Source organism: Variovorax sp. FG153 (assembly GCF_057809595.1).
Map to the genome: position 1 here is coordinate 1 of NZ_JBMDKG010000021.1, position 56,269 is coordinate 56,269.

A 56,269-nucleotide genomic window follows, 5' to 3' on the forward strand; every position below is an offset into this window, starting at 1 on the left:
GCCGCAGGGCCCCCTGCGCCACCTTCATCTCCTCGATGCCCAGCAGGTCGAACACCGCGCGCAGCACGCTGAGGCCGCCGCCGATGACCGCCTTGCGGTCCTCGCGCATGCCCTCGATGCGCAGCTTGTCGGCGCCGCCGGCCTTGAGCAGCCGGTCGAGCAGCCAGTCCAGGCCCTCGCGCTTGACCACCCCGGGCTCTCCGCCGGCCGCGGCCAGCACGTCGCCGACCGCGCCGATCGTGCCCGAGGCGCCATAGGCCACGTCCCACTGGTCGCGCGTATAGCTGCCGAGCGCGTCGTCGAGCACGGCCTTGGCCGCGACCTCGGCGGCGCGGAAGGCGGCGGCGGTGAACTGGCCCTCGGGGAAGTGCTTCATCGACCAGGCGACGCTGCCGACGCGGTACGACTCCATCAGCTCGGCCTCGAGGGCGCGGCCGATGATCATTTCGGTGGAGCGCCCGCCGATGTCGATCACCAGCCGGCGCTCGCGGTCCGACGCGTCGTTGTGGGGCAGCATGTGCGCCACGCCCTGGTAGATCAGGCGGGCTTCCTCGCGCCCCGGGATCACGTCGATGCCGAAACCCAGGATGGTGCGCGCGCGCAGCAGGAATTCCTCGCGGTTGCGCGCCTCGCGCAGCGTCTGGGTGGCGACGGCCCGCACCTGCGAACGCTTGAAGCCGGCCAGTCGCTCGCCGAAGCGGGCGAGGGCGTCCCAGCCGCGCTGCATGGCTTCGGGCGTGAGGTTGCGCGCGCTGTCCAGGCCGTTGCCCTGGCGCACGGTCTCTTTCAGGTATTCGGTGCGGTGGATCTGACCGTGATCGACTTGACCGATTTCGAGCCGGAAGCTGTTGGAGCCTAGATCGACCGCTGCGAGGCGGGTGCCATTTTGCATGTTGGAGTAGAGAAGGCGGGGGCCTGGTTCGAAGGTCCTGGAAGGGTAACGCCACCTTCCCGACCGACGCCGCAGCGAGGGCTAGAGGCTAGATCGGGTGCATGACGGTTGTGTGACAGCGTCACAGAGCCGGAGGGCTCCACGACGCCATTTTCCCTCGACAGGAGGGTGTCACATCGATGTCACACAAGCTTTCTAGAGTCCGTCGCAAGCCCGAAAGGGGACTACTTCTTACTTCTAAAGGAAGCTTCATGCAAACGACGTTCAAATTTGCAACCGCCGGCCTCGTCGCCGCGGTTTTCGCTCTCCCCGCGTTCGCCCAGGACGTGACCGGTGCCGGTGCCAGCTTCCCGGCCCCGCTGTATGCCAAGTGGGCTTCGGACTTCAACAAGGCCACCGGCGTCAAGATCAACTACCAGTCGGTCGGTTCGGGTGCCGGCCTGAAGCAGATCGAAGCCAAGACCGTCGACTTCGGCGCGTCGGACGCTCCCCTGAAGGACGACGAACTCCAGGCCAAGGGCCTGATGCAGTTCCCCACCGTCATCGGCGGCGTGATCCCGGTCGTGAACATCCAGGGCATCAAGCCCGGCGAACTCAAGCTCAGCGGCCAGGTGCTGGGCGACATCTACCTCGGCAAGATCACGAAGTGGAACGACCCCGCGATCAAGGCCCTGAACGGTTCGCTGAACCTGCCCGACGCTGCCATCGCCCCGGTTCGCCGCGCCGACGGTTCGGGCACCAGCTTCCTGTTCACCAACTACCTGTCGAAGGTCAACGCCGAGTGGAAGAGCAAGGTCGGCGAAGGCACGGCCGTGAACTGGCCCACCGGCGCGGGCGGCAAGGGCAATGAAGGCGTCGCCGCCTTCGTGGGCCGCCTGCCGAACTCGATCGGCTACGTGGAGTACGCGTACGTCAAGCAGAACAAGATGACCTACGCCCAGATGCAGAACGCCGCTGGTAACTTCGTCTCGCCCGACGACACCGCCTTCAAGGCCGCCGCCGCCGGTGCCGACTGGAACAAGAGCTTCTATCAAGTGCTGACGAACCAGTCGGACAAGGGTGCATGGCCGATCACCGGCGCCACCTTCATCCTGCTGCACAAGACGCAGGACAAGCCGGCCAACGCCACCACCGTGCTGAAGTTCTTCGACTGGGCCTACAAGAGCGGCGACAAGACGGCCGACGAACTGGACTACGTGCCGATGCCCGACGCCGTGAAGGCCACGATCGCCAAGGCATGGGGTGAAGTCAAGGACGCATCGGGCAAGCCCGTCGCCTTCAAGTAAGCCTTCTTCTCCCTGATCAGAAAAAGAAAACACGGCGCGCCATGAGCAGCAATCCGCTCGATGGCGCGCCGCTTTCGTCATTGCCGGAGCGACCTGTGTCATCCACTTTCCCCGCCGCTGCCACCACGCTCGACCTTTCCGCCGAGCAGGGCCGTACCACCGCACCGCCGCCGATGAAGGCGTCGCGCTCCGGCCCCATGGTCGATCGCCTGTTCGGCTGGGCCGCCAAGGGCGCCGCGCTGCTGACGCTCGCGATGCTGATCGGCATCCTGCTGTCGCTGATCGCCGGCGCCTGGCCCGCCATCACCAAGTACGGCCTCGGCTTCCTCACGAGCAGCGTGTGGGACCCGGTCCAGAACGAATACGGCGGCCTCGTGATGATCTACGGCACGCTGGCCACCTCGGCCATCGCCCTGGTGATCGCGGTGCCCGTGAGCTTCGGCATCGCGCTCTTCCTCACCGAACTTTCGCCCGGCTGGCTCAAGCGCCCGCTGGGTACCGCCATCGAACTGCTGGCCGCCGTGCCCTCGATCGTCTACGGCATGTGGGGCCTGCTGGTGTTCGGCCCGATCCTGTCGACCTGGGTCCAGCAACCGCTGCAGAAGCTGCTGGCCGGCGTGCCCTACCTCGGCGCGCTGGTGTCCGGTCCCCCCGTGGGCATCGGCATTCTGTCGGCCGGCATCATCCTCGCGATCATGATCATCCCGTTCATCGCCTCGGTGATGCGCGACGTGTTCGAGGTCACGCCTCCGCTGCTCAAGGAATCGGCCTACGGCCTCGGTTCCACCACCTGGGAGGTCGTCTCCAAGGTCGTGCTGCCCTACACCAAGGCCGGCGTCGTCGGCGGCATCATGCTCGGCCTGGGCCGTGCGCTCGGCGAGACCATGGCCGTCACCTTCGTGATCGGCAACATGAACCAGCTGAACTCGCTCTCGGTGTTCGAGGCGGCCAACAGCATCACCTCGGCGCTCGCCAACGAGTTCGCCGAAGCCGGCGCCGGCCTGCACCAGGCCGCGCTGATGTACCTGGGCCTCGTGCTGTTCTTCATCACCTTCGTCGTGCTGTCGCTGTCGAAGGTGCTGCTGGCGCAAATGAAGAAGAGCGAAGGAAAGAAGTCGTGAGCACAAGCCAATCCCTCATCAACGCCAAGACCCTGGCCGAAACCCGCCAGGCCCGGTTCGCCTCGCGCAACCGCGTCAACAAGATCGCCCTCACGCTGTCGCTCGCCGCGATGGTGTTCGGCGTGTTCTGGCTCGTCTGGATCCTCTGGGAAACCCTGCGCCTCGGTATCGGCGGCCTGTCGATCGCGGCCTTCACCGAGATGACCCCGCCGCCGAACGAAGCGGGCGGCATCCTGAACGCCATCTTCGGCTCCTTCGTGATGGTGCTGCTGGCGACCTTCGTCGGCACGCCGATCGGCATCATGGCCGGCATCTACCTGGCCGAGTACAACCCGAAGGGCATGCTGTCCTCGGTCACGCGCTTCGTCAACGACATCCTGCTGTCGGCGCCGTCGATCGTGATCGGCCTGTTCGTCTACGCGGTGGTCGTGGCCTACTTCAAGCAGTTCTCGGGCCTGGCCGGCGCGCTGTCGCTCGCGCTGATCGTGATCCCGGTCGTGATCCGCACCACCGAGAACATGCTGCAGCTGGTGCCGCCGGGACTGCGCGAAGCCGCCTACGCCCTCGGCACGCCGAAGTGGAAGGTGATCCTGAGCATCACGCTGCGCGCCGCGCGTGCCGGCGTCGTGACCGGCGTGCTGCTGGCCGTGGCCCGCATCGCCGGCGAGACCGCGCCGCTGCTGTTCACCGCGCTCAACAACCAGTTCTGGACCGCCGACGTGACCCAGCCGATGGCCAGCCTGCCGGTGACCATCTTCAAGTTCGCGATGAGCCCGTACGAGAACTGGCAGCAGCTGGCCTGGGCCGGCGTGTTCCTGATCACCATCGCGGTGCTCGCCCTCAACATCCTGGCGCGGGTCCTGACGCGCACCAAGCACTGAAGCCGGGACGGCTTCCACCGCAACCCGCACAGAACGAACAAGAGAAACGCAACATGGCACCCATCACCGCTCCCACCGTCGCATCGCCCGCGAAGATCTCGGTCAAGAACCTGAACTTCTACTACGGCAAGTTCCACGCGCTCAAGGGCATCAACCTCGAGATCCCCGAGAACAAGGTCACGGCCTTCATCGGCCCCTCGGGCTGCGGCAAGTCGACGCTGCTGCGCACCTTCAACCGCATGTTCGAGCTCTATCCCGAGCAGCGCGCCGAGGGCGCCATCGAGCTCGACGGCGAGAACCTGCTGACCAGCAAGCAGGACGTGGCGCTGATCCGCGCCAAGGTCGGCATGGTGTTCCAGAAGCCGACGCCGTTCCCGATGTCGATCTACGACAACATCGCCTTCGGCGTGAAGCTGTTCGAGAACCTCTCGGCCAGCGAGATGGACGACCGCGTCGAATGGGCGCTGAAGAAGGCGGCCCTGTGGACCGAGGTGCGCGACAAGCTGCAGCAAAGCGGCTCGGGCCTCTCCGGCGGCCAGCAGCAGCGCCTGTGCATCGCGCGCGGCATCGCGATCAAGCCCGAAGTGCTGCTGCTCGACGAACCCTGCTCGGCCCTGGACCCGATCTCGACCGCCAAGATCGAGGAACTGATCGCCGAGCTGAAGAACGAATACACGGTGGTCATCGTGACCCACAACATGCAGCAGGCCGCGCGTTGCAGCGACTACACCGCCTACATGTACCTGGGCGACCTGATCGAGTTCGGCGCCACCGAGCAGATGTTCTTCAAGCCGCAGCGCAAGGAGACCGAGGACTACATCACCGGCCGCTTCGGCTGATGCAACAACGCAAAGAGGACGACACCATGACTGAAAAACACCTCTCCAGCCAGTTCGACAGCGAACTCAACGGCGTCTCGTCGCGCGTGATGGAACTCGGCGGCATGGTCGAGTCGCAGATCCACCAGGCGATCTACGCGCTGCTGCAGTTCGATTCGGACGCGGCCGACCGCGTGATGGAAACCGAGCACCGCGTGAACGCGATGGAGATCGAGATCGACCGCGAGCTGTCGTCGATCATCGCGCGCCGCCAGCCGACCGCGCGCGACCTGCGCCTGCTGATCGCGATCTCCAAGACCACCGCCAACCTCGAGCGCGTGGGCGACGAGGCCAACAAGATCGCGCGCATGGTCAAGTCGATCATCGAGAGCGGCGCCTCGCGCGTGCTGCCGACCACCGAGCTGCGCATCGCGGCCGACCTGGCCTCGAACCTGCTGCGCACCGCGCTCGACGCCTTCGCGCGTCTCGATACCGCCGCGGCGCTGTCGATCCTCAAGGACGACGACCTGATCGACAAGGAGTTCGACGGCTTCGTGCGCAAGCTGGTCACCTACATGATGGAAGACCCGCGCACCATCTCCGCCAGCCTCGACCTGCTGTTCCTGGCCAAGGCCATCGAGCGTATCGGCGACCACGCCAAGAACATCGCCGAGTTCATCATCTACATCGTCAAGGGTGCCGATGTGCGGCACACTTCGATGCAGGAAATCGAGTCGGCGCTGCAGTAACGACACCAGTACGACTGCGGCAAGACTCCCAAGAAAGCATGAAAAAACCCCGAGTCCTGATCGTCGAAGACGAGTCCTCGATCGCCGAGCTGATCGCCGTCAACCTCCGCCACAACGGCTTCGAGCCGATCTGGTCGGAGGATGGCGCGGCGGCCCAGCGCGAGATCGATGCCTTCCTGCCGGACCTGATCCTGCTCGACTGGATGCTGCCGGGCCAGAGCGGCCTGCAGCTCGCGCGCCAATGGCGCAAGGACCCCCGTACCAAGGCCGTCCCGATCCTGATGCTGACCGCGCGCGGCGACGAGCCCGACAAGGTGGCCGGCCTCGACGCGGGCGCCGACGACTACATTACCAAGCCTTTCTCCACCCAGGAAATGCTCGCGCGCATCCGCGCCGTGCTGCGCCGCCGCGCGCCCGAGGTGGTGACCGAGCGCGTCGAGATCGGCGAGCTGGCGCTCGACACCGCCACCCACCGCGTGACCTGGCAGGGCAATGCGCTGAAGGTCGGCCCGACCGAGTTCAAGCTGCTGGCCTACCTGATGCAGCACGCCGAGCGCGTCCACAGCCGGGCCCAGCTGCTCGACAAGGTGTGGGGCGACCACGTCTACATCGAGGAGCGCACGGTCGACGTGCACGTCAAGCGCCTGCGCGAATCGCTGGGCGCGGCCTCGCCGATGGTCGAGACGGTGCGCGGTGCCGGCTACCGCCTGACGGCCCAAGCCACCGTTTGACCGCCGTGAGCGTCTCCGCCCGCGGGCGCGGATAATCGCCCGCCATGCCGTTTCGCATTGCTACTTTTTTAATAGCGTCTCTCCTAGGCGGAGTGGGCGTTACAGCCTTTTTCGGCTGGAAGCTCGGCTGGCTCGGCGCCTGGGTCGGCGCGGTGGTCTGGCTGGGCTTCGATGCCTGGCGCGCCAAGCGGCTGCTGCTGATCCTGCGCAACGACGCGGTGGGCCTGCCCAGCCGCGGCGTCGGCATGTGGGGCGAGCTGGCCGAACGCATCCGCAAGCTGCTGCGCGACCGCGAGCAGCAGATCCGCCAGGCCGACGACCGGCTGCAGGAATTCCTCGCCGCGATCCAGGCCTCGCCCAACGGCGTGGTGCTGCTCGACGAGCAAGGCCGCATCGAGTGGTGCAACCAGACCGCGGCGGCGCAGTTCGGCATCGATGCCGAGCGCGACCTGCTGCAGCACCTGGCCAACCTCGTGCGCGACCCGGCCTTCGTGGCCTACCTGGCATCGTGGAACTACAGCCGCGACGTCGTCATCGACGGCCATGGCCTGGGCACGCAGCGCAGCCACCCGGTGCGGCTGTCGGTGCAGGTGCATCCCTACGCGGGCAACCGCCGCATGCTGCTCACGCGCGACATCACCGCGCTCGAGCAGGCCGAGGCGATGCGGCGCGACTTCGTGGCCAACGTCTCGCACGAGATCCGTACGCCGCTCACGGTGCTCGCGGGCTTCGTCGAGACGCTGCAGAACCTGCCGCTCGATGCCGACGAGCGCGCGCGCTACCTCGGCCTGATGGGCCAGCAGTCGCACCGCATGGAGACGCTGGTCAACGACCTGCTGACCCTGTCGCGCCTCGAGGGCAGCGCCGCCCCCGGCGGCACGCAGTGGACGCGCATCCGCGCCTTGCTCGCGCAGTGCGAGGACGAAGGCCGCGGCCTGTCGGGGCGGCTCTCGCCGCAGTTGGGCCACAAGCTGTCGTTTGCCATCGATGCCGATTCCGAGGTGTCGGGCGCGGCCACCGAGCTGCAGAGCGCGATGTCGAACCTGCTGAGCAACGCGATCCGCTACACGCCTGGTGGCGGCGAGGTGGCGGTGAGCTGGCGCCTGTTGCCCGACGGTCGCGGCGAGTACGCGGTGAAGGACACCGGCCCGGGCATCGCGGCCGAGCACATCCCGCGCCTGACCGAGCGCTTCTACCGCATCGACCGCAGCCGTTCGCGCGAGACCGGCGGCACCGGGCTCGGGCTGGCGATCGTCAAGCACATCGCCCAGCGCCATGGCGCCGAGCTGCGCATCGAGAGCACGGTGGGCAAGGGCTCGCGCTTCGCGCTGGTGTTCCCGGCCACGCGCGTGCGCGAGGCGCGGGTGATGGCGCGGCAGCCGGCCTGAACGGCCACGGCGCTTTCACCGGTCAGCCGGTCAGCCGCGCACGCGGTGCGCCATGGTCCAGCGCAGCAGCGCGCCGAACAGCAGGGCCGTGACCGTCAGCGCGGCGGCGCCCATGATCCAGAACGCCAGCGGCGACTGCATGGCCGGCCAGGGGCCAAGCCCGCGGTAGGCCAGCAGGTAGCTGCCGCCCAGGCCCACGGCCCACAGCAGCGTGCAGTAGATCGCCAGCGGCGCGAGCGTGACCCGGTAGCAGCGCAGCACGAACACGCACAGGGTCTGCAGCGCGTCGGCGAAGTGGTAGAGCGCGACCACCAGCAGCAGCGCGCCCGCGAGCGCGATCACGGCCGGCTTGTCCGAATACACGGCCGCGAGCTGGAAGCGCAGCCCTCCCATGGCGAGCGCGAACAGCAGCGCGCACAGCACCGTCAGCTCGAAGCCGGTGCGGCAGGCGCGCCGCGCCAGCGCCGGATCGCCGGCGCCGAGCCAGAAGCTCACGCGCGCGCTGGTCGCGATCGCGAGCGACAGCGGCACCATGTAGGCCACGGCCAGCAGGTTGGCGGCGATCTGGTGCGCCGCGGCCGCGGTGGTGCCCAGGCGCGCGATGAACAGCGCCATCAGCGTGAACGAAGTGACCTCCACCAGCACCGCGAGGCCGGCCGGCACGCCCAGGCGCGCGAACTGGCCGATCTGCGCCCAGTCGGGCTTCTCGATCGGCTGCCAGAGCCGGTAGCCGCGGTAGAACGGGCTGGCGCGCAGCAGCCACACGGCGCAGCCGAGCATCGTCCAGTTGACGGCCAGCGTGGCCCAGCCGCAGCCGACCAGGCCCATCGCCGGCAGCCCCGCGCCGCCGAAGGTGAACCAGACCGACAGCGGCAGCTTGATCGCCAGCGAGGCGAGCTGCAGCCAGGTCACGAGCTGTGGTTTGCCCAGGCCCTGGCTCAGGGTGCTGAACAGGCGGAACAGCAGCGCGGGCGCGAGCCCGAAGGCCAGCACCGCGAGGTAGGCCTCGACCTCGCCGCGCATCGCGGGCGGCACTTGCGTCCATTGCAGCGCCGGCCCCGGCAGCAGCAGCAGCGCCATGCCCACCACGATCGCCAGCCCCGCGAGGTAGAGCGACTGCCGCACCGAGCGGCCCACCTCGGCGCCGCGGCCGCCGCCGTGCAGCTCCGCCCAGACCGGCAGCAGGGCCTGCAGCACGCCCATCAGCGAGACGTAGACGCTGACGAAGATGGCGGCGCCGACCGAGAGGGCCGCCAGCGCGTCCTCGGAATAGCGGCCGGCCACGATGGTGTCGGTCACGCCGAAGGCCATCACGGCGAGCTGGCCGACCAGCACCGTGCCCGCGTGGCGGGCGATCAGACCGCGTTCGCCCCTCACCGCGGCGCGATCTTCTCGTACAGCAGCAGGTCGTCGGAGGGACTGCTGGGGCGGCGCAGGGTCCCCGCGAAGCGCCATTGGTCGAGCGAGATGATGGTGTGCAGCCGCTCGATGGTCTCGGGGCCCACCAGCAGCCACGGGCAGTCGGTGCCCAGCAGCAGCGGCTGCAGGTCGAAGCGGCCGTGGTACTGCAGCGCCGCGATGTGGGCACGGCTGAGCGCGAGCTCTGCCACGCACTTGGGATGGCCCACGCGCTCGGTCACGGCGCGCACCTGCGGCGCATAGCTGCGCGCGTAGTCGATCGGCGGCAGCCACAGCGTCATCAGCAGCATCCAGCACAGCGCGGTGCCGCCGGCCGGCAGCACCAGCGTCTTCCAGAGCGCCGCGCGGTGGCGCCCGGTGCGCCAGCGCACCAGCCAGCACCAGGCGATGGTGGCGGCGAGCGCGAGCACGAAGGCGATGGGCGAGAACTCGGGCACGAAACCCGGCACCAGCCGTGCCACGCTGGCCGCGGGCTTGGGCGGGTAGCCGGTCTGCATCGCGATCCAGTAGATCCAGCCCAGCAGCGCGAGGCCGCTGAAGAAGAGCAGGGTGAACCAGTCGACCAGCGCCGCCACGCTGCGCCGGAAGGTCGGCAGCGCGAAGGCCGCGAGCGTGGCCATCGCGGGCAGCGCCAGCATCAGCGAGCGGTCGGAGTAGTCGGTGGTCCAGGTGGCGGCCAGCGGCACCAGCGCGAACCAGAACGGCAGCGCCACGTGGCGCGCCGCGAGTTGCCGGCGCCAGCGCCACAGCGTCCACAGCGCCAGCGGCCAGGCCGGCCAGGTGAACCACAGCAGCAGCCGGGCCTGGCTGCGGATGTCGCCCATGATCGAGGTGCCTGGATGAGCGCCGGGCAGGTCGATCTTCCATTGCAGCAGGCCGAGGCCGATCGCGAGCGCCGCGGCCAGCAGCGTCACGCCGGCCATGGTGAGCAGCGCGCCGCGCGTGTAGCCCGGGCCTTCGTCCTCGCCCATGCCCGACCAGCCGGTGCTCGCGGGCTCGGCGGCGCGCCGCATGCGGCGGCGCTCGTAGGCGATGAACAGCACGCTGCCCGTGGCCAGCGCCAGGCCGACGGTCGGGCCACCGCTGAGCGTCATGCCCAGCGTGCCGACCACCAGTGCGATGACCGGCCCGGCGCGCCGGTAGGGCAGGGCCGCCACGCCGTAGAACAGGTGCGAGGCGAAGTAGAGCTGCGCCAGCGCGGGCGTGGTTTCATGGCCGAGCTGGGCCAGGCCCAGGCAGGCGATCAGCGCGAGCAGGGCGCCGTCGGCCATGGCGCGCGCGTAGTCGGTCGGCCGCGCCTCGCCGCCGAAGGCGAAGGCCACGGGCTGGGCACGCGCGGTGCGGGCCAGGTAGTAGACCGCGTACCAGGTCGCGGTGAAGGTGCCCCAGAGCAGCAGCGCGAACACGATGCGCACCGCGAAGTCGGGATGCAGCCAGGCGGGTGCGATCTTGATCGCCAGCGCGCCGATCCAGTACGGCACCAGCGCGGGCGTTTCGGGCGCGATGCCCAGCAGGCGAGGATCGAACCAGCGCGCCAGGCCCTCGGTGCTGCGCGCCAGCTCGGCCATGTAGCCGAAGGCCGTGATGTCGGCGCTCTTCCAGGGTCCCCGGCCGACCAGCCCCGGCAGCAGGTAGGCGGCGCACAGCAGCAGCAGCGCGATGCGCGGCAGCCGGCGCACGGCATTCTGGGCAACGATCGCGGGCGTGGGCTGGTTCAAAGGGCGATGGGCGACGGCGGGTGGGGGAAACAAAAAGGGCAGCGCGGTAAACCGGGCTGCCCTCGACGCCAGGCCTGAGCCTGGGTGCGTGCCTTACTTGGAGGCAGCGGCGCCGGTCGTCTTGCCGAAGCGGTTGCGGAACTTCTCGACGCGACCGCCCATGTTGTCGACCGACTTCTGGGTGCCGGTGTAGAACGGGTGCGATTCGCTGGTGGTGTCCAGCTTGAACAGGGGCAGCTCGCGGCCGTCGTCCGCCTTGGCGGTTTCCTTCGTGTTCACGCAGGAACGGGTCACGAACTTGAAGCCGTTCGACATGTCGACGAACAGGACATCGCGGTAATTCGGGTGGATGCCTTCTTTTGCCATGGTGTTTCCTTGGGGGGTCGATGCGAGAGCCACTGGCGGGCAGGACGCCGGCCGCACTTTTCGCGAAGCCGCCGATTATCGCATACTGGGCCGATGGCGGCCAGTTCGGCCCGTCCCCCAGCGAAACCAGCCCTCCCATGACCTCCCCAACCCTGCGCGCCGGCCTTGTCGGCTACGGCTTTGCCGGCCAGACCTTCCATGCCCCCGTGCTGTCGGCCGTGCCCGGCCTCGAACTGGCGGCCGTGGCCAGTTCCCAGCCGCACAAGGTGCATGCCGACTGGCCCGGCGTGGCCGTGGTGCCCGACACGGCGGCGCTGGTCGCGCGGCAGGACATCGACCTCGTCGTGGTCGCCACGCCGAACGCCCAGCATCATCCGGTCGCGAAGGCGGCGCTGCTGGCCGGCAAGCACGTGGTGGTCGACAAGCCCTTCACGCTCGACGCCGCCGAGGCGCGCGAACTCCAGGCGTTGTCCGAGCGCAACAAACTGGTGCTCGCGGTCTACCAGAACCGCCGCTTCGACGCCGATTTCCTGACCCTGAAGGAACTGCTGGCCAGCGGCGAGCTGGGCCGCCCGGTCTATGTCGAATCGCATTTCGACCGCTACCGGCCCGAGGTGCGCGAGCGCTGGCGCGAGCAGAAGGTGCCGGGCGCGGGCATCTGGGTCGACCTGGGCGCGCACCTGGTCGACCAGGCGGTGCAGCTGTTCGGCATGCCCGACACCCTGCAGCTCGACACCGCCGTGCTGCGCGATGGCGCCCAGGTCGAGGACTACTTCCATGCGGTGCTGCGCTACGAGTCGGGGCCGCATGCGCCGCTGCGCGTGGTGCTGCACTCGACCACGCTCGCGGCCCATGCCGCGCCGCGCTATCTCGTGCACGGCACGCGCGGCAGCTACGTCAAGCACGGCGTCGATCCGCAGGAGGACGCGCTGCGCGCCGGCCAGCGGCCGCCGAGGACGGGGTGGGGCGTCGATCCGCTCGATGGCGAGCTCGTGCTGCCTGCTGCCGACGGCACGGTGGCGAAGCGCGCCTGGCCCACGCGCGCGGGCGACTACGTCGCGTACTACGCGGCCGTGCGCGATGCGATCCTCGGCCAGCGGCCGAATCCGGTGCCGCCCGAGCAGGCGGTGGCGCTGATGGAACTGCTCGATCTCGGCCGGCGCAGCGCCGAGGAAGGCCGCGCGCTGCCCGTCGCGCGCCCATGAAAAAAGCGCGCTGCATCGCAAGATGCAGCGCGCTTTTTGGGAGGCGAGCTTCGGTCGAAGACCGGCTCAACCCCCGCGACGCATCATGTCGAAGAACTCGACATTCGTTTTCGTCGCCTTCATGTTCTTGAGCATCAGCTCCATCGACTCGATCTCGTCCATGTTGTACATGAGCTGGCGCAGGATGCGGGTCTTCTGCAGGATCTCGGGCGCGAGCAGCAGCTCTTCGCGGCGCGTGCCGCTGCGGTTGAGCTGGATCGAGGGGAACACGCGCTTCTCGTAGAGGCGGCGGTCGAGGTGGATTTCGGAGTTGCCGGTGCCCTTGAACTCTTCGAAGATCACTTCGTCCATGCGGCTGCCGGTGTCGATCAGCGCGGTGCCGATGATGGTCAGCGAGCCACCTTCCTCGACGTTGCGAGCGGCACCCAGGAAGCGCTTGGGACGCTGCAGTGCGTTGGCATCGACACCGCCGGTCAGCACCTTGCCCGACGAGGGCACGACGTTGTTGTAGGCGCGTGCGAGGCGGGTGATCGAGTCGAGCAGGATCACCACGTCCTTCTTGAGCTCGACCAGGCGCTTGGCGCGCTCGATCACCATCTCGGCCACGTGCACATGGCGCGCGGCGGGCTCGTCGAAGGTGGAGGCGATGACCTCGCCCTTCACCGTGCGCTGCATCTCGGTCACTTCTTCGGGGCGCTCGTCGACGAGCAGCACCATCATGTGGACCTCGGGGTAGTTGGCGCTGATCGCGTGCGCGATGTGCTGCATCATCACCGTCTTGCCGCTCTTGGGCGGTGCCACGAGCAGGGCGCGCTGGCCCTTGCCGATGGGCGCGATGATGTCGATCACGCGGCCGGTGATGTTCTCTTCGCCCTTGATGCCGTCGCGCTCGAGGCGCATCTGCTCCTTGGGGAACAGCGGCGTCAGGTTCTCGAACATCACCTTGTGCTTGTTCTGCTCGGGCGGTCCGCCGTTGACGGCGTCGAGCTTGGTCAGCGCGAAGTAGCGTTCGCCGTCCTTCGGAATGCGCACCTCGCCCTCGATCATGTCGCCGGTGTGCAGGTTGAAGCGGCGCACCTGGCTCGGGCTGATGTAGATGTCGTCGGTGCTGGCGGTGAAGCTGGTGTCCGGGCTGCGCAGGAAGCCGAAGCCGTCGGGCAGGATTTCGAGCACACCGTCGGCGAAGACCTGTTCGCCGGCCTTCGCGCGCTTCTTGATGATCGCGAACATCAGCTCCTGCTTGCGCATGCGGCCGACGTTTTCGATCTCAAGGGCTTCGGCCTGCTTGAGGACTTCAGACACGTGGAGTGCCTTGAGTTCGTTTAAGTGCATGGAACGACCCCTTGCGGGGGCAATCGAGGGGAAACGGAGAACAGGGGGGTGGTTCGATGTGAGACGAGAACTGCCTCACTGACCGGGGAACTCGAACCGGCTACCTGAAAGGGCCGGCGATCTGCTGGTGATTATGACAGGAAAAACGCGCCGGCCAACGCGTTGCGCGCTGGCCGGTTAGAAAGCACTCAGGCGAGTTGCTGGTCGATGAAGGCGGTGAGCTGGGCTTTGCTCATGGCACCGACCTTGGTGGCGGCGAGCTGGCCGTCCTTGAACAGCATCAGCGTGGGGATGCCGCGAATGCCGAACTTGGCGGGGATGTCGCGGTTCTCGTCGACGTTGAGCTTGGCGATCTGCAGCTTGCCTTCGTAGGCGCTCGACACTTCGTCGAGGATCGGGGCGATCATCTTGCAGGGGCCGCACCATTCGGCCCAGTAGTCGACCAGCACGGGCTGGCTGGACTTGAGCACGTCGGCTTCGAAGGAGGAATCGGAGATGTGTTTGATCAGCTCGCTGGCCATGATGGAGTCCTTGTGCGCGGGGAGTTTCGGTGCAGCTACAGTGCGGGTCATTGTGACAGAAACCAAGGGGTGACGTGGCATGCACGAAGGCTATGGCGCCGATAGCCAGAGCCCTCGCCGCGACCCGCCCCCGCCACCGAATCCCCCGCGACAGAACATGAACGAAGGCCATCCCGTCCAGGCCCTATGGTGCGACCCTGCCGATGGCGTGGTCGCGCGCATCGTGCGCGTGCTCGCCGAACGCCAGGCGCATGCGGCGCGCACGATGGTGCTGGTGCCCTACGCGCAGCTCATGGGCGTGGCGCAGGCCATGTGGGCGCGCTGCGGCTCGCCGGGCTTCGTACCGCGCTTCGAGACCACGCGCAACTGGGCGCGCAGCGCGGGTGGCTTCGTTCCTTCGGGCTACGACATCGCCTTCGACATGGCGCGCGACCTCGTGACCGCGCAGGGCCTGCTCTCGCAGACCGGCTTCGGCGCCGAACGCTTCGCGCTCGCGGGCCGCGTGGTCGAGCTGGCCTACCAGCTCGCGCCGCTCGCGGCCGCGGTCGCGCCCGAAGAACGCGGCAGCGCCTGGGCCGAGCGCGCCGCCAGCGTGGCCGATGCGGGCAGCGAATCGGAGTGGTTCCGCATCGAGAGCGCGCTGATCCGCATCGCGGTCGCCTGGGCCGCGAACGCGAGCTATGCCACCGACGTGCTGCTGCGCGAGCCCGCGCGCGCGCAGATCGACGTGCTGATCGTGCTCGAGGGCTTCCAGACCGATCCCTTGACGCAGACCCTGTGCGGCCTGTGGGGCGAGCGCGCCGTGCGCCTGTCGCTGGTGCCCGCCATCGCGCCGCGCGGGCAGTCCGCGGCCCATGTCGCGATCGATCCCGAGGACGAGGCCGAACTCGCCGCGGCCTGCGCGCTGCGCCACCTGGCCGAGGGCCGCAGCCCGGTCGCGCTGGTCGCCACCGACCGCGCGCTCACGCGCCGCATCGGCGCGCGGCTCAAGGGGCAGGGCGTCACGGCGCAGGACGAGACCGGCTGGAAGCTCTCGACCACGCGCGCGGCCGCCATGCTGATGAGCGCGCTGCGCGCCTGCGCGCACGACGCCGGCAGCGACCAGGTGCTCGACTGGCTCAAGAGCGGCAACGACGGCGATGCGCTCGCGGTGCAGGGACTCGAGTCGAGATTGCGGCGCGAAGGCGTGCGCGACTGGTCGGCCTGGTGCGCGCAGGCCGCGCGCAGCGAGAAGCCGCAGGACGTCGCGCTGATGCCCTTCACGAACGAGATCGAGGCCCGCCGCGCGCCGATGGCGCGTGCGCGTCCGCTCGCCGAGTGGCTGGTCGCCTTGCGCGCGCTGCTCGAGGCGGCCGGCCAGTGGGAGCCGCTCGAGGCCGACCTCGCGGGCGGCAAGGTGATCTCGGCACTGTGGCTCGACGCTGGCGCGCATGGCGACGACGAGGCTTTCCCGGGCGGGCGCCACACGCTCTCCGAATTCACGGCCTGGGTGCGCGACGTGCTCGAGGACGCGAGCTTCGTGCCGCCCGTCAACGGCGAGATACCGCAGGTGATCGTGCTGCCCTTGCACCAGCTGCTGGGCCGGGCCTTCGGCGCGATCGTGGTCCCGGGCTGCGACGACCGCCGCCTGCCCGCATCGCCCGAGCCACCCGGCAACTGGAGTGCCGCGCAGCGGCTCGAGCTCGGCCTGCCTTCGCGCGAGGCGCTCGAGGCGGCGCAGCGCGCGGCCTGGAACGCGGCCCTGTGCAATCCCTGGTGCGAACTGCTGTGGCGCGGTGCCGATGCCAGCGGCGAGCCCGTGCGGCCCAGCCCGCTGGTGCAGGGCCTCGAGCTCGACCATGCGCTCGCCTTCACCGACGATCCGCGCACGCGGCGCGAGGTGCCCGTGCGTCCCACTCTCTATCCGATGCCCTCGGGCGCGCTGCTGCCGCTGCGCAACGTGTCGACCAGCGTTTACGAAGACCTGCGCCGCTGCCCCTACCGCTTCTTCGCGCTGCGCCAGCTCGGCCTGCGCAGCGCCGACGAGCTCGATGCCGAGGTCGACAAGCGCGACTTCGGCAACTGGCTGCATGCGGTGCTCGGCCATTTCCACGAGACGCTGCGGCAGACGCCCACGCGCGACGCCGGCGAGCGCCTGCGCTTCATCGAGGACGCGGCCGTGCGTGCCACGCGCGAATACGGCCTGTCGGACGCCGAGTTCCTGCCCTTCGCCGCGGCCTGGCCCGCGGTGCGCGACGGCTACCTCGACTGGCTCGCGGGCCACGAGGCCGCGGGCGCGGTCTTCGTCGAGTCCGAACCCTGGAAGGAACAGCCGCTGGGCGCGCTGCAGCTGGTGGGCCGGCTCGACCGCATCGACCGCATGCCCGATGGCCAGCCCTTCGTGATCGACTACAAGACCGAGTCCTCGGCCGTGACCAAGGAGCGCGTGAAGGAGCCGACCGAGGACACGCAGCTCGCGTTCTATGCCGCGCTGGTGGCCGACGACACGCTGCGCGCGGCCTACGTCAACGTGGGCGAGAAGTCCTCGGGCACACAGACGGTGGAGCAGCCGGTGGTGGTGCAGGCGCGCGATGCGCTGGTGGCCGGCATCCTCGATGACTTCCGGCGCATCGCCGAAGGCACGCCGCTGCCGCCGCTGGGCGAGGGCACGGTGTGCGAGCACTGCACCGCGCGCGGCCTGTGCCGCAAGGATTTCTGGAGCGACGATGCCGGCGCCGCCGTGCTGCAGGAGGGCTCGCCATGAACGGCGCCGCCTACGAACACAACGGCCAGCGCGTGCCGCGCGAGGCCTTCTACACCGTCGCCTGCGATCCACGGCGCTCGGTGGCGGTCGAGGCCTGCGCGGGCGCGGGCAAGACCTGGATGCTGGTGTCGCGCATCGTGCGCGCGCTGCTCGACGACGGCGCCAACGCCTGCCAGCCGCACGAGATCCTCGCCATCACCTTCACCAAGAAGGCCGCCGGCGAGATGCGCGAGCGGCTCGACCAGTGGCTCGAGGCCTTCGCCGAGCGCGAGCCCGAGGAACTGGTCAAGGAACTCGTGATGCGCGGCATGCCGCCGGCCGAGGCGCTGGCCGCCGCGCCGCGCCTGAAGGGCCTGTACCGGCACCTGCTCGAGGGCGGCCGGCCGGTGCAGTTCCGCACCTTCCACGCCTGGTTCGCGGGCCTGCTGCGCAATGCGCCGCTGGCGGTGCTGCGCGAGCTCGGCCTGCCGTCGAACTACGAGCTGCTCGAGGACGATGCCGAGGCGCGCTCGCGCACCTGGCGCCCCTTCTTCGAGGCCGTGACCGCCGACCCCGATGCGCTGGCCGACTACTACGCGGTGGTCGCCACCTACGGGCGCTCGCAGACCGCCAAGGCGCTCGGCGAGGCGCTCACGCGGCGCGTGGAGTTCTCGCTCGCCGAACCGGCCGAGGCGGTGCGGCATTTCGCCGACCTGCACCCGGCGCTGGCCGGCTTCGACACGCCGACCGACGCGCTGCGCGGCGAGGCCGTGCGCCGGCGCTGGCTCGACCGTGCCGCCGCGCTCGGCCGCGAGACCAACAAGACGCCGCAGAAAGCGGCCGAGGCCGTCATCGACATCTTCGGCACCGGCGAGCCGGCCGAGTCCGCGTTGCCCTCGGCGCTCGCGCTGCTGCGCAAGAGCTTCTTCGTCGCGACCGAGGACCGGCTCAACAAGAACCTGCAGAAGTACCCGTCCGCGCAGGAGGCCGAGGCCGAACTGCAGCTGCTGTGTGCCGCGCAGGCCCAGCATGCGGCCTGGCTTTACCAGCAGCGCATGACGCGGCTCACGCGCCTTTTGATCGACGCCTTCGCGGGCGTCAAGCGCGCCCACGGCTGGGTCGACATGAACGACGTCGAGCAGGCGGCGCAACTGCTGCTGGGCCAGTCGGCGCTCTCGGGCTGGGTGCAGGAGCGGCTCGATGCGCGCATCGCGCACCTCCTGATCGACGAGTTCCAGGACACCAATCCGCTGCAGTGGCAGGCGCTCTATGGCTGGCTCAGCGCCTACGTGGGCGCGGGCAGCAGCGCGCCGCGCGTGTTCGTCGTGGGCGATCCGAAGCAGAGCATCTACCGCTTTCGCCGCGCCGAGCCGCAGGTGTTCATCGCCGCGAAGAAGTTCGTGCGCGAGGGCCTGGGCGGCGAGCTGCTCAACTGCGACCACACGCACCGCAATGCGCGCGCCGTCGTGGGGCTGGTCAACCAGGCCATGCTGGCCGCGCAGGAGGCCGGCGAGTTCGACGGCTTCCGTGCCCACACCACCGAGCGCAGCGACGAGGGCGCGCTGCTGAAGCTGCCGGCCATCGAGCGCGATGCCGCCGAGGCCGCGGCCGATGCGGCGCCGGCCGACGACGGCATGCTGCACTGGCGCGACAGCCTGGTCACGCCACGCGTGCTGCCCGAGGAGCAGTTGCTGCAGAAGGAGTGCGAGCAGGCCGCGCGCTGGATCGCGCAACTGATCGCCGACGGCACGCCGCCGCGCCAGATCATGGTGCTGTCGCGCCGCCGCAGCCGGCTCGCCGCGATGCAGGAGGCGCTGCGCCAGCGCCACATCCCGGTGCAGCAGCCCGAGAAGAACGAGCTGCACGACGCGCCCGAGGTGCAGGACATGGTGGCGCTGATCGATGCGCTGGTCTCGCCCGCGCACGACCTCTCGCTGGCGCGCGCGCTCAAGTCGCCGCTGTTCGGCATCGGCGACGACGACCTGGTGCAACTGGCGCTGCGCCAGCGCGCGCTGCCGGGCTGGAGCTGGTTCCGGTTGCTGCAGGCCGGCGAGGACCTGCCGGCCGCGCTGGCCGAGGCCGCGCCGCGTCTCAAGCGCTGGCAGCGCTGGTTGGCCACGCTGCCGCCGCACGATGCACTCGACGCGGTCTTCCACGACGGCGACGTGCTCGCGAAGTTCGGCGCGGCCGTGCCCGCCGCGCTGCGCCAGGGCGCGCTCGCCAACCTGCGCGGCCTCCTGGCCGCGTCGCTCGACATCGACGGCGCGCGTTTCGTCACGCCCTATGCGCTGGTGCGCGCGCTGCGCGCCGGCGGCGTGCGCGCCCCGTCGGTGGCCGCGCCCGAGGCGGTGCAGTTGCTGACGGTGCACGGCGCCAAGGGCCTCGAGGCCGACACCGTGCTGATGCTCGACTGCGACGCGCCGCCGCCGCGCGCCCAGACCATGGGCGTGCTGGTCGAGTGGAAGGGCGGCGACCGCGTGCCGACGCGCTTCGTCTTCCTCGCGAGCGAGAAGGCGCCGCCGGCCTGCGCGGCATCGCTGCTGCTCGACGAGCAGCGCGCGCGCCACCGCGAGGAGCTCAACGGCCTCTATGTCGCGACCACCCGCGCCCGCGCGCGGCTGGTGCTGTCGTCGGTGCGCCCCGCGCGCGCCAACGAGGGCAGCTGGTGGGCGCGGCTGGCCGAGGCCTGCGAGACCGTAGCTGCCGACGAGCCGCTGGTGGCGCCGGTCGCAGCGCAGGCGCAGGCCGTCTTCGCGATCCACGAGCTGCCGGTGTTCGCTTCCGCGACACTGCCGGTGCCCGTCGCGCGCAAGGAAAAGGCGGCCACGCTCGACGCACGCGCCGCGGCCTTCGGCCAGGCGATGCATCGCCTGCTCGAATGGTCGGTGCCCGGCGAGCCCTTGCCCGCGGCCCATGTGCGCGCGGCGGCGCAGGAGTTCCTGCTCGACGCGCAGCAGGCGCGCGGCGCCGCGGCGCTGGCCGCGCGCATCCGCGCCGGCGCGGGCGCCTGGGCCTGGGACCTCGAGGCCATCGACTGGCACGGCAACGAGGTCACGCTGGTGCACGAAGGCGACACGCTGCGCATCGACCGGCTGGTGCGCGAGCGCGCCAGCGGCACCTGGTGGATCCTCGACTACAAATCGGCCGCAAGGCCCGAGCGCGATGCCGCGCTCATCGCACAGATGCAGCGCTACCGCGCGGCCGTGCAGCAGGCCCATCCCGGTGCCACGGTACGCGCCGCGTTCCTGACCGGGCAGGGCGAACTGGTGAACCTCGAATGACTTCTTCTCCCACCGTCGCCGTGATCGGCGGCGGCCCCGCCGGCCTGATGGCGGCGGAAATCCTCTCCGCGGCCGGTGCGAAGGTGCACCTCTACGACGCCATGCCCTCGGTGGGGCGCAAGTTCCTGCTCGCGGGGCGCGGCGGGCTCAACCTCACGCACTCCGAGCCCTTCGAGGCCTTCGTGGGCCGCTTCGGCGAACGCCGCGCCGAGCTCGAGCCGATGCTCGCGGCCTTCGGTCCCGCGCAGCTGCGCGAATGGGCCGCGGGCCTGGGCATCGAGACCTTCGTCGGCAGCTCGGGCCGCGTGTTCCCCACCGACATGAAGGCCGCGCCGCTGCTGCGCGCCTGGCTGCACCGGCTGCGCGAGGCCGGCGTGCAGTTCCACATGCGGCACCGCTGGACCGGCGATGCCGCGGTCTCGCCCGGCGTGCTGCGCTTCGACACGCCCGCGGGCGAGGTCGAGGCCTCGGCCGATGCGGTGGTGCTCGCGCTCGGCGGCGCGAGCTGGGCGCGGCTCGGTTCCGATGGTGCCTGGGCGCCGCGGCTGCAGGCGCAGGGCGTGGCGGTGGCGGAGCTGCAGCCCGCCAACTGCGGCTTCGACGGCAGCGGCTGGAGCGCGCATTTCTCGGAGCGCTTCGCGGGCCAGCCCTTCAAGTCGGTGGCCGTGTCGTTCACCGATAGCCGCGGCCGTCATTTCGCGCGCAAGGGAGAGTTCGTCGCCACGGCGGGCGGCATCGAGGGCAGCCTCGTCTACGCCGTCTCGGCCCTGCTGCGCGACGAGATCGCCGCCAACGGCAGCGCCACATTGCTGCTCGACCTGCTGCCCGACCGCAGCGCCGAGCAGGTGCTGGCCGCGGTCAGGCATCCGCGCGGCGCGCGTTCGCTCGGCAGCCACCTCAAGAGCCGGCTCGGCCTCGAGGGCATCAAGGCCGGCGTGCTTTACGAGGTGCTGAGCCGCGAGGCGATGCACGATCCGCTGCAACTCGCGCAGGCGATCAAGGCCGTGCCGCTGCGGCTGCTGGCCGCGCGCCCGGTCGACGAGGCGATCAGCACCGCGGGCGGCGTGCGTTTCGATGCGCTCGATGCGCAGCTGATGGCCGGCGCGCTGCCCGGCGTGTTCGTGGCGGGGGAGATGCTCGACTGGGAGGCGCCGACCGGCGGCTACCTGCTCACGGCCTCGATGGCCAGCGGCGTCGCGGCCGCGCGTGGCGTGCTCGCGCGGCTGGGACTGTCGTGAGGCTTTGGATTTTTTGGCGCGGCTCCCGTTCCGGGGTGGAACGAGAGCGCTGAAGAAGTTGACGAGCCTTACCCCTGGCACTGACTACGCAGTTAGGGCTGCTTGGTTCCCCACCTGACCCGGTTGGCCACTTCACCATGCAGGGAGGCCCGTCAGGGTCGATTCTAACCTCGCTCGCGTTGCCCCCTTCGCCGGGGCGGTGAATCGATCGATGAGAAACATCGAAGAGGCGGATGCCGAAGGCCCCCTTCGCGGCTTTTAGAATGGGCGCAATGTCCTATATCGTGCTCGCCCGCAAGTTCCGTCCGAAAACCTTCGCTGAGATGGTCGGTCAGGGGCACGTGGTGCAGGCGCTCGAGAACGCGCTCACCACCCAGCGCCTGCACCACGCCTACCTGTTCACCGGCACGCGCGGCGTGGGCAAGACCACCGTCTCGCGCATCCTGGCCAAGTCGCTCAACTGCCAGGGTCCGGACGGGCAGGGCGGCATCACCGCCACGCCCTGCGGCGTGTGCCAGGCCTGCCGCGACATCGACGCCGGCCGCTTCGTCGACTACACCGAGCTCGACGCGGCCTCGAACCGCGGCGTCGATGAAGTGCAGTCGCTGCTCGAGCAGGCGGTCTACAAGCCGGTGCAGGGCCGCTTCAAGGTCTTCATGATCGACGAAGTGCACATGCTGACCAACACCGCGTTCAACGCGATGCTGAAGACGCTCGAGGAGCCGCCCGAGTACCTCAAGTTCGTGCTGGCCACCACCGATCCGCAGAAGGTGCCGGTCACGGTGCTGTCCCGCTGCCTGCAGTTCAACCTGCGCCCGATGGCGCCCGAGACGGTGCTCGAGCACCTGACCTCGGTGCTGCAGACCGAGCAGGTGCCGGCCGAGCCGCAGGCGCTGCGCCTGCTCGCGCGCGCGGCGCGCGGCTCGATGCGCGACGCGCTCTCGCTGACCGACCAGGCGATCGCCTTCGGCAACGGCGAGCTGGTCGAGGCCGGCGTGCGCCAGATGCTCGGCAGCGTCGACCGCGGCCATGTGTTCCGCCTGATCGAGGCGCTCGCGCAGGGCGACGGCAAGACCGTGGTCGAGACCTCCGAGGCGCTGCGCATCGACGGCATGTCAGCCGCTTCCACGCTCGAGGAAATGACGGCGGTGCTGCAGGCCATGGCGGTGCTGCAGGCCGTGCCTTCGCGCGCCGAGGCTGCCACGTCCAGCACCGACCCCGACGCGGCCGACACCGCGCGGCTCGCGCTGCTGATGCCGGCCGACGAGACCCAGCTGCTCTACAGCCTGTGTCTGCACGGCCGCGGCGAGCTCGGCCTCGCGCCCGACGAATACGCCGCTCTCACGATGGTGCTGCTGCGGCTGCTGGCGTTCAAGCCTGCGCAGAACGCGGCCGGCTCGGCCTCCGCGGAAAAAAAAACTCTGAATAACGCCCCGGCGGCGGCGCCGGCACCCGTTGCCGCCCCCGCGCAGCCGCCGCGGCCGATCCCGGTGCGCAGCATGTCGGCCGAAGTGCCGCGTCCGGCGCCCGTTGCCGCACCTGCGCAACCGTCGACCGCCGCCCCCGCGGGCCACCGCCTGCCGGTCGTCGACCAGCCCGTGCGCCGCCCCGAGGCGCGTCCGCCCGAGGACGTGCCCGAACCCGATCCCGCCCAGGTGGTCGCCGTGCCGATGCGCGTGCAGCCGCCGCCCGGCGCGCGCGACACGCCGCGCGACGGTGCCCAGGCACCCGCCGCGCCGATCCCGCCGAGCGAGGAGGGCGATTTCTGGTTCGCCACCGTCACGCAGTTGATCGCGGCCGAGAGCATCGCCGCGCTCACGCGCGAACTGGCGCTGCAGTCGCAGCTGGTGGCGCGCGACACCGACCAGTGGCTGCTGCGCATCGAGCGCGAGTCGCTCAACCAGCCCTCCAGCCGCGAGAAGCTGATCGCCGCGCTGGCCGCGATCGGCCACGAGGTCAAGCTCGCGATCGAGGTCGGCGGCGTGGTCGACAGCCCGGCACGCCGCAACAAGGCCGCCGCCGACGAGCGCCAGCGCATCGCCGAGGAGGCGATCCGCAGCGATCCCGAGATCCAGGCCCTGATGCGCGACTTCGACGCGAGGATCGTCCCGGGCTCGCTCAAACCGGCCTGAGCGCGGCGGGCCACGCGCAGCGGCGACAATCGGCCGTGGCCCTTGCGGCGGCGAGGCTTCGCCGCCAGCTGCGCTTCCATCTCTTATCCTTTCCCATCCACCCAACCGATCCACAGGACCAACGATGTTCAACAAAGGACAACTGGCCGGCCTCATGAAGCAGGCGCAGGCAATGCAGGACAACCTCAAGAAGGCCCAGGAAGAACTGGCCCACATCGAGGTCGAGGGCGAATCGGGCGCCGGCCTCGTGAAGGTCGTGATGACCTGCAAGCACGACGTCAAGCGCATCACCATCGACCCGAGCCTGCTGGCCGACGACAAGGACATGCTCGAGGACCTCGTGGCCGCTGCCTTCAACGCCGCCGTGCGCAAGGCCGAGGAGACCAGCGAGCAGAAGATGGGCAAGCTGACCGCCGGCATGCCGGGCCTGCCCCCGGGCATGAAGCTGCCGTTCTGATGCCGCCGCGCCACCAAGGCTGACGTGTCCGACGCCGGTTCCCTCGACGCGCTCGTCGATGCGCTGCGCCGCCTGCCGGGCGTGGGCGTCAAGTCGGCCTCGCGCATGGCCTTCCACCTGCTGCAGCACGACCGCGAGGGCGCGCAGCTGCTCGCGCGCGCCCTGCAGCAGGCGGCGGGTCAGGTGCGCCATTGCGAGCGCTGCAACACCTTCACCGAGATGCCGGTGTGCAACGTCTGCCTCGACGTGCGGCGCGACCCGACCAAGCTCTGCGTGGTCGAGACGCCGGCCGACCAGGCCGCGCTCGAGCGCACCAACGCCTTTCGCGGCTACTACTTCGTGCTGATGGGCAAGCTCAGCCCGCTCGACGGCATCGGTCCCAAGGACCTGGGCCTGCAGAAGCTGTTCGAGCGCGCGCTCGATGGCACCGTGGCCGAGGTGATCCTCGCGACCAACTTCACGGCCGAGGGCGAAGCCACGGCGCATGTCATCGGCGATGCGCTGCGCCAGCGCGGCCTCACCGTCACGCGGCTCGCGCGCGGCGTGCCCGCGGGCAGCGAGCTCGAGTACGTGGACCTCGGCACCATCGCGCACGCGCTGGTCGACCGGCGCTGATCCCGCGGCGGCCACCGCCGCCGCGCATCCAAGAGATTCCGGAGACACCATGACCCTGTCGCTGCTTACCGTCGCCTACTGGTGCGTCTTCATCGCCTGCGGCCTGCCGTACCTCGCGGCCTGGATCGCCAAGGCCGGCGCCTTCCGGCCCAGCGACAACGCGCAGCCGCGCGACTGGGCCGCCAGGCAGGCGGGCTGGCGCGCGCGCGCCAACGCCGCGCAGGCCAACAGCTTCGAGGGGCTGCCCTTCTTCATCGGCGCGGTGATCATCGCGCACCAGCTCGGCGCCGCGCAGCTGTGGATCGACCGCCTCGCGATCGCCTACGTACTGCTGCGCGTGGCCTATCTCGCGCTCTACATCAAGGGCATTCCGGCGCTGCGCAGCGCGGTCTGGGCGGCCGCCTTCGTGGTCAATATCGCGATCCTGTTCCTCGCGAAATAGCGCGGCTGAGAGCGGCCTTTTTCACTCTGTGAGAGGCCTTCATGCTTACGTGAAAACCCGCACGGGATGACCCCGATGCAGCGACCCTGCGCGCGCCCCTAAGCTCGATTCAGTTTCGACGAATTCCAGAGCCACCAGACGCCGCCGCAGGCCACGTTCCATGCTTCACCGCCGCACCCTCATCTCCGCCTCGGCCATCGCCGCCGCCACCATCGCGTTGCCGCGGGTGTTCGCGCAGCCGAAGCTGGAGAAAACCAAGATCTCGATCGCGGTCGGCGGCAAGGCGGCGTTCTACTACCTGCCGCTCACCATCTCCGAGCAGCTCGGCTACTTCAAGGCCGAGGGGCTCGACGTCGAGATCTCCGACTTCGCGGGCGGCGCGCGCGCGCTGCAGGCGGTGGTCGGCGGCTCGGCCGACGTGTGCTCGGGTGCCTACGAGCACACCATCAACCTGCAGGCCAAGAACCAGTTCTTCCAGGCCTTCGTGCTGCAGGGCCGCGCGCCGCAGATCGCGATGGGCGTATCGACCAAGAACATGTCGAGCTATGCCGGCATCGCCGACCTCAAGGGCAAGAAGATCGGCGTCTCGGCGCCGGGCTCGTCGACCAACATGGTGGCCAACCTCGTGCTCTCGCGCGGCGGCCTCAAGGCCAGCGACGTGAGCTACATCGGCGTGGGCGTCGCCGCCGGCGCGCTCACCGCGCTGCGCTCGGGCCAGATCGACGCCATCAGCAACACCGACCCGGTGATGACCATGCTCGAGCAGAAGGGCGACGTGAAGATCATCAGCGACACCCGCACGCTCAAGGGCACGCAGCAGGTGTTCGGCGGGCCGATGCCGGCCGCCTGCCTCTATGCGCCGGTCGATTTCGTGCAGAAGAACCCCAACACCTGCCAGGCGCTGGCCAACGCGATCGTGCACGGCCTCAAGTGGCTGCAGACCGCGGGCCCGGGCGACATCATCAAGACCGTGCCCGAGACCTACCTGCTCGGCGACCGCGCGCTCTACCTCGCCTCGTTCGACAAGGTGCGCGAATCGATCGCGCCCGACGGCATCGTGCCGTCCGAGGGACCCAAGACCGCGCTGGCCGCGATCGCGAGCTTCGACACCTCCGTCAAGGCCGACAAGATCGACCTCGCGAAAACCTACACCAACGATTTCGCACGGCGAGCGAAGGACAGGTTCAAGGCCTGACCTCGATGTCCCGCGACCCGGCTTCGGCCGGGTTTTTTCTGGGGGACGCGCATCGCCAGCCATCCAGTTCCGCCATGTCCGACCACGCACTCGAACTCCTCTCGATCAGCTGCATCTTCCATTCGAAGGACGACCCCGGCCAGCGCTACACCGCGGTGGCCGACACCACCTTGCGCGTGCGCGCCGGCGAGTTCGTGTCGGTGGTCGGTCCCACGGGCTGCGGCAAGTCGACCCTGCTCAACATCGGCGCGGGGCTGCTGCAGCCCTCGTCCGGCACGGTCAAGGTGTTCGGCCAGCCGCTTTCGGGCATCAATGCGCGCGCGGGCTACATGTTCCAGACCGAGGCGCTGATGCCCTGGCGCAGCGCCATCGACAACGTGATGGTCGGGCTGCAGTACCGCGGCGTGCCTGATGCCGAAGCGCGCCGCGAAGCCGAGGCCTGGCTCGCGCGCGTGGGCCTCGCGGGCTTCGGCGACCGCTATCCGCACCAGCTCTCGGGCGGCATGCGCAAGCGCGTGGCGCTGGCGCAGACGCTGGTGCTCGATCCCGACATCATCCTGATGGACGAGCCCTTCAGCGCGCTCGACATCCAGACCCGGCAATTGATGGAGAACGAGGTGCTCGACCTGTGGAGCGCGAAGAAGAAGGCCGTGCTGTTCATCACCCATGACCTCGACGAAGCGATCGCGATGAGCGACCGCGTGGTGGTGCTCTCGGCCGGACCGGCCACCCATCCGATCGGCGAGTTCGAGATCGACCTGCCGCGCCCGCGAGACGTGGCCGAGGTGCGCACCCAGCCGCGCTTCGTCGAGCTGCACACCCAGATCTGGGAGGTGCTGCGCGACGAGGTGCTCAAGGGCTACGCGCAGCAACTGAAGAAGGCCGCATGATGTCGCGCCTGGCCCTCAACGAACGCAACGCGCGCTTCTGGCAGCTGGTGCTGCTGGTCGTGATCCTCGTGGGCTGGCACCTGGCCTCGCGCAACCAGCAGGTGGCCTTCTTCCTCGGCGAGCCGATCCAGGTGGCCGGGCGCATCTGGAGCTGGTTCCTGCCCTTCGAGGTGCCGGCCAACCCGCTGTTCCCCGACGGGCTCAAGGGCAATGCCGACATCTACCTGCACCTGGGCACCACGCTGCTCGAGACCGTACTGGCCTTCGGCATCGGCACCGTGCTGGGCCTGGGCTGCGGGCTGTGGCTCGCGCTCGCGCCCACCGCGAGCCTGATCCTCGATCCCTACATCAAGGCCGCCAATTCGATGCCGCGCGTGATCCTCGCGCCGATCTTCGCGCTGTGGTTCGGCCTCGGCATCTGGAGCAAGGTGGCGCTGGCCGTCACGCTGGTGTTCTTCATCGTGTTCTTCAACGTCTACCAGGGCGTGCGCGAGGTGAGCCCGGTGGTGCTCGCCAATGCACGCATGCTGGGCGCCAACCAGCGCCAGCTGCTGCGCACCGTCTACCTGCCGAGCGCCACCAGCTGGGTGTTCTCGAGCCTGCACACCTCGGTGGGCCTGGCCTTCGTGGGCGCCGTGGTGGGCGAGTACCTGGGCTCGGCGCGCGGCGTCGGCTACCTGATCCTGCAGGCCGAGGGCACCTTCGACGTCAACACCGTGTTCGCGGGCATCGTGGTGCTGACGGCCTTCGCGCTCGCGCTCGATGCGCTTGTGGGCCTGATCGAGAAGCGGCTCATGAAGTGGCAGCCGCGCAGCGGCGAGACCGAGAAGCTCTGAACCGCGCGGCGGCCCGGGAACGAGCTCGGGCGCGCTCATGCGTTCTTGCCGTGCGCCTCGGTGTTGACCTGCACCAGCGCGCGGCCCGCGAAGATGCCGCCGGCCATCTCGAGCACCACGCGCTCCGCGTCGCGCCGCCGCAGCTCGTCGATCACCTCGTCGGCCTCGGTGTCGGAGGCGCCGAGCGCCAGCACGCCCTGGCGGCCGAAGGCCATCGCCGATTCGAAGGTCTCGCGGATCTGGAAGTCGACGTTGAGCTTGCCGATCTCGAGCATGTGCTCGCGGTCGTAGGCGCGCACCAGCAGCTGCGCATGCGGGAACTCGGCCTTGAGCAGCTCGACGATGCGCGTGGTGGCGGCCTTGTCGTTGACGCAGACCATGATCACGCGCGCGCCGTGGGCGCCCGCGGCATGCAGCACGTCGGCGCGCGAGCCGTCGCCGTAGTAGACCTTGAAGCCGAACAGGGCGGCATCGCGGATCACCTGGGTGTCGGTGTCGATGATCGCGATCGAGGCACCGCGCGCCAGCGCGCCCTGCACCGCGATCTGTCCGAAGCGGCCGAAGCCGATCACCAGCACGTTGCCGACCAGGTCCTCGGCCTTGTCGATGCCGTCCATCGACTCGGCCGCGGCCGGCGCGAAGCGGCGGTGCGCGAGCACCACCAGCGGCGTGAGCGCCATCGAGAGCACCACCACCGCCGTCATGTTGGCGTTGACCACCGGGCTGATCACGCCCGCGGCGAGTGCGGAGGAGAACAACACGAAGGCGAATTCGCCGCCCTGGGCCATCAGCACCGCGCGGTCGAGCGCGTCGGCGCGCGAACTCTTCGCAAGCCGCGCTACCGCGTAGATGCACAGTGACTTCACCACCATCATCGACAGCACACCGGCCAGGATCAGCTGCCAGTTGCGCGCCACCACCGCGAGGTCGAGCGACATGCCCACGCCGATGAAGAACAGCCCGAGCAGCAGGCCGCGGAAGGGCTCGATGTCGGCCTCGAGCTGGTGGCGGAAGGTGGATTCGGACAGCAGCACGCCCGCGATGAACGCGCCCATGGCCATCGAAAGGCCACCGAGTTGCATCAAGAGCGCCGCGCCCAGCACCACCAGCAGCGCGGCCGCGGTCATGACCTCGCGCGCCTTCGAGTTGGCGAGCACGCGGAACAGCGGGTTGAGCAGCCAGATGCCGGCCGCCACCAGCGCCGCGAGCGCGGCCAGCGCGATGCCCACGCCGATCCAGCGCGAGCCGGCCTCGACCGCGTGCTGCGTGGCGTCGGGCGGCGCGATGAAGGCCACGATGGCCAAGAGCGGCACGATCAGCAGGTCCTCGAACAGCAGCACGGCGACGATCTTCTGGCCGCGCGGCGCCGCGATGTCGCCGCGTTCGCCGAGCAGCTGCATCACGATGGCGGTGGAGGTCAGCACGAAGCCCATCGCGCAGACGAAGGACACGGCGAGCGGGAAGCCGAAGGCCATGCCCACGCCGGTCAGCAGGAAGCCGCAGACCACCACCTGCAGGCTGCCGAGGCCGAAGATGTCGCGCCGCATGCTCCACAGGTGCGAGGGCCGCATCTCGAGGCCGATCACGAACAGGAACATCACGACGCCGAGTTCGGCCGTGTGCAGGATGGTCTGGGGATCGGTGAACAGGCCGAAGCCGAACGGGCCGATGGCCAGCCCCGCGGCCAGGTAGCCGAGCACCGAGCCGAGCCCGATGCGCTTGAACAGCGGCACCGCGACCACCGCGGCCCCCAACAGCGTCACGACCTTGACGAGATCGCCCGCGCTTCCTTCCACTGCCATGGCATGGCCCTCCTGATTTATTCGTTCGTGGCCGGCGCCGCGAAAGGCGATGCACCGGCCCTGCCGCCGCCCGGGCGCTACTTCAGCGCTTCTTCTTCGAGGGCGTGCCGCCGCGCTTCTCGCGCACCACCTGCTTGCTCGAGGCGCTGGCCGGCACCTTGCTCACGTTGCTGCCGCGCTTGACCTGCGCGACCGGCCGTCCGCGCGGACCGGCACCGCTGCCGACGCGCGCGGCCGGGGCGGCGCGCACCGGCAGGTAGACCACCACGCTGATGCCGCGCTTGAAGGCATGGTTGGGCTTGACGTCGTTCCACTCGGCGACGCTCGCGGGCTTGAGGTTGTAGCGGCGCGCGATGCTCGCCACGTTGTCGCTGCGGCCGGCCTTGACGGTGGTACGGCGCGTGACGATCTCGGGCTGGAAGCTCAGGTGGCCGCTGTCGGCCACCACCGCCGCCACGTCCTCCTTGACGCGCGCGCCGCGCGGCACGATCAGCGTGGAGCCGGCCCTGATCAGCATGCGCGGCGGCACGTTGTTGAGCGCGCGCAGGTCCGACTCGCTCATGCCGGCGCGCTGGGCGGCGTCGGCCACCGTCATGGTGTTGGGCACGACCCAGGCGGTCCAGCTCGCGTACTGGCCCTGCGTGTAGGCGTCGAAGTTGCGCTGGAACACGGCGGCGTTGTCCCAGGGCAGCAGGATCTCGGAGGTGCCCGCGGCGATCAGCACCGGCTTGTGGGCCGCCGGGTTGAGCGCGCGGAAGTCCTCGATGCGCACGTCGGCGAGCTTGGCGGCCAGTTCCACGTCGAGGTCGCGCGTGAGCGGCACGGTCTGGAAGTAGGGGTGGTTGGCGATCACCGGCAGCTCGGCGTTGAAGGCCTGCGGGTTGGCCACGATGTTCTTCACCGCCTGCAGCTTGGGCACGTACATGCGGGTCTCGGCCGGCATCGTGAGGTCGCTGTAGGTGGTGGGCAGGCCCAGGCGCTGGTTCTTGGCGATGGCGCGGCTCACGCTGCCTTCGCCCCAGTTGTAGGCGGCCAGCGCGAGCTGCCAGTCGCCGAACATGTTGTAGAGCTTCTGCAGGTAGTCGAGCGCGGCGCGCGTGGAGGCCACCACGTCGCGGCGGTCGTCGCGGAAGATGTTCTGCTTGAGGTCGAAGTCGGTGCCGGTGGCCGGCATGAACTGCCACATGCCGGCGGCGCGCGCGCTCGACACGGCCTGCGGGTTGAAGGCGCTCTCGATGTAGGGCAGCAGCGCCAGCTCGGTGGGCATGTTGCGCCGCTCGAGCTCCTCGACGATGTGGAAGATGTACTTGTTCGAGCGCTCGGTCATGCGCTGGATGTAGTCGGGCCGGCTCGCATACCACTGCTCGCGGTCGCGCACGAGGTCGTTGTCGAGGTCGGGCATCTTGAAGCCGCGGCGGATGCGGTCCCACATGTCGGCCGGCGGGGCCAGCGTGACCACGCTCTGCGAGCGCGCCTCGCTGCTGGCGATGGGGGCGAGCTGGCCGCTGGGATAGACGGGCGCGGCGCGGCTGGCGGCGAGGGAGCCGGTGCCGCCGGCGGTGGGGGGAGAGGAGGGGGAGGAGGAAGACGAGGAGGAGGGGTTGCCGGTGCCCGCGCAGCCGGCGAGCAACAGGATGCCTGCGAGGCAGGCGGCAGCGGTGAGTTTCATCGGAAGTCGTTTTTCCATTGGCGCAGCGCGGCGAACACGTCGGCTTCGCCCGCGTCGGGGGACAGCTCGGCGTGCGCGCGCACCGCTCGAAGGACAGTGGCTTCGCGGCTGCGAAGAAAGGGGTTGATCCGGCGTTCGAGGGCCAGCTGCGACGGCAGCGTGGGCTCGCCCTGGGCGCGCAGGCTTTCGCAATGCGCCCGGTACTGAGTCAGGTCGGTGTTGCCGGGTTCCACCGCCTGGGCGAAGCGCAGGTTAGAAAGTGTGTACTCGTGGGCGCAGCAGACACGGGTGTCGCCGGGCAGCGCGGCGAGCGCGTCGAGCGAGGCCAGCATCTGCGCGGGCGTGCCCTCGAACAGGCGCCCGCATCCGCCCGAGAACAGGGTGTCGCCGCAGAACAGCAGCGGCGCGCGGCCCTCGGCCGCGGGCAGGAAGTAGGCGATGTGGCCGGCCGTGTGGCCCGGCACGTCGATCACCTCGAAGCGCAGGCCCAGCGCGTCGGCATGGTCGCCCTGCACCAGCGGTGCGTAGGGCTCGGGGATGCGCTCGTGCCCGGGACCCCACACCGCGGCGCCGGTGGCGGCGCGCAGCTCTGCCACGCCGCCCGTGTGATCGGCGTGATGGTGCGTGACTAGAATCGCGGCCAGTTGCAGCTTGCCGCTTGCCAGTGCGTCGAGCACCGGCCGGGCATCGCCCGGGTCCACCACGATCGCGTTGGACCCGTCCTGCAGCATCCAGATGTAGTTGTCGGCGAAGGCGGGCAGCGGAACGAGGGTCATGAGCGGTCAAATTATAGGTTTGCAGGAGTGGTTCGCGACCCCCCCCGGACGCTACCTTCTCGCCTGGGAACAAGCCCAGTTCGACCAGGCCGTGGCCGACGTTTTCGGCTACCACGCGCTGCAGCTCGGGGCGGCCCAGGTCGAGGGCCTGCGCGCCAACCGCATGCCGCACCGCTGGCTGGCGCTCGACGACCCGGCGCACCTGGCGCAGGCGCCGCAGGCCGTGCTGCTGGCCGATTTCGCGGCCCTGCCGTTCGCGGCCAACAGCCTGGACCTGGTGGTGCTGCCGCATGCGCTCGAGCTCAGCCCCGACCCGCACGCCACCCTGCGCGAGGTCGAGCGGGTGCTGGTGCCCGAGGGCCGGGTGGTGATCTGCGGGCTCAACCCGACCAGCCTCTGGGGCATGCGGCAGCGCCGCGCGCACCTGTACCGGCGCCTGGGTTTCGGCGAACTCTTCCTGCCCGAGGGCGGCGAGTTCATCGGCTACTGGCGCATGCGCGACTGGCTGCGCCTGTTGAGCTTCGAGGTCGAGTCGGGGCGCTTCGGCGTCTACCGGCCGGCCGCGCGCAGCGAGGCCTGGCTCGAGCGCAGCCGCTGGATGGACGTGGCCGGCGAGCGCTGGTGGCCGATCTTCGGCGCGGCCTACTTCCTGGTGGCGGTCAAGCGCGTGCGCGGCATGCGCCTCTTGAGCCCCGAGTGGCGCCGCGCCAGCGCCCGCGCCACGGCGCCGGTGCCGATCGCGGGCAAGGTGCACCGGCAGGGACGCCGCGCCGACCGCGAATGACGTGAATATCGACAGTGAAGAAATGAAGGAACAGAGAGCTTGAACGAAGTCGTGATCTACACCGATGGTGCCTGCAAGGGCAATCCCGGCCCCGGGGGCTGGGGCGCCTGGCTCAAGTCGGGCCCCACCGAGAAGGAGCTGTTCGGCGGCGAGCTGAACACCACCAACAACCGCATGGAGCTCACGGCCGTGATCGAAGGGCTGGCCGCGCTCAAGCGGCCCTGCAAGGTCACGCTCTACCTCGACAGCCAGTACGTTCGCCAGGGCATCACCGAGTGGATCCGCGGCTGGAAGGCCAAGGGCTGGCTCACCTCGACCAAGCAGCCGGTGAAGAACGTCGAGCTCTGGCAGCGGCTGGACAAGCTGGTGCAGGAGGGCGGCCACGCCATCGAGTGGCGCTGGGTCAAGGGCCATTCGGGCGACCCGGGCAACGAGCGCGCCGACATGCTGGCCAACAAGGGCGTGGACAAGGCGCTCGGCCGCGGCTGAACGGGCGGCTGAGCGCGCGGCGACTACGGGTCAGCCCTCAGGGCGAAGCGCGCCTCGCGCGCTAGAGTGCCCGGGGCAGGCCTCGGGCAAGGGCATGGATGTTGCTTGAGGCGTTGCGATGGCCATCGCGAGATGGTTTCCAACCCTTCGCTCGCAGCATGCACCTCGACTACTCCACCGACACGGTCGACGACGGCCAGCGCTTCGAATACTGGAGCGACGTGGTGTGCCAGCACCTGATTCCGGCCAAGAGCGTGGTGCCCGACCGCGAGCATTTCAACGCGCGCTTCAGGCTGCGCTCGCTCGGCAAGCTCGCGCTGGCCGAGATGTCCTCGCCGCGCCATGTCTGGGAGCGCGACGCTCAGCACCTGCGCAGCGGCCCCAACGAGGACTTCATGCTGAGCCTGATGGTGTCGGGCCACGGCGTGCTCTCGCAGTCGGGGCGGGAAGTGGTGCAGCGCAACGGCGACATCGTGCTCTACGACGCCGCGCGGCCCTTCAGCTTCGACCTCGCGCCCGAGTCCACGCTGCTGGTTCGCATTCCGCGCCGGCAACTGCTGTGCCGCTTTCCCGAGGCCCACAACCTCACGGCGATGCACCTGGCCGAGGGCCATCCCACGGCGCGGCTGCTCGGCCACATGATCCGCGAGGCGGCGAGCCTCGAGCTCTCGGGCAGCGAGGCCATGGAGGCCAGCCTCGCGGGTTCGATGCTCGACATGCTCTCGGCCGTGCTGCAGGTGCAGAGCGACGGCGCCGAGGCCGCGCTGTCCTCGCATGCCCAGCTCTACCAGCGCACGCGCGAGTACATCGCCGCGCACCTCGACGACTGCGAGCTCGACGTGGAGCAGATCGCCGCGGCGCAGCACGTGTCGGCGCGCACGCTGGCGCGCGTGTTCGCCGAATACGGCAGCACGCCGATCCAGCACCTGTGGAAGCAGCGGCTCGAGGCCAGCCACGCGGCGCTCAGCGAAGGCCGGGTGCGGCAGGTCACGCAGGCCGCGTTCCAGCACGGCTTCAGCGACCTCTCGCATTTCTGCCGCGTGTTCAAGAAGGCCTACGGCGTGACGCCGCAGACCCTGTTGCGCCGCCACTGAGCGCGGCACTCCGCGGCTGGCGGTTCCAGCCCATCGCGATGGCAGGCGCAGCCAAGCCGCGAACCGCGTCGTTGCCTATCGTGAAGCCAGCCCCCAGACGGGCGCTTCACGCAAGGAAACGACGATGCCTTCCCCCTCATCCGCCCCCTCCGATGCCCCGCCGGCGATCGACACCGCCGCGCTGGCGCGCTGCGCCGGCCTCGACCTGAGCCCCGAGCGGCTGGCCGCGGTCGATGCCGTGCTGCAGGCCTGGATTCCCGCCGCCAATGCGCTCAGCGCGCAGATGAGCGATCCCGCGCGGCAGGCGCTGATGCCGGTCACGGCCTTCACGCATGCGCACGAGCTGCCGGAGGAGGGCGCATGAGCGCCGCGCCGGGCCGCCCCAAGCAAGCTCGCACCGCAGTGCGAAGCACGGAGGTACTTCGATGAACGACATCGCGAACCTGGGCTTGGCCGAAGCCGCGCGCCTGGTGCGCGCGCGCAAGGTCTCGCCGGTGGAGTTGGTCGAGGCCTCGCTCGCGCGCATCCGTGCCCACGACGGCGTGCTCAGGTCCTTCATCACCGTGTTCGAGGAACAGGCGCTGCAGGTCGCGCGCGCGGCCGAGATGCTGTCGGCCGCGGGCCACGAGCTCGGCCCGCTGCATGGCGTGCCGCTGGCGCTCAAGGACAACGTCGCGCTGCGCGGCAGCCGCACCACGGCCGGCAGCAAGCTGCTGGCCGACTGGGTGCCCGAGGCCGACGCCACTGTCGCCACGCGGTTGCGCCAGGCCGGCGCGCTGTTCATCGGCAAGACCAACATGCACGAGTTCGCCTGGGGCGGCACCTCGGCCAATCCGCACTACGGCGCGGTGCGCAACCCCTGGGACACCGAGCGCTTCCCGGCCGGCTCCAGCGGAGGCTCGGCCGTGGCGGTGGCCGCGCGCCTGTGCTTCGGCGCCATCGGCACCGACACCGGCGGCTCGATCCGGCTGCCCTCGGCCATCAACGGCATCGTCGGGCTGCGGCCCACCTATGGCCGGGTCAGCAACCACGGCGTGATCCCGCTGGCCTGGAGCATGGACACGGTGGGCCCGATGGCCCGCAGCGTGGAGGACTGCGCGCTGATGTTCGGCGCCATCGCGGGCTTCGATCCGAAGGACGCGGCCAGCGCGCCGCGCGCGGTGGACGACTACCTGCAGGACCTCGAGGGCGGCTGCCGCCACCTGCGCATCGGCATCGTGCCGGGTTACTTCTTCGAGCACCTGCAGGCGCCCGTGCACGACGCCGTGAAGGCCGCGATCGCGGCCTTCGTCGAACTGGGCGCGCAGGTGGTCGAGGTCGACATCGGCCACATCCACGGCAACATCTCGGCCCAGCTCACCATCGAGTCGGCCGAGCCCAGCACCTACCACCAGCGCAGCCTGCGCGAGCGGCCCGGCGACTACGGCGACGACGTGCGCACCCTGCTGGAGGCCGGCGAGATGCTGCTGGCCACCCACTACCTGCAGGCGCAGCGCTACCGCGCGCTGTTGCGCGCCGAGTTCCTCGAGGCCTTCCGCCGCGTCGACGTGTTCGTCTGTCCCTCGCTGCCCTTCGCGGCCACGCGCATCGGCGAAACCAGCGTGGAGATCGAGCCGGGCCGGCCCGAGGACATGCTGTCCGCGATCATGCAGTTCACCGGCGTGGCCAGCCTCACGGGGCTGCCCTCGCTCAACGTGCCCTGCGGCTTCGATCCCGACGGCCTGCCGATCGGCATGCAGCTGATCGGCCGGCCCTTCGCCGAGGCCGCGCTGCTGCGCGCGGGCCATGCGTTCCAGCAGGCCACCGACTTCCACCGCCGCGCGCCCGCGCTGGCCTGAAAGCGCCAACCACCCACCGACTGGCCGCGCCAGCACATCGCGATGGCGCTGCGAGCCAAGCCGCGAAGGCGGCGCTTCTATACCTTCGATGTCGGCGTCTTCCTACAGGCCGACCCCTTTCCCATCCCCAACGAACGGAGCCTCCACACCATGCCGAACACCGATCTGCACTACCTCGAACTGCTCGAAGTCGGCCGCCTGATCCAGTCGAAGGAACTCTCGAGCGTCGAGGTCACGCAGGCCCAGCTCGATCGCATCGGGCAGGTCGACGGCGGCCTGCGCAGTTATGTGCGCGTGATGGCCGATTCGGCGCTGGCCGAGGCCAGGCGCGCCGACGCCGAGATCGCGCGTGGCGAATCGCGCGGCCCGCTGCACGGCGTGCCGGTGGCGGTGAAGGACCTGTGCTGGACCGCCGGCGTGCCCACGGCCGCGGGCATGACGCTCTACCAGGACTTCGTGCCCGAGGTCGACGGCACCGTGGTGCGCAAGCTGCGCGAGGCCGGCGCGCCGATCCTCGGCAAGCTGCAGCTCACCGAGAGCGCCTATGCCGACCACCATCCGAGCGTGTCGCCGCCGGTCAATCCGTGGAACGCGGCGCACTGGCCGGGCGTGTCCTCCAGCGGCTCGGGCGTGGCCACCGCGGCGGGCCTGTGCTACGGCTCGCTGGGCACCGACACGGGAGGATCGATCCGCTTTCCCTCGGCTGCCAACGGCCTCACCGGCCTGAAGCCGACCTGGGGCCGCGTGAGCCGCCACGGCGCCTTCGAGCTCGCCGCCACGCTCGACCACATCGGCCCGATGACGCGCAGCGCGGCCGATGCGGGCGCGATGCTCGGCGCCATCGCGGGCGCCGACGCGAACGATCCCACCGCCAGCCTGCTGCCGGTGCCCGACTACCTGGCCGACATCGGCCGGGGCCTGGCCGGGCTGCGCGTGGGCATCGACCTGCGCTGGGCCACCGAGGGCGTGGACGCGCCGACGCGCGAGGTCTTCGATGCCGCCGTCGCCGCGGTGAAGACGCTGGGCGGCGAACTGCGCGAGGTGCGCTTTCCCGATCCGGCGCAGGCGCTGGCCGACTGGTTCCCGCTGTGCGGCATCGAGGCCGCGGTGGTGCACGAGAAGACCTATCCGGCGCGCAAGGAGATGTACGGCCCGGCCGTGGCCGGCCTGATCGAGCTGGGGCTGGCGCAAAGCGGCACCGACTACCAGAAGATCGTGCTGCACCGCCACGACTTCAGCGGCCGCGTGCGCGCGATGTTCGAGGACATCGACCTGCTCTTGATCCCGGCCACCGGCATCGCTTCGCCGACCATGGAGCGCATGGCGCAGATGGGCGTCGACGCCGAGCTGATGGCCGCGATGCTGCGCTACACCTGCCCGTTCGACATGACCGGCAGCCCCACGATCACGCTGCCCGGCGGCTTCACGCCCGCGGGCATGCCGGTGGCCTTCCAGTTCGTGTCGCGCCACTTCGACGAGGCGCTGCTGGTGCGCGCCGGCGCGGCCTTCCAGCAGCTCACCGACTGGCACCGCCGCCATCCCGCGCTGTGAGCGCCGCGGGCTTCCCATTCCTTCGTTCTCCCTCGTTCTTTTTCTCTTCCCTCGAAAGCACCACCATGACACTACGCAATGCGCTTCTCTCCCTGGGCTGCACGCTGGCGCTGGCCACCTCGGCGATGGCCGCCGATCCGCTGAAGATCGGCCTGATGGAAGACGTCTCGGGCGACCTCGCCGTGCTCGGCAAGCCCAAGCTCAACGGCTCGCTGCTGGCCGTGGAGGAGATCAACAAGGCCGGCGGCATCATGGGCCGGCAGATCGAGCTGATCCATCTCGATCCGCAGGGCGACAACGCGCGCTACCAGGAGTTCACGCGGCGCCTCCTGAGCAAGGACAAGGTCGACCTGCTGATCGGCGGCATCACCTCGGCCTCGCGCGAGGCGGTGCGCCCGATCGTCGACCGCACGCAGACGCCGTACTTCTATACCAACCAGTACGAGGGCGGCGTGTGCGACGCCAACATGATCAGCATGGGCGCGGTGCCCGAGCAGCAGTTCTCCACGCTGATCCCCTACATGGTCCAGACCTTCGGCAAGAAGGTCTACGTGGTGGCGGCCGACTACAACTTCGGCCAGATCTCCGCCGAGTGGAACCGCACCATCCTCAAGGACCTGGGCGGCACCGTGGTGGGCGAGGAGTTCATCCCGCTGGGCGTGTCGCAGTTCGCGCAGACGATCCAGAACATCCAGAAGGCCAAGCCCGACTGGCTGCTGATGCTCAACGTGGGTGCGGCGCAGGACTCCTTCTTCGAGCAGGCCGCGGCCGCCAAGCTGAACCTGCCGATGGGCTCGTCGGTGAAGGTGATGCTGGGCTTCGAGCACAAGCGCTTCGCGCCGCCCGCGCTCAACCGCATGCATGCCACGGCCAACTGGTTCGAGGAGATCGACACGCCCGCGGCCACCGAGTTCAAGAAGCGCTGGCATGCCAAGTTCCCGAACGAGCCCTACATCAACGACATGGGCTACAACGCCTACAACGCGCTCTACATGTACAAGACGCTGGTCGAGAAGGCCAAGTCGACCAAGCTGGCCGACCTGCGCAAGGTGATCGCCGCCGGCGACGCCTGCATCGAGGCCGCCGAGGGCAAGGTCTGCATCGATCCCAAGAGCCAGCACGTGTCGCACCAGATGCGGCTGATCTCGGTCGACGACAAGCATGCGGTGAAGGTGCTCAAGGACTACGGGACCATCCAGCCCTACTGGCTCGGCCAGATCGGCTGCGACCTGACGAAGAAGAACGACCGCAAGCAGTACACGCCCTCGGACCTGCCGAAGAAGTCCTGAGCGCGTTTGCAGCAGCCAGCCACTGACCGGGAGCCGCGGTGTTCGCCGAAATCTTCTCCTTCCTCTACCAGTTCGCCGACGTGTTCGCGTTCCTCATCCTCTCGGCGGCCGGCCTGGCCGTGGTGTTCGGGATGATGGGCGTGATCAACATGGCGCACGGCGAGTTCATCATGTGCGGCGCCTACGTCACCGTGGGCCTGGTGCACGGCGGGCTGCCGCTGCCGCTCGCGCAGCTGTGCGGCACGCTCGCGGCCGGCCTGATCGGCATGGCCGTGGAGTGGAGCCTGGTGCGCAAGCTCTACAAGCGGCCGCTCGACTCGCTGCTCGCCACCTTCGGCCTGAGCCTGATCGTCACGCAGGGCATGCTGCTGGTGTTCGGCTCCACGCTCGCGGGCGTGGGCACGCCCGAGGGCAGCTTCAGCGTGGGCGGCTACAGCTTCTCGGTCTACCGGCTGGTGCTGTTCGCGGCCGCGGTGGCGGTGCTCGGCGGCATCTACCTGGTCTTCATGCGCACCCGCTTCGGCGTGCATGCGCGCGCCACCATGCAGAACGCCTCGATCGCGCAGGCCACCGGCGTGCGCGTGGGCCGCGTGTACGCGCTGAGCTTCGGCATCGGCGCCGGTCTCGCGGGGCTGTGCGGCGCGCTCTATGCGCCCACCATGACCCTGATCCCGACCATGGGCGCGGCCTTCCTGGTCGAGAGCTTCGTCACGGTGGTGGTGGGCGGCGCCAACGTGCTGCTGGGCACTGCGCCGGCCGGCATCCTGCTCGCGGTCATCCGCACCGGCCTCAACGGCTGGGGCGGCCAGATCGTGGGCCAGATCGGAATGCTGCTGGCGGTGATCGTGGTGATCCGCATCCTGCCCGAAGGGGTGTCGGGCTGGCTGGCCCGGCGCACCCGCTGAACGGCGTCTTCCCCTGCACGGAGTCCTTCTCGCATGTTCCAACTCATCAACGGGCCGCAGACGCTGGGCGCCAGCCGCGTCTTCTGGCTTCCCTTCCTCGCCGTGCTGGTCCTGGTGCTCGCGTACCCGGCCGTCGCCGATTTCTACGACGTCGGCAACATGGCCTACCTGCTGACCTGGACCTTCATGGCCATGGGCCTGTGCCTGGTCTGGGGCTACGGCGGCATGCTGTCCTTCGGCCAGACCTTCTTCTTCGGCGTGGCCGGCTACGGCTACGGCGTGCTGGCCACCAACCTGGGCGGCGAGTCTGGCACCACCTTCCTCGCGCTGGCGCTGGCCCTCGGCCTGGCCGCGCTGGCGGCGGCGGTGCTCGGCTACTTCATGATCTGGGGCCGCGTGGGCGGCGTGTTCTTCGGCATCGTCACCTTGTCGGCCACGCTGGTGCTGGCCTTCTTCCTCGGCCAGACGGCCGGGCCCGAATGGCACATCGGCAACGCGCGGCTCAACGGCTTCAACGGCATGAAGGACATGGCGCCGCTGAACATCCCGTGGTTCGGCGGCGAGCCGCTGTTCTTCGAGGGCGTGGCGCTGTACTACCTGGTGGTGGCGCTGATCCTCGTGGTCTACCTGGGCCTGCGCATCCTGCTGAACTCGCGCTTCGGCAACGTGGTGGTGGCGGTGCGCGAGGACCCGCAGCGCGCCGAGCTGCTCGGCTACGACGTGCGCAAGTACCAGCTCGCCACCTTCGTGATCGGCTCCGTGCTGGCGGGCCTGAGCGGCGTGCTCTACACCTCTTGGGGCCAGTTCATCACGCCCGCGAGCATCGGCCTGCCGGCCGCGGCGATGCCGATCGTCTGGGTCGCGTTCTCGGGCCGCGGCGACATCACGGCCACGCTGGTCGGTTCCTTCCTCGTGCTCTGGGCCTTCCAGGCGCTGACGGTCTACAGCCAGCAGGCGGCGCTGCTGCTGATGGGCGCGATGCTGCTGTGCACCGTGATGGTGGCGCCGCAAGGCTTCGTGATCGGCGTGGCGAACACGGCGCGGCGGCTGTTCGCGCGGCGCGGCGCAACCAAGCCCGCGGCGCCGTCGAAGCTGCCCGAAGCCACGACCGCGGAGGTGCGCGCATGAGCGATGTCCTGTTGCAGACCCACGGCCTGTCGAAGCGCTTCGGCGGCCATGCGGCGGTGTCGGAGGTCGACCTCTCGGTGCGCTGCGGCGAGATCCATTGCCTGATCGGGCCCAACGGCGCGGGCAAGAGCACGCTGTTCAAGCTGATCGTCGGCACCCACGAAGCGAGCGAGGGCCGCATCGAGTTCCAGGGCCGCGAGGTGACCGGCGAGCGGCCCTACCAGCGCGTGCAGCAGGGCATGAGCATCAAGATGCAGGCGCCCAGCGTGTTCCGCGAGCTGCCGGTGCGGCAGAACATCCACATCGCGCTGCAGCACCATGCGCGGCTGGCCGAGCTGCGGCGCGAGGAGGACCGGCTGCTCGAGCTGCTGGACCTCGCGGCCGATGCCGACAAGCCCGCGGGCGAGCTGGCGCACGGCCAGCAGCAGTGGCTGGAGATCGGCATGGCGCTGGCGCTCAAGCCGGTGCTGCTGCTGATGGACGAGCCCACGGCCGGGCTGTCGCCCGAGGAGACCTTCAAGACCGGCGAGCTGATCCAGAAGCTCAATGCCGAGGGCATGACGGTGCTGGTGGTCGAGCACGACATGGCCTTCATCCGCCAGATCGCGCAGCGCGTGACCGTGCTGCACTTCGGCAAGGTGTTCGCCGAGGGCTCGATCGCCGAGGTGATCGCCGATCCGCGCGTGGCCGAGATCTACCTGGGGAAGACGCATGAACACCACTGAGACCGTGCTCGAGATCCGCGGCCTGCAGGCCGGCTATGGCGCCACGCCGATCCTCCAGGGCGTCGACCTGGCGGTGGGCAAGGGCGAGATCGTGGCGCTGATCGGGCGCAACGGCGTGGGCAAGACCACCACCATGCGCTGCCTGATGGGCCTGCTGCGCACGCGCGGCGGCGGCATCCGCTTCCTGGGGCGCGACATCGAGACGCTGTCCAGCGATGCGCGCGCGCGGCTGGGCATCGGCTATGTCCCGCAGGGGCGCGAGGTGTTCCCGCGCATGACGGTGGCCGAGAACCTGATGGTGGGCGAACTGATCGGCGGCCCGCGCGGCAAGAAGCAGCCCGAGCTGGTCTACCAGTACTTCCCGCGCCTGGCCGAGCGGCGCGACCAGCTCGCGGGCACCATGTCGGGCGGCGAGCAGCAGCAGCTCGCCATCGGCCGCGCGCTGGTGGGCAACCCGGCGCTGATGCTGCTCGACGAACCCTCGGAAGGCATCCAGCCCTCGATCGTGCAGCTGATCTGCGACGTGCTGCGCGCCATCCGGCGCGACCTGGGCACCACCATCCTGTTCGTCGAGCAGAACCTCGACACCATCCTCGACGTGGGCGAGCGCGCCTACGTGATGGAGAAGGGCCGCATCGTCGGGCGCATCGAGCCCGGCGCCATGAACGCGCAGGCGGTGCGCGAGCACCTCTCGCTGTGAAGCAACCCACAAGGAGACCCATTCCATGAGCTGGCTCGAACGATCGATCATGCAGACGCGCGGCGAGGGCCGTGCGCGCAGCATTGCCACCCACGAACTCACCGAGGCGAAGCAGGGCACCTACCACTTCACCATCGGTCCCTACACCCAGCCCGTGCTGACGGTGAAGCCCGGCGACCGCATCGTGGTCGAGACGCGCGATGCCTTCGACGGCAAGGTCAGGACCGAGCAGGACCTGCCCTCGAAGGTGCTGACCATGCCCTTCGTCAATCCGCAGAACGGCCCGATCATGGTCGAGGGCGCCGAGCCCGGCGACGCGATCGCGGTGCACATCGAATCGATGGCGCCGCGCGGTCCGAATCCGCGCGGCACCTGCTGCATGATCCCGGACTTCGGCGCGCTGAGCGGCACCGCCTTCACCGCGCTGCTGAACCAGCCGCTGCCCGAGACCGTGCGCAAGATCGACGTGGACGAGGAGGGCGTGTACTGGAGCAAGCGCGTCACGCTGCCGTACCGCCCGCACATCGGCACCCTCAGCTGCTCGCCCGAGCTCGATTCCATCAACAGCCTCACGCCCGACCAGCACGGCGGCAACATGGACCTGCCCGACATGGGCCCGGGCAGCATCACCTACCTGCCGGTGCGCACGCCGGGCGGGCGGCTGTTCATCGGCGACGCCCATGCCTGCCAGGGCGACGGCGAGGTCTGCGGCACCGCGGTCGAGTACCCGAGCCTCACGACCATCCGCGTCGACCTGATCAAGGGCTGGAAGCTCGAGTGGCCGCGGCTGGAGACCGAGGCCATGATCATGGCCATCGGCAGCGCGCGCCCGCTCGAGGACGCCACCCGCATCGCCTACAAGGAACTGGTGCTGTGGATGGAGGCCGAGTACGGCTACGACCGCTGGGACGCCTACATGATGCTGAGCCAGTGCGGCAAGGTGCGGCTGGGCAACTTCGTGGATCCGAAGTACACGGTGGGGGCGGGGATCTCGAAGGAGTATCTGGCGCCCTGAGTCCCCTCAGGCCGCGGGCCTGGCGCGCCGCTTCGGCGCTATCGTCGCGGCCGCGCGCCGCACCGCCTCGGCGAACTCGGCGAGGATCGGCGGGCGCTCCATGCCGTCGCGGCGGAAGAACAGGCCGAAGGACGGCAGGCTCACCTTCGGCGCGATGGCGAGCCGGCGCACGCCGCCGCGCGCGATCTCGTCGATCGCATGCTCCAGCCGCACCGCGCACAGCAGCGACGGATCGCGGCGCAGCACCGCGCCGACCGTGACCGACGACAGGGCCTCGACGACCGGCATCGGCGGCGTCGCGCCATCGTTGAGGAAGGCCGTCATGAAGGCCTGCCGTACCAGCGTCTCGCGCGGCGGCAGCACCCAGGAGGACTGGGCCAGTTCGGCCCAGCGCAGCTTGCGCCGGGCGCCGTCGTCGTTGCCGGGGTGAGCGGTGGATGCGAGCACGCAGAGCTCGTCCTCGAGCAGCACCACGGGCTCGAGCCGCGGCGCGATGTCGCTCGCGGACAGCTCGGGCGTGATGGCGCCGAAGACGCAGTCGAGCTCGCCCTCGAGCAGCCGCTCGATCAGTTCGTGGACGCGGCCCTCGCGCAGCAGCACGGCGGCGCCCGGCAGCCGCCGGCGCAGCTCGGCGATGGCGGCCGGGATGGTGGCGGTGACGGAGGGCGCGCCGACCCGCAGCACCGCCGCGGCGCCGCCCTGCAGCGCGTCGACGTCCTCGGTGGCACGCGAGAGTTCGTTGAGCACCGCCCGCGCGCGGAACACCGCGCTCGCGCCCAGCGCGTTGGCGTGAATGCCCTGGTGGCTGCGCTCGAACAGCCGCGCGCCGAAGCAGCCCTCGATCTCGCCGAGCATCTTGCTGATCGCGGGCTGGCTCAGGTGCAGCCGCGCCGCCGCGCCGCGCATGGTGGCGGTCTCGGAGAGCGCGGCGAGCAGTTCGAGGTGCCTCAGGCGAAGCTTGCGCACGAGATGGTGGGTCTTGGCGTCCATGGGCGGTCCCGGTGTCGGAGGCGATAGCTGATCGTGATCGCTCCCTCACGATTATCGAATTTTCAAGAATAGGGGAAGGGGATAAGGTCCGGGCCGATGAATACCGAGACAACGACAGAGACAACCGGTCCGGCGGCACCGCTTTCGGGCGTACGCGTGATCGACATGGGGCAGTACATCGCCGGCCCGGGCGCGGCGATGGTGCTGGCCGAGCTGGGCGCCGAGGTGGTGAAGATCGAGCCGATCGCGGGCGACCAGGCGCGTCACATCGGGCGCTACGGCGAGTCGATGATCCGGGCCTACAGCCGCGGCAAGCGCTCGATCGCGCTCGACCTCAAGAGCGAGGCCGGGCGCGCGGTCGCGTGGCGGCTGATCGAGGGCAGCGACGTGCTGATCCAGAACCTGCGCCCGGGGGCGGTGGAGGCCCTGGGCTTCGGGCCGGAGCCGGTGCGCGAGCGCTTCCCGAAGCTGATCTACCTCTCGATCTCGGGCTTCGGCAACCGCGGGCCCTCGAGCGCGCGTCCCGGCTACGACGTGGCCGCGCAGGCCGAAAGCGGCCTGATGTCGGTGACGGGCGAGCCGGACCGGCTGCCGCAGAAGGTGGGCGTGCCGGTCATCGACGCGGCCGCGGGGCACCTGGGCGCGCAGGCGGTGCTGGCGGCGCTCTACGGCCGCACGCGCACCGGCCGGGGCGAGACGCTGCGCACCTCGCTGCTCGAGGTGGCGCTGCACCTGCAGGCCACCACCTGGTGCGACTACCTGGGCGGCGCGCCCGAGCCGACGCGCATCGGCGACGGCCAGCCGAACAACGCGCCGGCCGCGGAGGTGGTGCCCACGCGCGACGGGCACATCGTGCTGTCGGCCTATGCGGACGAGCACTGGGCGCGCTTCTGCCGCGTCGTGGGGCGCGAGGCGCTCGCGGACGATCCGCGCTTTCGCAGCAACGCGCTGCGCGTGCGGCACCGCGCCGAGCTGCGCGCGGTGCTGCGCGAATGCCTGTCCGCGTTCACGAGCGAGGAGTGCGTGGCGCTGCTGAGCCGCAACCAGATCGTCGTCGGCGCGGTGCGCAGCTACCGGCAGGTGCTCGACAGCGAGGACGTGCGGGCCAGCGGCATGCTGGTCGACGCGGTCGCGGCCGACGGCAGCCGCTACCCCTCGCTGGCGCTGCCCTACAGCCTGGGCGAGGCGCCGCGCGCCCGGCCGCGCGCCGCGTCCGCCTGTGGCGAGGACACCGACGAGGTGCTGGGCGCGTTGGGCTTCGGCGCGCAGGAAATCGCCCAACTGCGCCGCGATGGCGCCGTGGCCTGAGCGCCGGATGAGAGAGGAAAACGCCATGGACACGTTCACGCAAGAAGGCGAAGCCGCCGTCGTCCAGACGCTGCCGCTGTTCGAGATGATGCGCATGCGCGCCGCGACCACCGCGCGCCGCCATCCGCGGCTGGGCTTCGCCGCGACGGAGCCCGGCACCGGGATGCGCTGGGTCAACCAGTTCACCCACACGCACCGCCGCCTGGGGCCGGAGGACCGGGAGGTGGTGAGCCCGAACAACGACACCGTCTACAGCAACGCCTGGCTCGACCTCCGCGAGGGGCCGGTGGTCATCGAGTCGCCCGACATGGGCGAGCGCTACTGGACGCTGGGGCTGCTCGATGCCTGGACCAACCCCTTCGCCTACGTGGGGCGGCGCACCACCGGCAACCGGGCGCAGCGCACGCTGGTCCATGGGCCGGGCTGGCGCGGCACCGTGCCCGCGGGCATCACGCACACGATCCGCGCGGCCGGCGACGACGTCTGGCTGATCGGCCGCATCCTGGTGGAGGACGACGGCGCCGATGCCGAGCGCGTGCGCGCGCTGCAGGCGGGCTTGCGGCTCGTGCGCCTCGATGGCGCCGACGCGGCGATGCGCGTGGACACCGTGCTCGACGGCCGCGACACGCGCATTCCCGCGCCCGACCTGTATCGCCAGGTCGTGGACGCCGCGCTGCGGCGCAATCCCGTGCCCGAGGGCGAGCGGCTCGCATGGCCGCCCGCGGCCGGTGCGCTCGAGGCCGCGCTGCCGGCCGTCTACGAAGGCCTGCGCAACGCCGGCCAGCCGCACGACCTGGGCGGCGGCTGGGCCATCCCGGTCATGGTGCGCACGCACTGGGGCGAGGACCTGCTGACGCGCTCCCGCATCGCGCGCAACTTCATCGGTGCGCTCGGCATCGACGAGGCGATGTACCCGACGGCGGAGGTCGACGCGCGGGGCGAGCCGCTCGATGGATCGCGGCGCTACGAGCTGCGCTTCGCGCCGGGGCGGGCCCCGAAGGTGGGCGCCTTCTGGTCGCTCACGATGTACCGTCGCAGCGACTGCCTGTTCGTGGCCAACCCGATCGCGCGCTACTCGATCGGCGACCGCACGCCGGGCCTGCGCCACGAGGCCGACGGCAGCCTCGCGATCCGGCTGCAAGCCGACGATCCGGGGCCGGGCGCGAACTGGCTGCCGGCGCCGCGCGACGAGCGCTTCTATGTCGTGCTGCGGCTCTACCAGCCGCATGCCGACCACCTGGCGCTGCGCTTCGACTATCCGCCGATCCGGCAGGCCTGAGACTCGACGAACGAACACACTTAGAAAAATGGAGACGACACGCATGACGACCCTGAACCGCCGCCACCTTCTCGCCGCAGCCGCCGGCCTGGCGATGCCCTGGAGCGCACCGGCTTTCGCGCAGGCCTGGCCCGCGCGGCCGATCCGCATGATCTCGCCCTACGGCGCGGGCGGCTCCAACGACATCCTCACGCGCGTGCTCGGTGACTTCCTCGGGCGCCAGCTGGGCCAGGGCATCGTGGTCGAGAACAAGGCGGGCGCGGGCACGCGCATCGCCAACGACTTCGTGGCCAAGGCGCCGCCCGACGGCTACACGCTGCTGCATGCCGCCGCGCCGATCGCCATCGGCGAGGCGCTGTACAAGGACCTGCCGTACGACGTGCACAAGAGCTTCGCCGCCATCGCCAGCACCGCGATCGCGCCGCTGTTCCTGGTGGTCAATGCCCAGGCGCCTTACAAGACGCTGGCCGAGTTCGTGAAGCATGCGAAGGCGCAGCCCGGGGGCGCCACCTTCGGCTCGCCGGGCGCGGGCTCCGCGCCGCACCTGACGGCCGAGCTGCTGCTGCGCGCCGCGGGCGCCAAGGGCGTGGTGGTGCAGTACCGCGGCGACGCGCCGGCCTACACCGAGCTGCTGGCCGGGCGCATCGACGCCACGCTGACCGCCATCTCGACCGCGGTGCCGCACATCCAGGCCGGCAAGCTGCGGGTGCTGGGCGTGGCCAACGAGGAGCGTTCGCCGCTGTACCCCGATGCGCCCACCCTGCGCGAGCAGGGCCTGCCATCGGTCGTGGGCTACGGCTGGTACGGCATGCTGGCGCCCGCGGGCACGCCGGCGGCGGTGGTCGAGCGGCTCAATGCCGAGATCAACGCGGCCGTGGCCGACGCGGACGTGCGCCGCAAGGCCGAGGCCGCGGGACTGCAACTGCGTGGCGGCAGCGCCGCCGAGTTCAGCGCGTTCATCGGCAGCGAGACGCGCAAGTGGGCCCAGATCATCAAGGCCGCGAACATCACGGCCGAGTGAGCTAGACCACGCCGTCGAACATCATCACGTCGACCTCGTCGCCCGCCGCCACCGGGCCCTGGTCGTGGTGCAGCACCACGAGCCCGTTGGCCTCGACCATCGAACTGAGCACGCCCGAGCCCTGGTTGCCCGCCACCCGCACCTCGGGCAGCGCGCCGGGCACCGACTGCACGAAGCCGCGCTGGTACTCGGTGCGGCCCGGCTTCTTGCGGATCGGCCCGAGGCTGCGCGCGCGCAGCAGTGGCGGGTGCGCGGCGGCCGCGGCATGGCAGCCCATCATGCGCAGCAGCGCGGGCCGCACGAAGGCGAGGAAGGTGACCATCACGGCCACGGGATTGCCGGGCAGGCCGAACAGCACGGCCGCTTCGTGGCCCTGGGGCTCGCGCGGGATCAGGCCCACGGCCATCGGCCGGCCCGGGCGCATCGCGACGCGCCAGAAGGCAATGTCGCCGAGCTGCTGCATCACCTCGCGCGTGTGGTCGGCCGCGCCGGCGCTGACGCCGCCGCTGGTGACGATGGCATCGGCTTCGCGCGCCGCGCGCTGCACGGCGGCCGCCAGCGAGGCGGGATCGTCGCGCACCAGGCCGAGATCGATGACCTCGCAGCCCAGCCGCTCGAGCAGGGCGGTGACGGTGTAGCGGTTGCTGTCGTAGACCGCGCCCTCGCGCGGCGCGTCGCCGACCTCGAGGATCTCGTCGCCGGTCGACAGGCAGGCCACGCGCAGCCGCCGCAGCACCGGCACGCCGGTCAGGCCCAGGCTCGCGACCATGCCGAGCGCGGCCGGCGACAGCCGCTGGCCGCGGCGCAGCGCGGGCTGGCCCTGCATCAGGTCCTCGCCCGTGAGGCGCCGGTTGTCGCCGCGGCGCACCACGCGCGCGGGGAAGCTCAGGCGATCGTCCTCGACGCGGCAGAACTCCTGCGGGATCACGGTGTCGAGCCCGGCGGGCATGACGGCACCGGTCATGATGCGCACCGCGTCGCCCGCGGCCAGCGCGCCGCGCCAGGTGGCACCGGCCAGCGCGGTACCGACGATGCGCAGCGAGACCGAGGCATCGCTGGGCGCGTCGTCGCGCAGCAGCGCGCCGTCGAAGGCGAAGCCGTCCATGGCGGAGTTGTCGTGCGGCGGCACGCTGACGGGCGAGACGATGTCCTCGGCCAGCACCCGGCCGAGCGCCTGGCGCAGGCCGAGCTGCTCGCGCTGCGCGACGACGGCGCCCTCGACCAGCCGCTCGATGAAGCCGCGCACGCCGTCGACGCCGAGGTCCTGGGGGTCGTGGCAGGCGAGGCCGGCGGCGATGTCGGCGATGCGGCCCATCGGTGCGCTCATCCGCCGATGTAGCTCATCTCGACGCGGCGCTGCGCCTGGGCGCCGCCGTCGTCGGGGCCGCGCAGCGCGCGCAATTCCGAGTAGCGGTCGGCGCGGCCCTGCCAGACATGGCCGATGGCCGAGGCGATCTCCTCGTCGCTGGCGCCGCCGCGCAGCAGCGGGCGCAGGTCGTGGCCGGCGCTCGCGAACAGGCACAGGTAGAGCTTGCCCTCGGTCGACAGCCGCGCGCGGCTGCAGTCGCGGCAGAAGGCCTGCGTGACGCTGCTGATGACGCCGATCTCGCCGCGGCCGTCGGCATAGGCCCAGCGCTGGGCGGTCTCGCCGGCCACGCTGGCCTCGAGCGGGCGCAGCGGGAATTCGGCGCCGATGCGCGCGACGACCTCGGCCGAGGGCAGCACCTCGTCCATGCGCCAGCCGTTGGTGGCGCCGACGTCCATGTACTCGATGAAGCGCAGCACGACCCGGCCGTCGAGCCGGTCGCGGAAGTGGCGCGCCATCGGCAGGATCTCCTGCTCGTTGGTGCCGCGCTTGACCACCATGTTGACCTTGATCGGGCCCAGGCCCGCGGCATGCGCGGCCTCGATGCCGGCGAGCACGTCGGCGACGGGAAAGTCGACGTCGTTCATGTGGCGGAACACGGCGTCGTCGAGGCTGTCGAGGCTGACGGTCACGCGCTGCAGGCCGGCGGCTTTGAGCGCGGCGGCCTTGCGCTTGAGCAGCGAGCCGTTGGTGGTGAGGGTGAGCTCGAGCGGTTCGCCCGCGGGCGTGCGCAGCGCGGCCAGTTGCTCGATCAGGCCCTCGATGTTCTTGCGCAGCAGCGGCTCGCCGCCGGTCAGCCGGATCTTGCGCACGCCGTGCGCGGCGAACTGGCGCGCCAGCCGCGTGATCTCCTCGAAGCTCAGCAGCGCGCTGTGCGGCAGGTACTGGTAGTCCTTGTCGAACACGTCCTTCGGCATGCAGTAGCTGCAGCGGAAGTTGCAGCGGTCGGTCACGCTGATGCGCAGGTCGGTCAGCGGCCGGCCCAGGCGGTCGTGCAGCGCGCCGGTGGCGGGCAGCGCGATCCCGGGCACGGCGAGGGCCGCGCGCTGGCGGCCGATCTCGGCGATCGGGATGACGGTGCTGTGGCTGCTGCGGTTGTTCATGGGGCGGAAGCTCCGATTTTGCGCCATGGGCCAAGGGCCCGTGCCACGCAGGCTACTGGATCGCGCCGCCGCGGACCTTGCCCGCGGTCAAGCTTCGGCGATTCGGGCCCGGTTCAGCCGCGGCAGAGCTTGAGGTTGGTGCGGGTGGCGCGCACCACGGGCAGGTAGATCTCGGCGTCGGCCGGCGGGTACTCCTCCTGGATCTTCTCGTCGCTCTTGCCCGCGCTCTCGGCCAGCGGCGCCAGGGTCTGCAGGCAGGCGGCGCGGTCGCCGAGCTTGTACTGGGTCAGCGCGAGGTCGTTGCGCATCCAGCCCTTGCTGATCCAGTCCAGGGTCTTGTCGCATTCGGTGAGCACCGGTGCCAGCGTGGTGAGGGCGGCGGCGTAGTCGCGCGCGTCGTAGCGGCGCTTGAAGCCCTGGCGCGAGGCGGCCACGGCGCGGTCGGTGCAGGCCGGGGCCGGCCGCGTGTAGGTGCCCTCGAAGGTGGCGCGGGCGCCGCAGTTGTCGCGGCACTGGTCGGCGCCGTTGGTGCCGACCTTGACGGTGCCGCCGTCGACGCTGAAGTTCACCACGCAGCTCGAGTCGTCGAGCTTCGCCGTGCCACGCGCCAGCGTGCCGTCGAGTGCGCAGGTGTGGGCGTTGGCGCCGATGGTGGTGATGTCGAAGTGGCCGTTGGGCTTGATGCGCAGCGCACCGTTGCCGCCCTGGTAGATGTATTCGCCGGGCGGCGGCGAGGCGAACTCGGCGCGAACGAGGCCGGCGGCGGCGAGCGCGAGCACGGGAAGGAGGCGGACGAAGGGCAGGGGGCGTGGAGCGTTCATCGGGCGTTCTTTGCGCAGGCGGCGACGGCTCGGCCAGTGTATCGGCCGCGCCCCGCCTGGCGGGTTCTCGCCATTCCCATGCAGCCTGTCTGGACGTGGACAATGCGAACAATTATCATTTGTGCGCCTGAGTACGTAGCGAATGGACGACGCAAAGGGCTTCTTTCAACCAGGAGCTTTGTCATCGTGCCCTACGTTCTTCCCGCCTTGCCCTATGCCTTCGACGCGCTCGAACCCCATATCGACGCGCAGACGATGGAAATCCACCACGGCAAGCACCACCAGACCTACGTCAACAACCTCAACGCCGCGCTGAAGGACACGCCGCACGAAGGCCAGCCGGTCGAGGCGCTGATCGCCGGCGTCGAGCAACTGCCCGAAGCCCTGCGCGCCCCGGTGCGCAACAACGGCGGCGGCCACGCCAACCACGGCCTGTTCTGGACCGTGATGGCGCCCGTGGGCCAGGGCGGCGGCGGCGCGCCCGAAGGCGAGCTCGCCAAGGCCATCGATGCCGACCTCGGCGGCTTCGAGGCCTTCAAGGACGCCTTCACCAAGGCCGCGCTCACGCGCTTCGGCAGCGGCTGGGCCTGGCTCACGGTCACGCCCGCCGGCAAGCTGGCGGTGGAGAGCAGCGGCAACCAGGACAGCCCGCTGATGCGCGGCATCGGCTCGGGCAATGTGCCGATCCTCGGGCTCGACGTGTGGGAGCACGCCTACTACCTCAAGTACCAGAACCGCCGCCCCGAATACATCGCGGCCTTCTACAACGTCGTGAACTGGGCCGAGGTGGCCCGTCGCCATGCCGCGGCGCTGCGCGGCGGAAATTCCGGCGCATGAACCCCGACAGCCCCGAGCAACCGGCAGCGGCTCCCGCCATGCACGGCCCGCGTCCCGCCCGCAGCGCGCGCGAATGGCTCGGGCTGGCGATCGTGGCGGCCGGCGCGGTCGTCGTGGTCGCGCACTTCTGGCGTTTCGTGACCGCCGACCTGGTGGTCTGGAACGCGTTCCTCGGCGGCTCGGTGGCGGCCTTCGCCACGGCGCTGGGCACCACGCCGGTGATCTTCTCGCAGCGCCTGCCCGACCGCGTGCAGGACACGCTGTTCGGCTTCGGCGCCGGCGTGATGCTCGCGGCCTGCGCCTTCTCGCTGATCATTCCGGGCCTCGCGGCGGCCAAGTCGATCGGCGTCTTCGGCGGCGGCGACTGGGCCGCCGGCGGCGTGATCGGCGGCGCGATCCTGCTCGGCGGCATCGCGCTGATGGTGATGGACCGCGTGCTGCCGCACGAGCATTTCATCAAGGGTCGCGAAGGGCAGGCGGCGCGCCAGATCCGGCGCACCTGGCTGTTCGTTTTCGCGATCGCGCTGCACAACGTGCCCGAGGGGCTGGCAATCGGCGTCGGCTACGCGGCCAACAATGGGCTGCGCGCCGACGCGCTGGCCACCGGCATCGCGATCCAGGACGTGCCCGAGGGCCTGGTGGTGGCGGTGGCGCTGCTGGCCGCGGGCTACAGCCGCACTTTCGCCGTGCTGATCGGCATGGCCTCGGGCCTGGTCGAGCCGTTGGGTGCGGTGCTCGGCGCGGCCGTGGTCGGCCATTCGGCGATGCTGCTGCCCTGGGGCCTGGGCTTCGCGGCGGGCGCGATGCTGTTCGTGATCAGCCACGAGATCATTCCGGAATCGCACCGCAAGGGGCACGAGGCCTTCGCCACCGGCGGGCTGATGGTCGGCTTCGTGCTGATGATGCTGCTCGACACGGCGCTGGGCTGAGCCGCTTCGGCGCGCAAGAAAAAAACGCGGCGGGCCTGGCGGTCCGCCGCGTTTTTTCCTGAAGGGAGGCGATCTCAGCCGTGCTTCACCGCCACCGTCTTCAGCGTGGTGAAGCCGTACAGCGCCTCGAAGCCCTTCTCGCGGCCATAGCCCGAGGACTTGACGCCGCCGAAGGGCAGCTCGACGCCGCCGCCGGCGCCGTAGTTGTTGATGAACACCTGGCCGCTGCGCACGCGCCTGGCCATGCGGAACTGGCGCGCGCCGTTCTCGGTCCAGATGCCGGCGACCAGGCCGAACTGGGTGGCGTTGGCGAGCGCCACCGCTTCGTCTTCATCGGCGAAGGCCATGGCGGCGAGCACCGGGCCGAACACTTCCTCCTGCGCGAGGCGGTGGGTCACCGGCACGTCGCGCAGCAGCGTGGGCGCCTGGTAGAAGCCGGTCTCGGGCGCTTCGTCGACCACGATGCCCTGCGCCACCATCGGGATGCCGGCCACCTGCGCGTCGCTGAGGAAGTCCCACACGCGCTGCTGCTGGGTCTGTCGGATCAGCGGGCCGACATCGAGGTCCATCGCGGCCGGGCCCACGCGCAGTGCCTCGAAGGCATGGCCCAGGCGTTCGAGCAGCGGTTCGTAGATGGCCTGCTCGACCAGCACGCGCGAGCCGGCCGAGCAGGTCTGGCCGGCGTTCTGCACGATGGCGTTGATCAGCACCGGGATCGCGGCGTCGAGGTTGGCGTCGGCGAAGATGATCTGCGGGCTCTTGCCGCCGAGCTCGAGCGTGACCGGGCAATGGCGCTCGGCCGCCACCTGCTGGATCAAGGTGCCGATCTTCGGGCTGCCGGTGAAGCTGATGTGGTCGATGCCCTCGTGGCGCGCGAGCGCGTCGCCCACCTCGTGGCCGTAGCCTGTGACGATGTTGAGCGCGCCGGCCGGGAAGCCGACCTCGGCCGCGAGCTGGGCCACGCGGATCAGCGACAGGCAGGCGTCCTCGGCCGGCTTGACCACGCAGACGTTGCCGGCCGCGAGCGCGCCGCCCACGCTGCGCCCGAAGATCTGCATCGGGTAGTTCCACGGGATCACGTGACCGGTCACGCCGTGCGGCTCGCGCCAGGTGAAGACGCTGTAGCCGTCCTGGTAGGGGATGGTCTCGCCGTGCAGCTTGTCGCAGGCACCGGCATAGAACTCGAAGTAGCGCACCAGCGCGAGCGCATCGGCGCGCGCCTGCTTCACGGGCTTGCCGCAGTCGCGTTGCTCGATGGCCGCGAGCTCGTCGACGTGTTCGGCGATCTTCTGCGAGAGCTTGAACAGCAGCCGGCCGCGGTCGGCCGCGCTGACCTTGTGCCACACGCCCTCGAAGCAGTCGCGCGCGGCGCGCACCGCGCTGTCGATGTCGGCGGCATTGCTGCGCTGGATTTCGTCGTAGGGCTGGCCGTCGGAAGGGTCGATGACGGGGAGGGTGCGGCCGGAGGCCGAGGGAACGTCGGCGTTGGCGATGAAGTTGAGCTGCATGGGCCGGGATTCTGCGCGAAGCGGCGAAACCCCGCGCGGCGGTCAGCGCCCGGCCGCGGCCCTGGGCAGCGCCTTCACCGCATCGAGCATGCGCTCGACATGCTTGTCGGGATTGAGGTTCTGGTAGTAGGAGGCGACCTTGCCGTCGGGCGCGATCACGTACGACAGCCGGTTGGCGAAGTCGGGCCGGGTCTGCATCACCGCGTCGAAGGACTGGATCACGCTCTTCGACTCGTCGGAAGCCACCGGAAAGCGGCTCTGGCAGGACTTGACCGAGAACTTCGACAGCGTGTCGATGTCGTCGGCCGAGACGCCGATCACCGTCGCGCCCAGGGCCGCGAACTGGTCGATGGCCTCGGCGAAGGCATGGGCCTCGATCGAGCACTCGTTCGAGTCGGCGGCCGGAAAGAAGTACAGCACCACCGGGCCCTTGGCGAGCGCATCGGCCAGCGAGTAGCGGAAGGTCTTGCCGCCGAGCGCCGCGGTGGCGGTGAAGCGGGGCGCGGGGTCGCCGATGTCGAGCGCGGCGTGGGCGGGTGCGCAGAGTGCCGCCGCGGCCAGGGTGAGGGTTCCGAATGCCGCGCGCGAGAAGGTCGGAAGTTGCATGGCGGTGTGCTCCGGTCGCTGTGGGGGCGGATTCTAGGACGATGCCGCCGCCGAAACCGGCGCGGCGTGCGCGCCGTACCCGCTGCAGGGGCCGCGCTCGAAAAGAGGGAAGATGCGGCCCCGGGAGCGCGCTCATCGCGCCGATGGTGGGGAAGGACGGAAGAAATGACGAATGCCTGGATCCGGCGCGCGCTGCGCCTCGTGTACGCCCTCGGCGTGGCCGCGGCGCTCGCCGCCTGCGGTGCGCTGCCGCCCGCGCGCGAACGGCCCGCCGAGCATGCCGCGGCCTTCGATCCCTCGACCCGGCTGGCGAGGATCGCCGAGGCCTCGACGCCGCCCGGCGAGCACTCGGGCTTCCGGCTGATGCCGCTGGGCGTGTATTCGCTCGACGCGCGCATCCAGCTCGCGCAGCGGGCCCAGCGTTCGCTCGTGGTGCAGTACTACCAGCTCGAGAACGACGCCACCGGCCGGCTGCTGCTGCGTTCGCTGCGCGAGGCGGCC

51 protein-coding genes and 1 other RNA gene (1 of these 52 cut by a window edge) are annotated in these 56,269 nt (G+C 70.2%); 36 read left to right on the plus strand and 16 right to left on the minus strand.

Features of this window, described 5'->3' with window-relative positions; all coding sequences use genetic code 11:
• A partial coding sequence (locus ACODT0_RS21930) for a Ppx/GppA phosphatase family protein (protein ID WP_489042262.1) occupies positions 1-892 on the minus strand: 892 nt, incomplete at its 3' end.
• Between the two features lie 251 nt (positions 893-1,143).
• On the opposite strand from ACODT0_RS21930, the gene pstS reads away from it, so the two are divergent.
• From pstS to phoR, 7 genes are read left to right on the plus strand one after another with little or no spacing between them, the layout of a single operon-like run.
• Positions 1,144-2,178, plus strand: a complete 1,035-nt coding sequence (gene pstS, locus ACODT0_RS21935; protein WP_413763748.1) for a phosphate ABC transporter substrate-binding protein PstS — start codon at positions 1,144-1,146, stop codon at positions 2,176-2,178.
• Positions 2,179-2,219: 41 nt separating this feature from the next.
• Positions 2,220-3,299, plus strand: coding sequence for a phosphate ABC transporter permease subunit PstC (gene pstC / locus ACODT0_RS21940; RefSeq protein WP_489042263.1), 1,080 nt, complete (start codon positions 2,220-2,222; stop codon positions 3,297-3,299).
• Positions 3,296-4,180: a phosphate ABC transporter permease PstA gene (gene pstA, locus ACODT0_RS21945; RefSeq protein WP_489042264.1), complete on the plus strand. Its 885-nt coding sequence runs from the start codon at positions 3,296-3,298 to the stop codon at positions 4,178-4,180. The genes pstC and pstA overlap by 4 nt, the downstream gene beginning before the upstream one ends.
• Before the next feature lie 53 nt (positions 4,181-4,233).
• The gene (gene pstB, locus ACODT0_RS21950) at positions 4,234-5,019 is read left to right on the plus strand and encodes a phosphate ABC transporter ATP-binding protein PstB (protein ID WP_057594227.1); all 786 of its coding nucleotides are present in this window, start codon (positions 4,234-4,236) and stop codon (positions 5,017-5,019) included.
• Positions 5,020-5,045: 26 nt separating this feature from the next.
• Positions 5,046-5,747, plus strand: a complete 702-nt coding sequence (gene phoU, locus ACODT0_RS21955) for a phosphate signaling complex protein PhoU (RefSeq protein ID WP_057594226.1) — start codon at positions 5,046-5,048, stop codon at positions 5,745-5,747.
• A gap of 38 nt (positions 5,748-5,785) precedes the next feature.
• The gene (gene phoB, locus ACODT0_RS21960; RefSeq protein WP_057594225.1) at positions 5,786-6,478 is read left to right on the plus strand and encodes a phosphate regulon transcriptional regulator PhoB; all 693 of its coding nucleotides are present in this window, start codon (positions 5,786-5,788) and stop codon (positions 6,476-6,478) included.
• Positions 6,479-6,522: 44 nt separating this feature from the next.
• Positions 6,523-7,866, plus strand: coding sequence for a phosphate regulon sensor histidine kinase PhoR (gene phoR / locus ACODT0_RS21965; RefSeq protein ID WP_261213897.1), 1,344 nt, complete (start codon positions 6,523-6,525; stop codon positions 7,864-7,866).
• A 30-nt stretch (positions 7,867-7,896) separates the two neighbouring features.
• On the opposite strand, the gene ACODT0_RS21970 is transcribed toward phoR, so the two are convergent.
• The 3 genes from ACODT0_RS21970 to ACODT0_RS21980 all read right to left on the minus strand — a co-directional run bounded on the left by ACODT0_RS21970 (position 7,897) and on the right by ACODT0_RS21980 (position 11,369).
• Positions 7,897-9,243, minus strand: a complete 1,347-nt coding sequence (locus ACODT0_RS21970; RefSeq protein WP_479672347.1) for an MATE family efflux transporter — start codon at positions 9,241-9,243, stop codon at positions 7,897-7,899.
• Entirely contained in the window at positions 9,240-11,003 is a 1,764-nt protein-coding gene (locus ACODT0_RS21975; RefSeq protein ID WP_057594222.1) for a hypothetical protein, read from the minus strand. The genes ACODT0_RS21970 and ACODT0_RS21975 overlap by 4 nt, the downstream gene beginning before the upstream one ends.
• Before the next feature lie 93 nt (positions 11,004-11,096).
• Complete coding sequence (locus ACODT0_RS21980) at positions 11,097-11,369, minus strand: type B 50S ribosomal protein L31 (protein ID WP_057594221.1); 273 nt, start codon at positions 11,367-11,369, stop codon at positions 11,097-11,099.
• A 137-nt stretch (positions 11,370-11,506) separates the two neighbouring features.
• Between ACODT0_RS21980 and ACODT0_RS21985 the strand changes: the two genes are divergently transcribed.
• On the plus strand, positions 11,507-12,574 hold the full coding sequence (locus tag ACODT0_RS21985; RefSeq protein WP_489042265.1) for an oxidoreductase: 1,068 nt from the start codon (positions 11,507-11,509) through the stop codon (positions 12,572-12,574).
• Between the two features lie 66 nt (positions 12,575-12,640).
• On the opposite strand, the gene rho is transcribed toward ACODT0_RS21985, so the two are convergent.
• Positions 12,641-13,906: a transcription termination factor Rho gene (rho, locus tag ACODT0_RS21990; RefSeq protein WP_057594219.1), complete on the minus strand. Its 1,266-nt coding sequence runs from the start codon at positions 13,904-13,906 to the stop codon at positions 12,641-12,643.
• A gap of 188 nt (positions 13,907-14,094) precedes the next feature.
• On the minus strand, positions 14,095-14,427 hold the full coding sequence (gene trxA / locus ACODT0_RS21995; RefSeq protein WP_057594218.1) for a thioredoxin TrxA: 333 nt from the start codon (positions 14,425-14,427) through the stop codon (positions 14,095-14,097).
• 157 nt (positions 14,428-14,584) lie between these two features.
• Here trxA and ACODT0_RS22000 point away from each other — a divergent pair, with 157 nt between their 5' ends.
• The 3 genes from ACODT0_RS22000 to ACODT0_RS22010 are packed head-to-tail and all read left to right on the plus strand — an operon-like array spanning position 14,585 to position 21,668.
• Positions 14,585-17,170 (plus strand): PD-(D/E)XK nuclease family protein, encoded by a 2,586-nt coding sequence (locus tag ACODT0_RS22000; RefSeq protein WP_489042266.1) that lies wholly within the window; start codon positions 14,585-14,587, stop codon positions 17,168-17,170.
• Positions 17,167-20,430, plus strand: coding sequence for a UvrD-helicase domain-containing protein (locus tag ACODT0_RS22005; protein ID WP_489042267.1), 3,264 nt, complete (start codon positions 17,167-17,169; stop codon positions 20,428-20,430). The genes ACODT0_RS22000 and ACODT0_RS22005 overlap by 4 nt, the downstream gene beginning before the upstream one ends.
• On the plus strand, positions 20,427-21,668 hold the full coding sequence (locus ACODT0_RS22010; RefSeq protein ID WP_489042268.1) for a TIGR03862 family flavoprotein: 1,242 nt from the start codon (positions 20,427-20,429) through the stop codon (positions 21,666-21,668). Before ACODT0_RS22005 ends, ACODT0_RS22010 begins: the two co-directional genes overlap by 4 nt.
• Positions 21,669-21,725: 57 nt before the next feature.
• Here the strand turns inward: ACODT0_RS22010 and ffs are convergent.
• Positions 21,726-21,822, minus strand: an RNA gene (gene ffs / locus ACODT0_RS22015) — signal recognition particle sRNA small type.
• A gap of 118 nt (positions 21,823-21,940) precedes the next feature.
• Here ffs and dnaX point away from each other — a divergent pair.
• The 7 genes from dnaX (at position 21,941) to ACODT0_RS22050 (ending at position 28,235) form a co-directional block, all read left to right on the plus strand.
• Positions 21,941-23,800 carry a DNA polymerase III subunit gamma/tau gene (gene dnaX / locus ACODT0_RS22020; protein WP_489042269.1) on the plus strand — a complete coding sequence of 620 codons (1,860 nt, stop codon included), beginning with the start codon at positions 21,941-21,943 and terminating at the stop codon, positions 23,798-23,800.
• 124 nt (positions 23,801-23,924) lie between these two features.
• A complete protein-coding gene (locus ACODT0_RS22025; RefSeq protein WP_007836669.1) occupies positions 23,925-24,257 on the plus strand; it encodes a YbaB/EbfC family nucleoid-associated protein in 333 nt (110 codons plus the stop codon).
• Positions 24,258-24,281: 24 nt separating this feature from the next.
• A complete protein-coding gene (gene recR / locus ACODT0_RS22030) occupies positions 24,282-24,872 on the plus strand; it encodes a recombination mediator RecR (RefSeq protein WP_057594213.1) in 591 nt (196 codons plus the stop codon).
• Positions 24,873-24,921: 49 nt separating this feature from the next.
• On the plus strand, positions 24,922-25,314 hold the full coding sequence (locus tag ACODT0_RS22035) for an MAPEG family protein (RefSeq protein ID WP_489042270.1): 393 nt from the start codon (positions 24,922-24,924) through the stop codon (positions 25,312-25,314).
• Between the two features lie 160 nt (positions 25,315-25,474).
• Positions 25,475-26,509: an ABC transporter substrate-binding protein gene (locus tag ACODT0_RS22040; protein ID WP_057594211.1), complete on the plus strand. Its 1,035-nt coding sequence runs from the start codon at positions 25,475-25,477 to the stop codon at positions 26,507-26,509.
• A 74-nt stretch (positions 26,510-26,583) separates the two neighbouring features.
• A complete protein-coding gene (locus ACODT0_RS22045; protein WP_057594210.1) occupies positions 26,584-27,399 on the plus strand; it encodes an ABC transporter ATP-binding protein in 816 nt (271 codons plus the stop codon).
• Positions 27,396-28,235, plus strand: coding sequence for an ABC transporter permease (locus tag ACODT0_RS22050; RefSeq protein WP_057594209.1), 840 nt, complete (start codon positions 27,396-27,398; stop codon positions 28,233-28,235). The genes ACODT0_RS22045 and ACODT0_RS22050 overlap by 4 nt, the downstream gene beginning before the upstream one ends.
• A 35-nt stretch (positions 28,236-28,270) precedes the next feature.
• Here the strand turns inward: ACODT0_RS22050 and ACODT0_RS22055 are convergent, their stop codons facing one another.
• The 3 genes from ACODT0_RS22055 to gloB all read right to left on the minus strand — a co-directional run bounded on the left by ACODT0_RS22055 (position 28,271) and on the right by gloB (position 32,482).
• Positions 28,271-30,037 carry a monovalent cation:proton antiporter-2 (CPA2) family protein gene (locus ACODT0_RS22055; RefSeq protein ID WP_057594208.1) on the minus strand — a complete coding sequence of 589 codons (1,767 nt, stop codon included), beginning with the start codon at positions 30,035-30,037 and terminating at the stop codon, positions 28,271-28,273.
• Positions 30,038-30,119: 82 nt separating this feature from the next.
• Complete coding sequence (locus ACODT0_RS22060) at positions 30,120-31,706, minus strand: transglycosylase SLT domain-containing protein (protein ID WP_489042271.1); 1,587 nt, start codon at positions 31,704-31,706, stop codon at positions 30,120-30,122.
• A complete protein-coding gene (gloB, locus tag ACODT0_RS22065; protein ID WP_422097231.1) occupies positions 31,703-32,482 on the minus strand; it encodes a hydroxyacylglutathione hydrolase in 780 nt (259 codons plus the stop codon). Before gloB ends, ACODT0_RS22060 begins: the two co-directional genes overlap by 4 nt.
• On the opposite strand from gloB, the gene ACODT0_RS22070 reads away from it, so the two are divergent.
• The 12 genes from ACODT0_RS22070 to ACODT0_RS22125 all read left to right on the plus strand — a co-directional run bounded on the left by ACODT0_RS22070 (position 32,481) and on the right by ACODT0_RS22125 (position 44,000).
• Positions 32,481-33,266: a class I SAM-dependent methyltransferase gene (locus tag ACODT0_RS22070; RefSeq protein WP_261213878.1), complete on the plus strand. Its 786-nt coding sequence runs from the start codon at positions 32,481-32,483 to the stop codon at positions 33,264-33,266. The two genes, gloB and ACODT0_RS22070, sit on opposite strands and share 2 nt — an antisense overlap.
• Before the next feature lie 39 nt (positions 33,267-33,305).
• Entirely contained in the window at positions 33,306-33,755 is a 450-nt protein-coding gene (gene rnhA / locus ACODT0_RS22075; RefSeq protein ID WP_057594204.1) for a ribonuclease HI, read from the plus strand.
• A 158-nt stretch (positions 33,756-33,913) separates the two neighbouring features.
• Positions 33,914-34,849 carry an AraC-like ligand-binding domain-containing protein gene (locus ACODT0_RS22080; protein ID WP_064262248.1) on the plus strand — a complete coding sequence of 312 codons (936 nt, stop codon included), beginning with the start codon at positions 33,914-33,916 and terminating at the stop codon, positions 34,847-34,849.
• A gap of 124 nt (positions 34,850-34,973) precedes the next feature.
• Positions 34,974-35,213: a hypothetical protein gene (locus tag ACODT0_RS22085; RefSeq protein ID WP_093341346.1), complete on the plus strand. Its 240-nt coding sequence runs from the start codon at positions 34,974-34,976 to the stop codon at positions 35,211-35,213.
• A 61-nt stretch (positions 35,214-35,274) separates the two neighbouring features.
• Complete coding sequence (locus tag ACODT0_RS22090; protein ID WP_489042272.1) at positions 35,275-36,687, plus strand: amidase; 1,413 nt, start codon at positions 35,275-35,277, stop codon at positions 36,685-36,687.
• A 150-nt stretch (positions 36,688-36,837) separates the two neighbouring features.
• Positions 36,838-38,238 carry an amidase gene (locus tag ACODT0_RS22095; protein WP_395347712.1) on the plus strand — a complete coding sequence of 467 codons (1,401 nt, stop codon included), beginning with the start codon at positions 36,838-36,840 and terminating at the stop codon, positions 38,236-38,238.
• 65 nt (positions 38,239-38,303) lie between these two features.
• Positions 38,304-39,527 (plus strand): urea ABC transporter substrate-binding protein, encoded by a 1,224-nt coding sequence (locus tag ACODT0_RS22100; protein ID WP_057592525.1) that lies wholly within the window; start codon positions 38,304-38,306, stop codon positions 39,525-39,527.
• 38 nt (positions 39,528-39,565) lie between these two features.
• Positions 39,566-40,432 (plus strand): ABC transporter permease subunit, encoded by an 867-nt coding sequence (locus ACODT0_RS22105; protein ID WP_057592524.1) that lies wholly within the window; start codon positions 39,566-39,568, stop codon positions 40,430-40,432.
• Between the two features lie 33 nt (positions 40,433-40,465).
• A complete protein-coding gene (locus ACODT0_RS22110) occupies positions 40,466-41,560 on the plus strand; it encodes a branched-chain amino acid ABC transporter permease (protein ID WP_489042273.1) in 1,095 nt (364 codons plus the stop codon).
• Positions 41,557-42,285: an ABC transporter ATP-binding protein gene (locus ACODT0_RS22115; RefSeq protein WP_261213865.1), complete on the plus strand. Its 729-nt coding sequence runs from the start codon at positions 41,557-41,559 to the stop codon at positions 42,283-42,285. Before ACODT0_RS22110 ends, ACODT0_RS22115 begins: the two co-directional genes overlap by 4 nt.
• Complete coding sequence (locus tag ACODT0_RS22120) at positions 42,272-42,985, plus strand: ABC transporter ATP-binding protein (RefSeq protein WP_422097225.1); 714 nt, start codon at positions 42,272-42,274, stop codon at positions 42,983-42,985. Before ACODT0_RS22115 ends, ACODT0_RS22120 begins: the two co-directional genes overlap by 14 nt.
• Before the next feature lie 25 nt (positions 42,986-43,010).
• Entirely contained in the window at positions 43,011-44,000 is a 990-nt protein-coding gene (locus ACODT0_RS22125) for an acetamidase/formamidase family protein (RefSeq protein ID WP_489042274.1), read from the plus strand.
• 6 nt (positions 44,001-44,006) lie between these two features.
• Here ACODT0_RS22125 and ACODT0_RS22130 read toward each other — a convergent pair whose 3' ends face one another.
• On the minus strand, positions 44,007-44,990 hold the full coding sequence (locus tag ACODT0_RS22130; RefSeq protein WP_489042275.1) for a LysR family transcriptional regulator: 984 nt from the start codon (positions 44,988-44,990) through the stop codon (positions 44,007-44,009).
• Between the two features lie 96 nt (positions 44,991-45,086).
• On the opposite strand from ACODT0_RS22130, the gene ACODT0_RS22135 reads away from it, so the two are divergent.
• From ACODT0_RS22135 to ACODT0_RS22145, 3 genes are read left to right on the plus strand one after another with little or no spacing between them, the layout of a single operon-like run.
• On the plus strand, positions 45,087-46,298 hold the full coding sequence (locus ACODT0_RS22135) for a CaiB/BaiF CoA transferase family protein (RefSeq protein WP_489042276.1): 1,212 nt from the start codon (positions 45,087-45,089) through the stop codon (positions 46,296-46,298).
• 25 nt (positions 46,299-46,323) lie between these two features.
• Positions 46,324-47,577 (plus strand): DUF1254 domain-containing protein, encoded by a 1,254-nt coding sequence (locus tag ACODT0_RS22140; protein ID WP_489042277.1) that lies wholly within the window; start codon positions 46,324-46,326, stop codon positions 47,575-47,577.
• 43 nt (positions 47,578-47,620) lie between these two features.
• Positions 47,621-48,598 (plus strand): Bug family tripartite tricarboxylate transporter substrate binding protein, encoded by a 978-nt coding sequence (locus ACODT0_RS22145; RefSeq protein ID WP_489042278.1) that lies wholly within the window; start codon positions 47,621-47,623, stop codon positions 48,596-48,598.
• Position 48,599: 1 nt separating this feature from the next.
• Here the strand turns inward: ACODT0_RS22145 and moeA are convergent, their stop codons facing one another.
• The 3 genes from moeA to ACODT0_RS22160 all read right to left on the minus strand — a co-directional run bounded on the left by moeA (position 48,600) and on the right by ACODT0_RS22160 (position 51,888).
• Positions 48,600-49,913, minus strand: a complete 1,314-nt coding sequence (moeA, locus tag ACODT0_RS22150) for a molybdopterin molybdotransferase MoeA (RefSeq protein WP_489042305.1) — start codon at positions 49,911-49,913, stop codon at positions 48,600-48,602.
• Between the two features lie 8 nt (positions 49,914-49,921).
• The gene (moaA, locus tag ACODT0_RS22155) at positions 49,922-51,067 is read right to left on the minus strand and encodes a GTP 3',8-cyclase MoaA (protein ID WP_057592516.1); all 1,146 of its coding nucleotides are present in this window, start codon (positions 51,065-51,067) and stop codon (positions 49,922-49,924) included.
• A 113-nt stretch (positions 51,068-51,180) separates the two neighbouring features.
• The gene (locus ACODT0_RS22160; RefSeq protein WP_261213851.1) at positions 51,181-51,888 is read right to left on the minus strand and encodes a hypothetical protein; all 708 of its coding nucleotides are present in this window, start codon (positions 51,886-51,888) and stop codon (positions 51,181-51,183) included.
• 186 nt (positions 51,889-52,074) lie between these two features.
• Here ACODT0_RS22160 and ACODT0_RS22165 point away from each other — a divergent pair, with 186 nt between their 5' ends.
• Entirely contained in the window at positions 52,075-52,725 is a 651-nt protein-coding gene (locus ACODT0_RS22165; RefSeq protein ID WP_489042279.1) for a superoxide dismutase, read from the plus strand.
• Between the two features lie 38 nt (positions 52,726-52,763).
• Complete coding sequence (locus tag ACODT0_RS22170) at positions 52,764-53,654, plus strand: ZIP family metal transporter (RefSeq protein WP_489042306.1); 891 nt, start codon at positions 52,764-52,766, stop codon at positions 53,652-53,654.
• Positions 53,655-53,728: 74 nt separating this feature from the next.
• On the opposite strand, the gene ACODT0_RS22175 is transcribed toward ACODT0_RS22170, so the two are convergent.
• Positions 53,729-55,162, minus strand: coding sequence for an aldehyde dehydrogenase family protein (locus ACODT0_RS22175; RefSeq protein ID WP_057592513.1), 1,434 nt, complete (start codon positions 55,160-55,162; stop codon positions 53,729-53,731).
• A gap of 42 nt (positions 55,163-55,204) precedes the next feature.
• Positions 55,205-55,768, minus strand: a complete 564-nt coding sequence (locus ACODT0_RS22180; RefSeq protein ID WP_261213847.1) for a peroxiredoxin — start codon at positions 55,766-55,768, stop codon at positions 55,205-55,207.
• Positions 55,769-55,933: 165 nt separating this feature from the next.
• On the opposite strand from ACODT0_RS22180, the gene ACODT0_RS22185 reads away from it, so the two are divergent.
• On the plus strand, positions 55,934-56,269 hold the 5' end (the start) of the coding sequence (locus ACODT0_RS22185; protein WP_489042280.1) for a phospholipase D family protein. 1,248 nt of this gene lie beyond the right edge of the window; only the first 336 of its 1,584 coding nucleotides appear in the window; its start codon is at positions 55,934-55,936; the stop codon falls past the right edge of the window.

Coding starts and splice junctions, on each gene's coding strand:
- pstS (WP_413763748.1), top strand. CDS start 1,144: ATGCAAACGACGTTCAAATTTGCAACCGCCGGCCTCGTCGCCGCGGTT.
- pstC (WP_489042263.1), top strand. CDS start 2,220: ATGAGCAGCAATCCGCTCGATGGCGCGCCGCTTTCGTCATTGCCGGAG.
- pstB (WP_057594227.1), top strand. CDS start 4,234: ATGGCACCCATCACCGCTCCCACCGTCGCATCGCCCGCGAAGATCTCG.
- phoU (WP_057594226.1), top strand. CDS start 5,046: ATGACTGAAAAACACCTCTCCAGCCAGTTCGACAGCGAACTCAACGGC.
- phoB (WP_057594225.1), top strand. CDS start 5,786: ATGAAAAAACCCCGAGTCCTGATCGTCGAAGACGAGTCCTCGATCGCC.
- phoR (WP_261213897.1), top strand. CDS start 6,523: ATGCCGTTTCGCATTGCTACTTTTTTAATAGCGTCTCTCCTAGGCGGA.
- ACODT0_RS21980 (WP_057594221.1), bottom strand. CDS start 11,369: ATGGCAAAAGAAGGCATCCACCCGAATTACCGCGATGTCCTGTTCGTC.
- ACODT0_RS21985 (WP_489042265.1), top strand. CDS start 11,507: ATGACCTCCCCAACCCTGCGCGCCGGCCTTGTCGGCTACGGCTTTGCC.
- rho (WP_057594219.1), bottom strand. CDS start 13,906: ATGCACTTAAACGAACTCAAGGCACTCCACGTGTCTGAAGTCCTCAAG.
- trxA (WP_057594218.1), bottom strand. CDS start 14,427: ATGGCCAGCGAGCTGATCAAACACATCTCCGATTCCTCCTTCGAAGCC.
- ACODT0_RS22000 (WP_489042266.1), top strand. CDS start 14,585: ATGAACGAAGGCCATCCCGTCCAGGCCCTATGGTGCGACCCTGCCGAT.
- ACODT0_RS22005 (WP_489042267.1), top strand. CDS start 17,167: ATGAACGGCGCCGCCTACGAACACAACGGCCAGCGCGTGCCGCGCGAG.
- ACODT0_RS22010 (WP_489042268.1), top strand. CDS start 20,427: ATGACTTCTTCTCCCACCGTCGCCGTGATCGGCGGCGGCCCCGCCGGC.
- dnaX (WP_489042269.1), top strand. CDS start 21,941: ATGTCCTATATCGTGCTCGCCCGCAAGTTCCGTCCGAAAACCTTCGCT.
- ACODT0_RS22025 (WP_007836669.1), top strand. CDS start 23,925: ATGTTCAACAAAGGACAACTGGCCGGCCTCATGAAGCAGGCGCAGGCA.
- ACODT0_RS22035 (WP_489042270.1), top strand. CDS start 24,922: ATGACCCTGTCGCTGCTTACCGTCGCCTACTGGTGCGTCTTCATCGCC.
- ACODT0_RS22040 (WP_057594211.1), top strand. CDS start 25,475: ATGCTTCACCGCCGCACCCTCATCTCCGCCTCGGCCATCGCCGCCGCC.
- ACODT0_RS22045 (WP_057594210.1), top strand. CDS start 26,584: ATGTCCGACCACGCACTCGAACTCCTCTCGATCAGCTGCATCTTCCAT.
- ACODT0_RS22050 (WP_057594209.1), top strand. CDS start 27,396: ATGATGTCGCGCCTGGCCCTCAACGAACGCAACGCGCGCTTCTGGCAG.
- ACODT0_RS22055 (WP_057594208.1), bottom strand. CDS start 30,037: ATGGCAGTGGAAGGAAGCGCGGGCGATCTCGTCAAGGTCGTGACGCTG.
- ACODT0_RS22060 (WP_489042271.1), bottom strand. CDS start 31,706: ATGAAACTCACCGCTGCCGCCTGCCTCGCAGGCATCCTGTTGCTCGCC.
- ACODT0_RS22070 (WP_261213878.1), top strand. CDS start 32,481: ATGAGCGGTCAAATTATAGGTTTGCAGGAGTGGTTCGCGACCCCCCCC.
- gloB (WP_422097231.1), bottom strand. CDS start 32,482: ATGACCCTCGTTCCGCTGCCCGCCTTCGCCGACAACTACATCTGGATG.
- ACODT0_RS22080 (WP_064262248.1), top strand. CDS start 33,914: ATGCACCTCGACTACTCCACCGACACGGTCGACGACGGCCAGCGCTTC.
- ACODT0_RS22085 (WP_093341346.1), top strand. CDS start 34,974: ATGCCTTCCCCCTCATCCGCCCCCTCCGATGCCCCGCCGGCGATCGAC.
- ACODT0_RS22090 (WP_489042272.1), top strand. CDS start 35,275: ATGAACGACATCGCGAACCTGGGCTTGGCCGAAGCCGCGCGCCTGGTG.
- ACODT0_RS22095 (WP_395347712.1), top strand. CDS start 36,838: ATGCCGAACACCGATCTGCACTACCTCGAACTGCTCGAAGTCGGCCGC.
- ACODT0_RS22100 (WP_057592525.1), top strand. CDS start 38,304: ATGACACTACGCAATGCGCTTCTCTCCCTGGGCTGCACGCTGGCGCTG.
- ACODT0_RS22110 (WP_489042273.1), top strand. CDS start 40,466: ATGTTCCAACTCATCAACGGGCCGCAGACGCTGGGCGCCAGCCGCGTC.
- ACODT0_RS22115 (WP_261213865.1), top strand. CDS start 41,557: ATGAGCGATGTCCTGTTGCAGACCCACGGCCTGTCGAAGCGCTTCGGC.
- ACODT0_RS22120 (WP_422097225.1), top strand. CDS start 42,272: ATGAACACCACTGAGACCGTGCTCGAGATCCGCGGCCTGCAGGCCGGC.
- ACODT0_RS22125 (WP_489042274.1), top strand. CDS start 43,011: ATGAGCTGGCTCGAACGATCGATCATGCAGACGCGCGGCGAGGGCCGT.
- ACODT0_RS22130 (WP_489042275.1), bottom strand. CDS start 44,990: ATGGACGCCAAGACCCACCATCTCGTGCGCAAGCTTCGCCTGAGGCAC.
- ACODT0_RS22135 (WP_489042276.1), top strand. CDS start 45,087: ATGAATACCGAGACAACGACAGAGACAACCGGTCCGGCGGCACCGCTT.
- ACODT0_RS22140 (WP_489042277.1), top strand. CDS start 46,324: ATGGACACGTTCACGCAAGAAGGCGAAGCCGCCGTCGTCCAGACGCTG.
- ACODT0_RS22145 (WP_489042278.1), top strand. CDS start 47,621: ATGACGACCCTGAACCGCCGCCACCTTCTCGCCGCAGCCGCCGGCCTG.
- moeA (WP_489042305.1), bottom strand. CDS start 49,913: ATGGGCCGCATCGCCGACATCGCCGCCGGCCTCGCCTGCCACGACCCC.
- moaA (WP_057592516.1), bottom strand. CDS start 51,067: ATGAACAACCGCAGCAGCCACAGCACCGTCATCCCGATCGCCGAGATC.
- ACODT0_RS22160 (WP_261213851.1), bottom strand. CDS start 51,888: ATGAACGCTCCACGCCCCCTGCCCTTCGTCCGCCTCCTTCCCGTGCTC.
- ACODT0_RS22170 (WP_489042306.1), top strand. CDS start 52,764: ATGCACGGCCCGCGTCCCGCCCGCAGCGCGCGCGAATGGCTCGGGCTG.
- ACODT0_RS22175 (WP_057592513.1), bottom strand. CDS start 55,162: ATGCAGCTCAACTTCATCGCCAACGCCGACGTTCCCTCGGCCTCCGGC.
- ACODT0_RS22180 (WP_261213847.1), bottom strand. CDS start 55,768: ATGCAACTTCCGACCTTCTCGCGCGCGGCATTCGGAACCCTCACCCTG.